This is a genomic window from Syntrophorhabdaceae bacterium, assembly GCA_036504895.1.
In the GTDB taxonomy this organism is placed as follows: domain Bacteria; phylum Desulfobacterota; class Syntrophorhabdia; order Syntrophorhabdales; family Syntrophorhabdaceae; genus PNOM01.
Map to the genome: position 1 here is coordinate 1 of DASXUJ010000085.1, position 57,671 is coordinate 57,671.

The window sequence follows — 57,671 nt, forward strand, 5'->3', positions numbered from 1 at the left end:
TTTCGATTTCCATAAAAACCCCTTTGTTATCGACTTTCCCGATAACCGGCTCGTGAGGCCTTTCTCTTTTCTTTCCCCGGGCTAAAGGAGAGCGAGGATTTCACGGCAACCTTTCCTTGATAGTCATGATCATGGCGAGCTCATCGCACTCGGGAAATTTGGGACACCTGATGCAATCGGACCAGATCTTCTGGGGGAGCTCTTTCTTATCGGCGCTATGAAAGCCGCACCTCTTAAAGAATTCTTCCTGATAGGTGAGAAGGAAGATCCTCTTTATAGAGAATGATTTTGCCTCTTCGATGCAGGCTTCCACGAGCTTCCTCCCGATGCCTTTCATTCGTGCGCCTTCGACCACGCACAGCGACCTGATCTCCGCCAGGTCCTCCCAGCAGATATGGAGGGCGGAGGTCCCGAGGAGGGTCCCGTCCTCAATATATACAATATAATCCCTCATGTTGTCGTAGAGCTCACCGAGCGACCTGGGCAGCATCTCTCCGGTCGTTGCGGACCGGTTTATAAGGGCATGGATCTTTTTTATATCTTTAAGCGACGCCTTTCTCAGCATTGCACAACATCTCCTCCGCCCTTTGAAGGGCTTTCTCCGTCACGCTGGCCCCGCCCATCATGCGTGCAATCTCCGGGACCCTCTCTTCCTTCGAGAGCCTTCGGATACCCGTTTTGGTGCCGTTCCCCTGATGGCTTTTCTCCACCAGGTAATGGTGCTCGCCATAGGCGGCGATCTGGGGAAGGTGGGTGATGCATATGACCTGATGCTCTTTCGCGAGGCTCCGGAGCCGTTTCCCGACCATATCGGCCACCCGGCCTCCGATTCCCGCATCCACCTCATCGAAAATCAGCACCTTCTCCTTTTCCCCGCCGATCACCCTCTTCATGGCGAGCATGATCCGCGAAAGCTCTCCCCCTGAAGCGACTCTTCGTAAGGGTTTCAAGGGTTCGCCGGGGTTGGTGCTGATCAGTAGTTCTATCTCATCCGAACCTTCCTCGTCAATATTGCCTTTATCGGATAGGGCGATGCGGAAAAGGGCATCTTTAATGGAAAGGAGGCCCAGCTCGCGGACAATCGCCTCCTCGATGGGCGGCACTCCCCTGGCCCGCCTGTCCGAGATGGTACGGGCAAGGTCCGTCACTTCCTTTTCCAGCCGTTCCTTCTCCTTGCTAAGGTCGGCGATATTTTCCGACAAGGTGGAGAGGTAGGCGAGCCTTCGACGCGCCGAATCCTCGAAACTCATTATCTCGTCATAAGTCTTTCCGTATTTGTTTTTTAACTGGAATATCTGGGAAATCCGTGCTTCCAGGGTTTCGAGCTCCCTGGGGTCGAAGGCCGCGGTTTTCTCCAGTCTCTTCACGTCAGACATGATGTCCTCCACCTCGAAGGAGAGGGACTCCATGCGGTCCTTCAGCTTATTCACGTCCTCAATCGCGGAAAAAGGCTTGAGAAGCCCCATAAGAGTCTTCAATGTCACCTGTATCGATTGGTCGCTTTCGTAAAAATTATCGGAAATCGTTTCGAGGGCGCTCGTTATTTTTTCCCCATCCTTGAGGAGTTTGAGGCGCTCCCGGATCTCCTCCTCCTCGCCTTCTCGTATCCCCGCTTTTTCAATCTCATCGATCTGGAATTCAAGAAGGTATATCTCCTTCTCCCGCCCCGACCTTTCTCCTTTCTTCACCTCGAGCTCGGCCTTGAGGCGCTTCAGGAGAGTCACTTTTTCCGAAAGCCTTTCCCGCTCGGACGTGAGGCCGAGCATGGTGTCGATAATGGCGATATAGCTCTCCTTATCGAGGAGGTGCTGAAATTCATTCTGGCCGTAGATATTGACGAGCCGTCCGGCCATCTCCTCGAGCCTGCCCAGGGTGACGGGCTCGTCGTTGAGAAAACCCCTGGACCTGCCGGCCCGGCTGATGATCCTCTTGACGATATATTCTTCCCTGCCTGCGAAAAAATGGGCCGAGACTTCGGCCTGGGCGGTGTTGCTCCTTACCATATCGGAGGGGTTTTTGGGATTGGTGAGGGTAGAGAGGGCGTTTATGATGATCGATTTTCCCGCCCCGGTCTCGCCGGTGATTACATTAAGCCCTTCTCCGAATTCTATGCCCAGCTCATCGATGATCGCAAAGTCCTTTACCCGGAGGTAAGTGAGCATTCTCTACCTTTCCCCCCACTTGAGCTTCGTTCTCAGGATCTCGAAATAACCCTTTGAAGAGGATTTTATGAGCTTTACCGAATGGCGCGATTCCTTGATGATCACATCATCCCCATATTCGAGGGGGAATCCGATCTGGCCGTCGAGAGTGAGCACTACCCGCTCGTCCTTCGATTTCAGCGCGGCCTTGATCACCACATCCTTAGGCAAAATAATGGGCCGGTTCGTGAGCATATGGGGCGATATGGGGGTGATAATGATATTCTCCAGAGACGGGTAGAGTATGGGTCCTCCCGCTGCCAGGGAATAACCCGTCGAGCCGGTGGCCGTGGAGAGGATGAGGCCGTCCGCCTTATAGGTGGTGAGGTACTCGCCGTCCACATAGGTCTCTATATCGATAATTCGGGCAATGGCATCCTTGGTGATGACCGCGTCATTGAGCACGGACAGCTCGAAAACCTCGTTGCCCCCCCGCCTGACGCTCACGTCGAGCATGATCCTTCTCGACATTTTATATTCGCCTTTCGCGACACGCGCGATCATGAAGGGCAGCTCGTCGGAGCGTATCTCCGTGAGATACCCGAGGCTTCCGAGATTCACGCCGAGGATGGGGACGTTCTTTCCCTTGAGGCTGCGCGACACGGAGAGGAGGGTGCCGTCTCCCCCCAGGACCATTATATAGGATGCCCCTTCGCCGACATGCTCCCGCTCGATCTGTTTGTCATAACCGATGGCCCGGGCGGATTCTTCGTCAAGGACGATGTCGTTCTCCGTGCCAAAGGTCCCGATAATCTCGGAGGCCATTTTTATCGCATCTTCGTTACGCCGCTTGCAGACGATATGGATCGTGGTCTTCTTTTCCATCACCTTTTCTTCCGGACTGCCCCTCGATTTTATAACCCCCGGCGGGGCCTGTCGGGCCCCTCGATTCTCACTGGTAAACCATATAGAATCATTAACAGATCAGGGGGCATAAAGTCAAACCAATACGGGGGAAAGGGGTGAAGGTTATGAAAAGAAACCCTATTTTTCTTTCAGACGTCGCGACAGTTCCGTGAGCAGTTTAAAGGCATTTTCCACGGTCGTGCTCTTATCCGCGTTGAGGAGGTTGCAGGTGGCGGGGGCGAGGATCGATTGGCCTTCGATCGTTGCCCTGTCGAGGCCTTTTTCCTCCAGAAGGAGCCACATTTTTCGAAGCCTTTCTGCCAGGCTGTCCACGCTTTCCAGACATAGCTCTTCGTGCCAGGTGGGCACGATGCCCCAGCTTATGATGCCTCCTCTCTTCATGAAATCAATTACCCGGTCATAGGTCACGAACACGTCTCCGAAGGCATAGGCATTGAAAGAGAGGACCTCTATGTTGAGGGCAAGGAGAAAGTCCCAATCGGGCCGGCCGCAAAGGTGGAGTCCCCGCGGCCCTTCGATGGCGTCGAAGAATTCCGTCAGCTCCCGGCGCGCTTTGAGATTATCGTATCCACACATAGCGCTGAATATGAATTCGAGCCCGGGATCGTCGATCCAGACGAAGGCATGGGGGTTTTTCCCCGCCAACTCCCTGTACTGCACGTTCGCCTTGTTCCTGATAAAGGAAAAGGCGACGCCGCGCATCTCATCGTTATAGACGATGGGCATGCCCTTCTGGTCCGTGATTTTCAATGCGAGGCTTACGGGGCTTATAATCTGACCCCGAATGGAGCGATATGAGGACAGATCGGTCTCGAGAAATTTCCTGTAGACAAGGGAGTACGGGTCGGACAGGGCAAGGAACTCCGGGTCGTCCTCCTTTTCCAGATATTCCGGTATGGCGTCAATAAAAGCGTCCCCGTCCACATAAAGCCGGCCCGCGGCCTCATCCATCACAAGTCCCGGAAAGCCCTCCAGGGCCTGCACGTACATATCCTCGCGAAAGGACACCCGGGGAAGCTGGGGCCAGAAAGGGATATCCATGGTGAAGGCGAGCCTGAGCGCCTCTTCCGGATCCTCATGGGGCATGATCCCCATGGCGGTAGTGGCCAGGTCGCCGGAGAAGCTGAGGTGGTGGAACATTTAAGATCAGTACCAGATGGGGGGAGGTAAAGTCAATGGCATCGGCTGTTCTTAGCGAGCGCCCTTGTGCACCTTTTCCAGCGCCTCGATCAGGTCTTCCAAGGGTGGTCTCTTGTTTATGTTGTGGATATCGATATAGCGGATGATGCCTTTCTTGTCTATTATGAATATGGCACGCTCGCTGGTGCCGTTGTCCCGGAGGACGCCGTATTTCAGCGCCACCTGACCATGAGGGTAGAAGTCGGAGAGTACCGGGAACCATAGTCTCCCCTCTTTGGACATCAGTTTTGTCCAGGCATAGAGGGTGGGGATGTTATCTACCGTAATGCCGATTAAAGTGGCCTCGTTCTTATCGAACACATCCTCCATGAGGTTGTATCCGGGCCACTGGGCGGAGCAGACGGGGGTCCAGGCCGCCGGGACGAAGGAGATGACCACGTTTTTCTTTCCCTTGTACTGGAGCAGAGAGATAGTGCCTCCGCCCACGGCGGGGAGGATGAATTCAGGGGCCTCCTGGCCCACCTTCAGGACAGGGGTGCTCTCTTTTGGTTTTTGCGTACCCAGATCATAGACGTAATCATTGAGGTCCATGCACTGGCTGCCCGCCGTGGCGACCAGGGGCAATACGAGAAAAGCCACGCCCAGGAAGAAGGCGATGAATCGGGTCTCTCTCATTTTTGCCCTCCTTTGAGATCGGATGCCTCGATAATATCCGCCAGGAAACGGGCCGGGCTGTCAAACGCCCCTGCTTCGAAATAGAAGATCTCCTCGGAGCCTTTGCCGTCGACCTTCACTCCGATAAAAGTGGGTGTGCCCTTCACCTTCAGAAGCCTTGCAATACCCATATCCTCATCGGAAAAGAGGGGGAAGGGGACACGGAACTTTTCTTTGAAGGTCCTGACTTCATACGCGCCGTCGCCCATGCCGATGCCGATCATGGTAACCCTCGCCTTCAGGTCCGGCCTTGCCTCTATCTTCCGGTATACCTGCTCCACCCCCGGTGCCGCTTGCTGGCAAAAGGGGCAGTAGAAGCTGAAAACCTCGATGATCACTATACCCGGTTTAATGTGCCCCACCCGGAACTGCCCTGAGCCGGAGAGGCCGAGATAGCTTCTTTCCTGCTCGTTCAAAGGCACGGGAAGCTTAAAAAGGGGGAAAGAGTTGTTTGGAGGCGCCGGTTTCGCTGTTTTTATCAACGGACCGGCGGAATCCGCCCGGGGGGCTGCACACAGAATCAAGAGGAGTGCCGAAAAAATGCAAAAAAGAATACCTGCTTTTCGTGTAAAGCCAGTCATGGAGCCTCCGGGGTGCTGCCTTGGTTGCCCTTAAGGGACGCGAAGCCTGTATATTATCAGTATAGTATCTTAAGCATTGCGCTCCTGACGGTCAACCGCGATCTATCGACATGGGGATTAGCGTGAATTATAGCGGGGGGAATGCAAAACTCCCGTTATTTATTGTAGTTTCTGATAGTATTGATATCGAGGAGCTGGTAATGGAGGGCTGAGCCTTTGCTCGCTTTTCCTCCCTTCACGCCCATTATCCTGATCTGAATCTCCTGAGGGGTGCAGTTCATCTCTTGAGCGAGCCGCTCTTTTGTCTCCTTTATATCCCCCGGCTCATACACGTCGAGTGATACCTCGCAGATTACATTATCTTCGTCAAGCATGAATATGATGCGTCGGTCTTCAGTTTTCATCCCAATTGTCGTTTCCTCTCACCCTGACGATAGCTCCGAGTGCTTTCCCTGTTATGAGTTTATCGCGGCGCGGTGCTAATACTTAATACTTTTGGCATTCGAAAATCAGGCCTTCTCATCGGGCGCTCTATCCCTTTAAGCACCGGAGCCGCGAAAGGGCGGGAGGAGCACCTCTTTTGCCCCGGAAAATATACGGGTTACCAGGAAGGTCTTTCTTTTACTTGTACACAGGTAAGGCAGTAGAGGGCACACTGATGTGCATGCAACAACGGCGTTCCGGTACCCGCGTGCGGTACTCGAGCGCTTTTTTTGTGATGTCGAGACGGAGGCGTCTTTATCCAGAGTTGGTGAAAAGACGCCTTCTTTTTATTTAAAAACAGGAGGTATTCAATGAAACGACTTACTGCTCTTCTCTTGGTTCTTTTGTGTATCGGATGTGCGGGGATTCTCAGTGCGGAAGAACGGTCGGCGCCCCAGATCCCGGCGGTACAGGCAGGGGCAGCGGCTCCCGCGCCCCAGGCAACAGCGCCCGCTCCGGCGGCGCTGAAAATCGACTCGGGCGACACGGCATGGGTGCTCATATGCTCCGCCCTCGTCATGCTCATGACCCCGGGTCTCGCATTCTTTTACGGAGGAATGGTGGGTCGAAAGAATGTACTCGGTATCCTCATGCAGTGTATGATCCTCCTCTGTATCGTGAGCGTCCAGTGGGTACTCTATGGCTATAGCCTCGCCTTCGGCCCTGAAAAGGGTTTCTGGGGAGGTTTTGCCTGGGCCGGGCTCTCGGGGGTGGGGCTCGAGCCGTATAAGGATTATGCGGCCACTATCCCTCACCAGGCATTCATGATCTTTCAGGCCATGTTCGCCATAATCACCCCTGCCCTTATCATCGGCGCCTTTGCCGAGAGAATGAAGTTCTCCGCCTTCGTGGTCATCATGATCCTCTGGGCCACCTTCGTCTATGACCCTGTCTGCCATTGGGTCTGGGGCGTGGGAGGCTGGCTCAGGGAGATGGGCGCCCTCGACTTTGCAGGCGGCACGGTAGTCCATATCAACGCAGGTATCGCGGCCCTCATGACCGCCATCTTCATCAAAAAAAGGAAAGGCTCGAACCACAAGGCGATTTTGCCCCATAACCTCCCCTTTACCGTCCTCGGCACCGCGCTACTCTGGTTCGGCTGGTTCGGCTTTAACGCGGGAAGCGCCCTGGCGGCCAACGGACTCTCGGTAAACGCATTCGTCGTCACCAATACGGCGGCAGCGGCAGCAGGCCTCACATGGGCGATTATAGACTGGATCTTCAATGAAAAGCCTACCATGCTCGGCACTGCTACCGGCGCGGTGGCGGGTCTTGTGGCGATCACTCCCGCGGCAGGATACGTGAGCGCCCTTTCGGCACTCATGATCGGCGCACTGGTGAGCATCTTCTGTTTCTTCGCCGTAGCCTGGATCAAACCGAAATTCGGGTACGACGACGCCCTCGACGTCTTCGGCGTCCACTGCGTGGGCGGGATATGGGGAGCCCTCGCCACGGGACTCTTTGCCTCCAAGGCCATAAACCCGGATGGAGCGAACGGCCTCTTCTTCGGTAACCCGAAGCAATTCGTGGTCCAGCTCGTGGCGGTCCTCGTGACCGTGGCATACAGCTTCGTCGTGAGCTACCTCATTTATAAAGTAGTCGACATGGTCATGAAAGTGAGGGTAACGGAAAAAGACGAAACCCTGGGCCTCGACCTGAGCCAGCACCACGAGAATGCGTATACGGTGTTGGAGTAACGTGTGATGCGTGTAAAACGGGAAGGCGTTAGAAGAGAAATCGGAAAACGTGTAATCGGAAAACGGGGAAATGCGAAAAAACCTAAAAGCCCTTTGAAGTTGTAGCTCGCACGGCGAGCGAGAAGGGGAGGCTCCACGGGCTTGGCCCGTGGACCAACAGTAGGCGCTTTAAGCGGGGGGCGACGCGAGCCCCAATAATTGACTGCAAAAGGAGGAAAATAATGAAACTTATCATAGCCATTATAAAACCGGATAGGCTGGAAGCGGTAAAACAGGAATTATACAAGGCTGATATAAACCTCATCACCGTAAACGAAGTACTCGGCCACGGCAGGCAGATGGGGGTGACCGAAGTCTACAGGGGCGCCCGGGAAATGGGCAACCTCCTCAGGAAGATCCGTCTCGAAATTGCCGTGAACGACAACTTCCTGGAGCCCACGATCGCGGCCATCGTAAAAGGAGCCCAAACCGGAGAGGTAGGAGACGGCAAAATCTTCGTCCTCGACCTCGCCGACTGCGTCCGAATCCGAACCCAGGAGCGGGGAGGAAAGGCGATAGGATGAAGCAGTCGCTAGTCGCTAGTCTCTAGTCGCTAGTAAAAGAGAAAAGCCGTAGTGAACTCAATGAGGATGGCTGCCGGCGCTGAAAAGCGTCCGGCAGCCATTTCTGTTCACTAACGACTAGATACTAGATACTAGAGACTAATTATCACTTTTTGGGTTAACAAAAAGCGATAATTGTTACTCGTACCTACCAAGGTCTCACGCAGACGTGGCGACCGTAACTTACCCTCATCGACCCCGAGGGAAACTCAACAGCGTAGTTCAAATCAGTCAAAGAGATTATAGACTGGGGGGCTGAACATTCAGCCCCGGAGATAAGGGTGTGCCGCTCATCATGAGGCGATCCTGTGCCGTAGAGGCGAGGGGACCACACTTTTATCCTCCACAAAATTACCCGGAGGTGACTTGGTGAGGAAGGTCGTATTTGTGTTGGTGCTGGTGATGGGTCTCCTGATCGCAGGGGTCTCGCTCGCTCAGAATTCGGAAGTAGTGCCCCCTATGCAGACAGTGGCGGCGGGTGCGGCGTCATCCCCTATCGATACGGGGGATACTGCCTGGATGCTCGTATCCATAGCTCTGGTGATGCTCATGACGCCTGGGCTCGCATTTTTTTATGGGGGTATGGTGCGGCGCAAGAACGTGCTCGGGGTCCTGATGCAATGCTTTATTGCCCTGGGCCTGATTACGGCGCAGTGGATCCTCTTCGGGTACAGTCTCTCCTTTGCGCCCGCGAAAGGTTTCTGGGGCGGCCTTCAGTGGATGGGTCTGAGCGGGGTCGGCTCCATGCCGTTTAAAGAGTATGCCCCCACCATTCCCCACGAAGCCTTCATGATGTTTCAGGCCATGTTTGCCATAATCACACCGGCCCTTATCATCGGCGCCTTTGCGGAGAGGATGAGGTTCGCGGCCTTCGTGATCTTCAGCATCCTCTGGGCGACCTTTATCTACGACCCAATCTGCCATTGGATGTGGGGCGTGGGGGGATGGCTCAGGGAGATGGGCGCCCTCGATTTCGCGGGTGGAACGGTGGTGCATATCAACGCGGGCATGGCGGCCCTGGTGGCTGCCCTCGTAATAGGAAAACGGGACGGGTATATGAACAGACCGGTCCCGCCCCATAACCTGCCCTTTACCGTCCTCGGCACCGCGCTCCTCTGGTTCGGCTGGTTCGGGTTCAACGCGGGAAGCGCCCTCGGCGCGAACGGGCTTGCGGTCCACACCCTTGTCGTGACCCACACGGCCGCGGCAATCGCGGGGATCACCTGGGCATGCCTCGAATGGGTATTCAACGAAAAGCCGACCATATTCGGCACGGTCACCGGATCGATCGCGGGACTCGCCACCATTACACCCGCATCGGGATTCGTGACAATCGCCGCGGCGGCGCTTATCGGATTCGCCGCGAGCGTGGTCTGTTATGTCTGCGTGGCCCTCGTAAAGCCGAAGTTCGGATATGACGATTCTCTTGACGCCTTCGGCGTCCATGGAGTAGGCGGCATCCTCGGCACTCTCGCGGTAGGCATTTTCGCCTCGAAAGCGGTCAACCCCGCGGGAGCGGACGGGCTGCTCTACGGAAACCCGAAGCAGCTTCTCATCCAGCTCATAGCCGTGGCAGTGACCATGGGATACAGTTTTATCGGAAGTTACATTATACTTAAAGTAATCGACCTGTTCTTAAAGGTAAGAGTGGGCGAGAGAGACGAAATAATAGGCCTCGACCTCACCCAGCACCATGAGAATGCCTATACAGTGCTCGAGTAAGGCGTTAAGGCGGGTGATGTGGGTGAAGCGTGTAAAGCGTGTAAAGAGGAAATCGGAAAAGGTGTAATGGGAAAACGAGATGCGTGTAATGCGTTAAAAGCGAAAATCGGAAAACGTGTAATCGGAAAACGAGGATGCGTGTGAAATGTTGAGTGAAAGGACTGAAGAGACATTTTGTCCCACGTGCCGTAGCTCGCACAGCGAGCGAGAAGGGGAGGCTCCACGGGCTTGGCCCGTGGAGGGGGCGACGCAAGCCCCATTGATAGTGCGACGTGAGCCCCAATAATTGTGGACGCGAGCCCCATTAAATTGTGCAAGGAGGAAAATAATGAAACTGATCATTGCCATAATAAAACCGGACAGGCTTGAAGCGGTAAAACAGGAGCTTTATAAGCGGGATATAAACCTCATGACCGTGAGCGAGGTTCTGGGTCATGGTCGGCAGATGGGTGTGACTGAAATTTACAGAGGGGCAAGGGAGATGGGGAACCTCCTCCGGAAAATCCGTCTCGAGATCGCGGTAAACGAGGATTACATGGAGACTACCATCGAAGCGATTGTAAAAGGCGCACAAACGGGCGAAGTGGGAGACGGCAAGATATTCGTCCTCGAACTCGCCGAATGCGTCCGGATCCGAACGGAAGAAAGGGGTCGGAAGGCAATCGGGTAGAAGCAGTCGTTAGTATATAGTATATAGTCGTTAGTAAAAGACATACTGACTCATGGAAGTGGCCACGTGGCGGAAAGCGCCCGACAGACACCTTTGTTTCGACTATAGACTATATACTGGTTAATGGAAGGCGGTTAACGTATTGAAAGATTTTTTTACTTGTAGTATGGTACTTACCATAACCCGCACAAAGAAGTGCGTGAACGTCATGACCCTCGCCGGCCTTAGAGGGTTGTTCAGGCAGATCGAACGACGCCGTTCAAAGCAGTCAACGTCTTATGACTCGTACGAATTAATTTTTATCGAGGTGAAAGAGGATAAGATTTTTGTTCCCCAAGCCTTGAAAGGAAAGACCTTGCGGTCCGGCATCAGTCCCTCGGTTTTCAGGGATGGTCCCGGGTACGCGAAAAAGGAATCAATGTTCCGTATTGTATCCTTTCCCATTCAAGGGAGAGGTAAGATATAGGGGTACATATTCCACACATGGAGGAAAGTATGGAGCTTACAGAAGTCTTCGGTTCTAATGTATTTAATGACAAGGTGATGAAAGAGCGGCTGCCCAAGCAGATATATAAGGCGCTGAAAGAGACGATCGACAAGGACATACCTCTTAGGCCTGAAGTCGCCGATGTCGTGGCGAATGCGATGAAAGATTGGGCTATCGAGAAGGGGGCCACCCATTACACCCATTGGTTCCAACCCCTCACAGGGATTACTGCTGAAAAGCATGATTCTTTCATATCTCCTGCCCCGGACGGCAGTGTAATCCTCGAGTTTTCCGGAAAACAGCTCATCCAGGGCGAGCCGGATGCCTCTTCCTTCCCGAGCGGCGGCCTGCGAGCCACCTTCGAGGCCAGGGGATATACCGCATGGGACTGCACGTCGCCGGCATTTCTCAAGACCGATGAAGCGGGCAATGTGACCTTCACCATCCCCACCGCCTTCTATTCTTATAACGGCGAAGCCCTCGACAAGAAGACTCCTCTGCTGAGGTCCATGACGGCGGTCTCCAAGCAGGCATTGCGCGTTCTCAGGGCACTCGGAAATAAGGCCTCCGCCAAGGTCACCGCTACCGTAGGCCCGGAGCAGGAATATTTTCTGGTCGATAAGAAGTTCTACCTCGACAGGCTCGATCTCATGCTTGCGGGAAGGACCATCTTCGGCGCTCCCGCCCCTAAGGGTCAGGAGCTCGAGGACCAGTATTTCGGCTCCATCAAGGACAGGGTCTCCGATTATATGAACGACCTCAATATGGAGTTGTGGAAGATGGGTATTACTTCGAAGACCCAGCATAACGAAGTGGCCCCTGCCCAGTATGAGATGGCCCCTATTTTCGGCACCACCAACATTGCGACGGACCACAACCAGCTCGTGATGGAGACCATGCAGAAAGTGGCGCTGCGCCATGACCTCGTGTGCCTTCTCCATGAAAAACCGTATGCAGGCATTAACGGCTCCGGTAAGCATAACAACTGGTCTCTTTCCACCGACGACGGCCTCAATCTTCTCGAGCCCGGCAACACTCCCGGCGAGAACGTCCAGTTCCTTCTTTTCGTGAGCGGCCTCATCAAAGCCGTCGATCTCCACGCGGACATCCTGAGGGCGACCTGCGCAACCGCGGGCAACGATCACCGTCTCGGCGCAAATGAGGCGCCTCCCGCCATTATCTCCATTTTTATGGGCGAGGAGCTGACGGGAATCCTGGAAAAAATCGCAAAAGGCGAAAAGATCACCACGAAAGACGCCCAGTTCGTAAAGGTGGGCGTGGATACGCTGCCCCCCATCCCCAAGGACAATACGGACCGGAACAGGACCTCTCCTTTCGCCTTTACAGGTAATAAATTCGAATTCAGGATGGTCGGCTCGGCCCAGTCGGTCGCGGGATCGAATGTGGCGCTCAACACGATCGCGGCAGAGGCCTTCGATGAAATCGCCACCCGCCTCGAAAAAGCAAAAGACAAGAATGCCGAGGCAGCGGCTATCATCAGGGATATCTATAAGAAACATAACCGCATCATCTTCAACGGCAACAACTATTCCGACGCCTGGGTAGTCGAAGCCGAGAAGAGGGGGCTTCCCAATGTGAGGAATTCCGTGGATGCCCTCAAGGCCTTCGTCACCACCAAGGCACTTAAACTTTTCGAAAAATATGAGGTCTTTATCCCGAAGGAACTCCATTCCCGTTATGATGTGTATGTGGATGCCTATTCAAAACAGATCAATATCGAGGCCATGGTGGCAATCGACATGACGAAGCGGCAGTTCCTGCCCTCAGGCCTCGAATATGCCACCTTTCTGGCAGATTCCATCGCCACTTTCAAGAGTCTGGCGGTCAGCGCGTCCGTGCAGGCGGATATATTGAAGAAGCTCAACGGCGTGCTCTCATCGGCCTACAAGAACATGGCGAAGCTCGAAGGCGCCGTCGCCAAGGCTCAGGCAACCGGGGACGTGGCAAAGCAGGGCGAGGCTTACCGCGACAAGGTATTCCCCGCCATGCAGACCCTCAGGGCAGACGTGGATGCCATGGAGCTGATGGTGCCGAAGGACATGTGGCCGGTACCGACCTACGCCGACCTCCTGTTTAAACTGTAATAGCCGCAAAGCCCCTTGAGGGGCAGAGTAGAATAGTCACCACGGCCGCCCGATAAGGAAGAGATTCATGAACCCCCGCCTTATCGGGCGGCCTTTTGTTCCCATTAACGGCGGTTTCTCGGGGCCGCAGCAAATCATTTCAGGAAAGGATGCCATGAACCCCGGTAAGGGTGGTTGTGAAACGTCCCCGGACTGATTACATTCTTTTCATTATCCATGATTACGGAGGAATAGATGGGCCAGAAAGATATCCTCATCGCCTTTGACGGCTCGGAACACGCTCTCAGAGCGGTGACATACGCGGCAACCCGGTTCGCGCTCAAAGACGTCAAAATAACGCTCCTTTACGTGCTCCCCAATATACCCCCGGAATTCTGGGATGACGGGCATATATTGAGCACGGCAGAGAAAGAAGAGAGACAAAGGGTAGTCGACCGCTGGTTCGCAAATCAGAAAGCGGTGCTTTTGCCCCTTTTCGGGAAGGCCCGCGGGATATTCAATGAAAACGGTATCGGCAACGAGCAGGTCGAAGCCAAAATGGTGAGCGATGTGACGGACGTAGCCGAGGCTGTTCTTGAAGTGGCGACGGCAGGGGGATACGGGACTGTCGTAATCGGGCGGCGACCCGCGACACACAAGGCGCGGGGCTTTGCGGGCAGCGTAGTGACGGCCCTGCTCAACAGGGCGCACGGGCTCGCCGTCTGCGTGGTGGAATAAAAAGGGCGCGGGAGACCACCCCCGCGCCCTTATAGAATTAAATCTTTATTCGATCTTCTGCCACGTCTTATCGGGGTCGAATTTCTCGATCTTCGTGGCGATCTTTCCCGTATTTTTCCCGAGATTTTTCTGATAGACCACTCCATTCTGGTTGACCATAAAGGTCATGATCCCCGAGGAGCCATACCTTGCCGGATATGCCACCATGGCAAATCCACCGAGCATATTACCATCGAGTATGTAACTGAAGGTCCCTCCCGATGCGTTCTTCCCCTGGGCGAACAGTATTTTGTAATAGTAGCCGTGGTAGGGCACGCTCTTCTCTCCCGGCTTCGGGGATGAGTAGCCTTCGGCCCTCGCGGCTGCCATAAGGGGGCCGAGGGGGCTCGGTTCTTCGCCTTCCTTTGCATCCCAGTAGAGTCCGTCCTTTTTTCCCGGATCGCTCAGGAACTTTTGGGCGTATTCAAAAAGCCCGTCCCGGTCGAGGTCCCTGAGGGCAAATTCCCTCTGGGCATCCACGTAGGCGAGGCACACCTGGATCACGTTAAGCTCGTTGCGGCCTATCCTCCTGTCGATCATCTCCCGGCGGCCGGCCCTGGTGTCGAAGACCCATGAATTACCTCTCTTCACCACGGGGATGGCGAAAGGCCAATCTTCACTCCCTACGTAAAGCAGGGCCTTTCGGTCGCCCACTTTTTCTATACGGTTTTTTTCATCGTATCCCTTCAGGAACCGCTCGCGCTGGAGCCGGTCGTCCACCTCGTCGCCTGAATTGATGAGATCGGCATTTCCCCGGCCGTATATGGCGACAAGGGTTTTCCGGTCATGGGCCTTCAGGGCTTCCACCATCGCCTTGACCGCCTCCTCGGGAGAGGAGAAATGTCTCTGTTTTGTTTCCTTCCCATAAGCGGCCGAAGTATGAAGAAGGGAAAAGGCCAGGATAAAAGAGAAGAGAAAAGCGAAACTGACAAGGAGCGCGAGTCCCCGATTTCCATGTCGAACCGTACGAATCATATGGCAATTCCTCCTACCGTTATTTGAGACCAATCTTTTGAATATCTTTTAGCGGTGTCCCCCGCCGCCTCCGCCGCCGACGTGACCTCCGCCGCTGTGACCTCCACCGCCTCCGGCAGGTGATCCTCCGCTACCCGCGGGTCTTCCGCCGCCTCCGCCGCCTCCGGGGGCACGACCCATGCCGCCTCCTCCTCCGCCTGGAGGACGACCGACGGCACCTCCGCCACCTCCGCCCATGCCGGGCGGACGGCTCATGCCCGGGCCTCCGGGTCTTGCCGCACCGGCCGGCGGACGGCTCATGCCGGGCTGACCGGGTTGGCCCATCCGTCCCGTTCCCGAGGGACGACCGGGGCTCATGCCCGTTCTCGGCGAAGTCACTGCTTCCCGGCTCTGACGGCCCCGCTCACTCTGGATCTGCGCGTTACGGCCGCTCACACCCGGAGCGCCGGGTCTGCCCGGCGCGGACGGACGTCCTCTGAAGTCTGCGGTATGTCCCGGCACGCCTCTCGGTCCCTGACCGTATCTTTGAGCGGTCCCCATGTCTCTGTATGCGACTCCGCGCCTGTGAACCGCGTCGTGGTGCCACGCGCCACGTCCTCCGCCTCCATAGCGATTGACGTAGACATTGCGGTTTATGCGATGATTAAATCCCACGTTCTGATATACGTTCAGGCCAACGTGATGGTGCCGCCATCCGAAGCCTCCCCAGGCCCATCCCCAGGCAGCCCCCAGGGCGACCCCTATGCCGAAAGAGATGATACCGCCCACTATCACGGCCCCGACAGGGTAGTACGGGTAAGGGGGATAGTCCGGATACCACCACGGACCGTAGACGACCATGGGGTCATAGACAGGCACGTACACCACCTGGGGCTCTACGGGTTCAATCACGATGGCCGGCCCCTCGGTGATCACCCTCTGTTGGGCCGTGTTGGTGAGCGTACCCTGTGCCTGCGCCGCGGCCCTTAGTTTTTGCACCGTATCCATGACCTGGTCCTTCTGGCTCAGGAATGCATCACCAAGTCTTTGGGTCCAGTCCAGCCTCTGGTCCATCATGGCCAGGACGGAGGGGAAATTCGCCAGCGACTTTACGCTGGGGTCCCACGGCTGCTGGTCCAGGGCGGTTGCAAAGGCGTCTCCCTGAAGCTGCCTGTTGGCGCCGAGCCAGCGGTTCGCCTCCACAATCTCGATGGGATAGGTAGCGGCCATAAACACCTGGACGAGGAGCGAATCGGGATAGAGTGCGATCGGTGCGAGCATCTGATCGAGCTCTTCCTGCCTGAAAAGCGGCGGGGGAGATGTTTCTCCCTGTGGGGGAGGAGGAATCTCGGAAGGCTGAGAGAATACCCCCTGGGGAACCGCGATGAGTAGCACAAGGAGCCACACGAGTGTTCTGACACATATTTTTAGGGTCATAGTCTCTCCTCTTTACAGAATATTGCCCTGTTTCAGGATTGTCCATCCTTCTGCGGAGGATATTGATGAGTGGTCGATGGTCGATGTTTTCCCGTTTCCGATCATACCAAAGCATAATCCTCCGAAGAGAGGTCGGTCAAGGCTTTCTTTCCGGTCGACCGGCCATGGGCCGACGTGGGGACCGCGCGGTTACCACGTCCAAAGGTCACATAACTTGTAAGAATATAGGAGCGGAAATAAGTAACGACGAGTGGGTCCGCTATTTCCGTTCCGGGCTTTGAACCGAAGTCCGGTGGACATGTTCGGCACGGGGCGTCATCCCCGATAGATGCACAAATAGTCCCTTTAAGGGACATGGGGCGGCAAAGGAGGTTGAAGATGAAGAGGAAGATACTTATCACCAAGCACATAGAAAAAGAAGGGGGAGGTCTTATTGAGGACTTCTTCAGAGAGGACGGCTGGGATGTGGCCGTTGTCGAGTTGGGGAAGGGGGAGGAGCTGCCGGACTCGATCGACGAATATGGGGCGGTTTTTGTCATGGGCGGTCCCATGAATGTCTACGAAACATCGCCTTATCCCTTTCTTGAGAAAGAAGAACGTGTGATCCGGAAGTGCCTTATCGCGGAAATCCCTCTTCTGGGCATCTGTCTGGGAGCTCAGCTGCTCGCGAAGACATGCGGGGCGAGAGTGAGGAAGGCGAATCATAAGGAGATCGGCTGGTACAGGCTTTCCCTTACCGAAGAGGGCACGGAGGACGAGCTGTTCAAGGGGCTGTCCCGCACACTGAATGTGTTTCAATGGCACGAGGACACCTTCGAGATACCCCACGGAGGAACTCTGCTGGTCCACGGAAGAATCTGCAGAAATCAGGCATTCAGGGTCGGCCGGAACGCCTACGGCCTCCAGTTCCACCTTGAAGTCACCGCTGCGATGATCGAGGAATGGCTGAAGGACGAGCCCGATAAGGTCATGGGGCAACAAATTCTGAGCGACGGGGCCATGGGGTATGGGGAATTCGAGGCCCAGGCCCGTAAATTTCTCTCCAATTTTAAGGACCTTATCGAGTCCTCGCTGAGGAAGAGAAATATCATGGACATATTTACGGAGGATGAGTTGGGGAAGAAACAAGAGTCCTTCGCCGGTTAAAAAAATACCCCACGCCGGCCCTGACGCGGGGCAAACAACCGGGGGACTTTTATGGTTAACGAAATCATTGACATAGGTCATAATATGCTGTTACAATAATAGCCGATTCGGCACAACGGGGTGCATGATCAGAAGAGACGAAGGCGTCCGGGAAGGGACGCCTTTTTTCATCAAGGACGAAAAATTAAGAAGGGACGATTTATGGATCAAAAGAGCGCCGGACTTAACATTTCCATCTTTTTCTGCCAGCAGTTGGACCCGGAGCAGGACACGCACAGGCGAAGTCTTGAAAAGGAGCTGGGAGGGGGGATAAAATTTTTTCCCCTGCCCTGCAGCGGCCGGATCGACCCGCTTCACCTTATGAGGGCCCTGGAGGCGGGGGCGGACATGGTCTACCTTGTCACATGCCCGGAAGGGGCCTGTCGTTATCGTGAAGGTAATACCCGCGCTGCCAAGCGCCTCGCCTATACCCAGGGTCTTATCGAGGAGATCGGGCTTGAGCGGCAGCGCCTCGAGCTGGTCGTAACTACGGCGGACTCACCGACCACGGTAGACGCCCTCGCCAAAGCATTTCTCGCCCGGGAAGCGTGCGTCGGGCCTTCTCCTGTGAGGGGAAAATAGATTTTGGAGGAAAAAGTGGCTAATTACGAAGGAGTAAGAGCATGATAACAGCCGAAAGAAAGCCTTTAACAGAGATCAAGGAGATGATCGCGCCTTACAAGAAGATCCTGGTGGTCGGGTGCGGAAGCTGCGTGGCCGAATGCGCAGCGGGAGGAGAGAAAGAGACGGGGCTGCTTGCTTCGGCGCTTCGCATGGACGCCAAGGCATCAGGCCGCGAGATCGAAGTGAAAGAGATGACCCTCGACCGTCAGTGTGTCTATGAATTTATAGATCAGCTGACCGAGGTGATCGATCAGTTCGATGCCGTCCTCTCCTTAGGGTGCGGCGCGGGCGTGCAGGCGGTTGCCCGGGTTTTCCCCAAGGTGCATATCGTCCCCGCCCTCAATACCACTTTTATCGGAGAAACCAGGGAAGCCGGTGAATGGGTGGAAAATTGCCGGGCCTGCGGCGACTGTAAGCTCGGCTTCTTTGCCGCCGTATGTCCCGTCACGCGTTGCGCAAAAGGACTTTTCAACGGTCCCTGCGGCGGGTCGAAAACCGATCGCTGCGAGGTCGATCCTGATACCGAATGCGCGTGGCAGCTCATCATCACGAGACTCGATGAAATGGGCCGCCTTGACCTCCTCCGAAAGGTTCATCCCCCTGCGGATTGGTCGAAACAGCAGGGAAAGGGACCGAGGAAAATCCATAGGGAGGACCAGAACACGTGAAAACTGAAAGCCAGCTCAAAAAGGTTCTTATGGGAGGACATTTCGCCGTTACCGCCGAGTGCGGTCCCCCCAAAGGAGCCGATCCCGAGGCAATAATAAATAAAGGAAAGGTCCTCAAGGGCCATGTGGACAGCGTCAATGTCACCGATAACCAGACGGGAGTGGTGCGTCTTTGCAGTCTGGCCGCCTGCGCGATACTGAGGGCGGAAGGGCTCGATCCCGTGCTCCAGATGGTCACCCGTGACCGTAATCGCATTGCCCTTCAGTCGGACGTGCTCGGGGCATCGTCCCTGGGAATCCGCAATATCCTTTGCCTTTCCGGCGACCATCAGTCTTTCGGCAACCAGCCCCATGCAAAGGGAGTCTTTGATATCGATTCGATTCAATTAGTCCAGACGGTCCGCAGGATGAGGGACTTAGGCGAGATCATCGGCGGCGATAAACTCTCCGACGGGCCGGACCTGTTTGTGGGCGCCGTGGCGAACCCCTTTGCGGACCCGTTTAAATACAGGGTAACGAGATTGGCAAAAAAGGTGGACGCGGGAGCGGAGTTCGTTCAGACCCAGTGCGTCTACAACCTCGCGCGGTTCAAGGAGTGGATGGGCCTCGTGAAGGATTACGGTCTCGAGAAAGAGGTCTTTATCCTGGCAGGCATTACTCCGTTGAAATCAGCCCGCATGGCCGAGTACATGGCAAAGCAGGTGGCGGGCATGGACGTGCCCGAGGCGATCATCGACCGCATGAAAGGGGTGGCCGCAAAAGAGCAGCGCGCGGAAGGCGTGAAAATTGCGGTGGAGACCATCGAGGCCCTGAAGCAGATGGAAGGGGTGAGCGGGGTCCATATTATGGCAATCGAGTGGGAGGACGTGGTTCCCGGGCTTGTCGAGAAGTCCGGCCTTCATCCCAGACCCCTGATCTAAAGAATTTGCGAGAGGAAATACCGTAAGGAGTAACAACATGCCCCTTAAATATCATATCCAAACCGGCCAGGCGCCGAACAGGTTTCAATCGATCACCCGGTCGGGTGTTATCGCATGGGAAGAAGGGTGCCTCAAGTGCGCCCGTTGCGTAAAGAAAGAATGCGTCTACAAGGTATACGAGAAGCGCGGTATCGATTCACGCCAGATGCTCGAATCCCTGGACAGCATGTGCAAGGACTGCTTCCGCTGTGTGCAGAACTGTCCCAACAGGTTGATCCAGAAAGGGCTCAACCCCAGCTTCAAGGTCTTGGGCGACGCCTATTGGACGCCGGAGATCATTGCCGCTCTCTGGTCTCAGGCGGAGGCGGGGAAAATACCCGTTTCCGGCGGAGGATACGGCGGGGCCTTCTCCGGCCCCGGCTACGATTCAATGTGGACCGACATGTCCGAGATCGTCCGCCCCACGAGAGATGGAATACACGGCCGTGAATATATCAGCACCACCGTCGATCTGGGACGCAAGGTGATGGCCCTTCAATTCGACGAAGCAGGGGCGCTCCTCACCGAGACGCCGCCCCTGGTGGAGATACCGCTGCCGCTCATCTTCGATATACTCCCCTGGTCACCGCCGAGGGCGCGCATCACCATGGCCTTCCTCGAGGGGGCGAAAAGCCTCGGCACCTTTGCCGTAGTCCGTCAGACCGATTTCAAGGACGATATGGCGGGCTACCTTTCCCACATCATGCTCCTTCTTGACGGGAATTTGGATGACCTCGACCCCGCAATGGTTAAAAAACTGCGCCTGATAGAGGTCCCTTATACGGGAAAAGCCCTGGAAATCCAGGCGAAACTGAAGGAAATAAATCCGGATATCGTCGTCGCCATAAGGCTCGCGCTGGGGCCCGACGCCTCCGAGACCGTCTATCGCCTCACTGTGGACGGGGCGGAAATAATTCATCTCATGGCAGACGAATTTGGCAGGGAAAGGGGCGAAAACCCTCTTTTTGTAAAAGACCGGACCAAGGAGATTCACCTCAGCCTCGTGGAGCGGGGCGTGAGGGACCGGATCACGCTTATCGTGGGTGGAGGGATCGCCATGGCCGAGCACGTGGCAAAACAGATCATCTGCGGCGCCGATGCGCTTACCGTCGATATACCTCTGCTCGTGGCCATGGAATGCAGGGTGTGCCGGCGCTGCAAGGAAGGCATCGACTGCCCCGTCGATCTTCACGAGGTGAATCCCGCGTGGGGCGCAGCCCGGATCCGCAACCTCATCTCGGGGTGGCACAGTCAGCTCCTCGAGACATTGGGGGCCATGGGTATCCGCGAGGTAAGGCGGCTTCGTGGGGAAATGGGCAGAGCCATGTTTTTCGAAGATCTTGAAAAAGAAATTTTCGCCGGAATGGGCAAAAGGGGTTGATGTAATGGCAAGCGAATCACAAAAATACACATTTCCTGAAACTAAACCGGTGCCGAGCCGCTTCCGCAATGCCCTCGGCAAATATAAGGTCCGCATAAGCAAGGCGTGCACCAACTGCGGGATCTGCATAGAGACCTGCCCCCACGGGGTCTATAAACCGGGCGTAAAGAGGCCGAGACCCCTGAGGGACCATCTCTGCCTTGGCTTTTCCTGTAATAAATATGAATATTGCTGCGTGGGCAAGTGCCCCGAAAAGGCCATAGAGGTAACCGTCAACCCCTCTTTCGAGATCCTCGGCGATAAGCGGTGGCCGGCCGACCTTCTCGCCGGCACCTGGCATATGGCGGAGACCGGAGGTCTTCCCCACCAGGATTTGAATTATAAGACAGGGGAATCCGGAGGAGGGTTCGACAAGCTCCGTTTTGTCTTTCCCAAAGGCAAGGTTCGGGAGCCGGCCGATGAAGAGGTCTCTACCGCCATCGAGTTGAACCGCTCCGGCGATTCGAGGCCGAAGATCACCATTCCCGTCCCCTTCTACCTTGGGGGCATGTCCTTCGGCTCCGTAAGCATCGTGACCATGCTCTCCCGCGTCAGGGCTGCGAGCGCCCTCAACACCTTCTGCTGCACGGGCGAGGGCGGGTACCCGGAAGAGCTCATCCCTTATGACGACCATATTATTACCCAGGTTGCCACCGGCCTCTTCGGGGTGAGGGAGGAGACCATAAAGCGTGTGAGGATCGTGGAGTTTAAATACGCCCAGGGCGCCAAGCCCGGTCTCGGCGGCCACCTCCTCGGAGACAAGGTGACCCCCCGTGTCGCGGCGATGCGAGAGGCCGTGACGGGAAGCGCGCTCTTTTCGCCTTTTCCCTTCCACAGCGTCTATTCCGTTGAAGACCATAAGAAGCACGTGGACTGGATCAAGGAGATGAACCACCACGCCCTCGTGTCCGTCAAAGTATCCACCCCCACGGACGTGGACATGGTAACGGTGGGCAGCTACTTTGCGGGCGCCCATATCGTTCAGCTCGATGGAAGTTACGGCGGTACGGGTGCGGCGCCCGATATCGCCAAAAAGAATATCGCCATGCCCATAGAGTATGCCCTGCCCAAGGTACATAAGTTCCTGAGCGAGGAAGGCATCAGGGATAAGATCACGATTATCGCCAGTGGGGGCATACGCTCCGCCTACGATGTGGCTAAGGCGATCGCCATGGGCGCCGACGGCGTCTGTCTGGGTACGGCCGATCTCGTGGCCCTTGAATGCATCCGCTGCCACCATTGTGAATCGGGTCGGGGCTGCGCGCGGGGCATTGCCACCACGGACCCCGAGCTGACGGGTCTTATGGAGCTTGACTGGGCGACCCAACGTATCGTCAACATGTACCTCGTGTGGCGTAGGCAGCTCGTATCGATCCTCAAGCGGTTCGGGATGAAAAGTATTACGGAATTGACCGGGCGCTTCGATGCCATCGCACACCTCGATTATTTGAAAGAGGGAGAGATAGACGGAGTATTGGATTTATAATTACGACTCGCGAACGGAAAAGAACGGGCTGGAGGAAATGGCCCGCGGCTCAGACCGTCCGCTTATATGAGGTTTTGATATGAAAGAGAGAAACAGAGGTGAATCCATACTGAATGCGCGCGCCCATCTCCGGGGTCCCGCAAACCGGGCCGACGCGGGTATCGAGGCGGAGGAAGGCGGCTGCGGCGTTACCGGGTTCGCCTGTAATATTCCCGTGAGCGGCCGTCATATCTTCGAGCCTTCCGTGCAGATGCATAACAGGGGCAACGGCAAAGGGGGCGGCCTTGCCGCGGTAGGACTCGTCCCGGAGAAACTGGGCGTCTCCAGGGAGATCCTGGACAGCGATTTTCTCCTCCAGGTGGCGCTCCTCGACGAAACCGTGCTGCCCGAGGTGGAGGCGCGATTCGTGAGGCCCTTCTTCCGCGTCGACCACGAATCTTTCATCGATTCGATAGACGACTACCGGGACATTCCAGGCCTCGAAGTGAAGCCGCCCCAGGTAAAGAGGTATTTCGTGCGGGTGAAGCCGGAAGTGATCGAGATTTTCCGGAAGGAGCGGGGGCTCACATCGATCCCCCTCCACAAGGTGGAAGAGGAGTTCATTTATCAGAACACCTATCAGCTCAACCGCACCTTTTACAGCTCCCTGGGTGAGAAGAGGGCTTTTGTTCTCTCCCACGGCAGGGATATGATGATCCTGAAGATCGTCGGGTATGCCGAGACCGTGGCCCAGTATTATAAGCTGGAGAATTTCAACTCCCATATCTGGATCGCCCATCAGCGCTATCCGACGAAAGGCCGGGTATGGCACCCGGGCGGGGCCCATCCTTTTATAGGGCTCGACGAAGCCCTGGTCCATAACGGGGATTTCGCCAATTACTATTCCGTCTCCGAATACCTCAAACAGCGGAACGTCTATCCCCTGTTCCTTACGGACACGGAAGTTTCGGTCCAGGTTTTTGACCTCCTGAACAGGGTATACGGCTACCCCCTCGAATATATCATCGAAGCCCTCGCCCCTACGGGAGAGATGGATTTCGATCACCTGCCAGAAGAGAAGCAGCGCATTTACCGGCAGATCCAGGCGGCCCACATTCACGGGAGCCCCGACGGACCATGGTTCTTCATCATTGCCCGGACCGACGTGGAGAAGAAGCAGTACCAGCTTATCGGCATCACCGATACGGCCATGCTCCGGCCCCAGGTTTTTGCCCTTCAGAAAGGGGACGTGGAGATCGGGCTCATCTGCTCCGAAAAACAGGCCATAGACGCGACCCTCGTGAGCCTCGCGAAAGAGGACCAGAGGTTCGGCACCGTGGCGGACCGTTACTGGAATGCCCGGGGAGGGAGCTACACCGACGGCGGCGCCTTTATATTCACCGTAAAAGAGTCGGAGCCGGGGAAAATGGACCTGACGTGCACCGATAAATTCGGGCGAGTGATAGATGTGCCCGCGGACCGGCCCCACCTCGATTTCCGTGCAAAATTACCCCGCACCCCCACGTGTCACGTGGACCACCTGAGGAGCATCGTCAGGGACCTCTCGAAGAAAAACGTGGAGGAGCTTTTCTTTACCCTTAAGCCGGGATTGGCCAAGTGGGATTATGCGCGCTTTTATACCTTCCTTGACCTCCTCACCGCACTGGCCGAGGAAGACGACCTGAAAGGTCCGGTTCTGGGGCTCCTGAGCCGCCTTCTCGACAGGCATTATCCGATCGGCGCCAAGAGACGCCGGTCCGTGCTCCAGATGATCTCCCAGACCATCGACTCCATCCTGAGGGCCATCCCGCTCCTCAATGCCAAAGGCAACGTACTCTACGGCCGCAGGATTGACTGGGAGAACCGCGCTACCCTGCGCGCGCCCGAAAAAGGGGAGCGTGTACTGGTGGCCGATGCGGGCGGGTTCCCGCCCGAGGGCGATGAGTCTTATTCAAGCCTCATATCGAGCGCATACAATCTGGGCTGGAAGCGGTTCATCTGCTTCGGTCACCGGGGCCAGCGCTTTCTGGGCTGCGGCTTCGGGCCCGATTCGAAAGGCGTGCGTATCGACGCCTTCGATTCAACGGGCGATTATCTCGGCTCAGGTATGGACGGTCTCGAGATACACGTACACGGCAACGCCCAGGACCAGCTGGGCCAGATACTTAAATCAGGCAAGCTCGTGGTCTACGGCGACGTGGGCCAGACGTTCATGTATGGGGCTAAAGGCGGAGAGGTATACGTCCTCGGCAATGCAGCGGGAAGGCCCCTTATTAACGCGGTAGGTAAGCCGAGGGTCGTGATCAACGGCACCGCCCTCGACTTTCTTGCCGAATCTTTTATGGCCGGCGATCCCTACAACGGCGGAGGCTTCGTGGTTTTGAACGGCCTCGCCTTCGACGAGGAAGAACGGGTGGTCTCCCTGAAGACGCCCTATCCGGGGTCGAACCTCTTCTCCCTCGCATCGGGGGGCGCCATATTCGTGAGAGACCCTTATAAGACTATTGTTCCCGAGCAGTTGAACGGGGGACAGATCCTTCCTTTCGAGGAGAGGGATTGGGAGCTTATCCTGCCCTATCTCAAAGAAAACGAGCGCCTCTTCGCGGTCTCGATAGAAGAGGACCTGCTTATGGTGGATGGGGTGAAGAGGAGTCCGGCGGAAGTCTACCGGACCATCACCGCGGTCAAGCTGTCCGTGCTCTCCGGCGCGGCCGCAGCCCTCGCCATGAACGAAGAGTGGGAGGAAGAGGACGAGGAAGAGATAGATTAGTATGATGCCACAGGGCTGAAAGGCGGGGAATGGCCCCTTCAGCCCTGTGTTGTTTTGCCTCCATGTCCCGATGAGGCTGCAGGAGCCTTATCGTCAGCGCGCCCCGGGACATGGCGCTCCATGCAAGACTCCCATTGCCGGCCGCCCCTCACCCGGGACAATCCCGGTCCCCGTTGCGGCCGCCCCGCGGCCGGGACAATCCCGGTCCCCGTTTCAGTCTCCAAAGCCTCTCTGTAAATGAAGCTTTGATTTTTCGCTCTATTTTTGGTATAACTGTGCTAATTAAATGAGGAATGCCATAATACGCGTATGGAACGGAGAGGCAAAGTATCTGAGATGGCTGCTTTATGCGCCCCTTTTTCTTCTTTCGAAGGTATACGGATTTTGTCTCCACGTCAGAACAAAATTATATGAGAAGGGTCGGCTGACCGTAGAAGGGGTTTCCGTCCCCGTGATAAGCGTCGGCAATATTACCCTTGGCGGGACAGGGAAAACTCCGGTGGTGGAGAAGCTCTCGGCGATGCTCGTGGAGGCGGGGTTCCATCCCGCCATCGCAACCAGGGGCTACAAGAGGAAGAGACAAGGGACATTTATGGTGGACCCTAAGACGGACCGTGCGGAAGATGTGGGAGACGAGGCCCTGATGATCGCCAGGAAATCGGGAGTGCCCGTGCTCGTGGGGAGCAACAGGGCAGAGGCCATAGCCATGGGAATGGAGGCGGTCCCCATCGACGTCGTAATCCTCGATGATGGTTTTCAGTTGAAGAATATCGAGAAAGACCTGGAAATCCTGGTCCTCAACGGGAATGACGGGAAAGGGGGAGACGGGTTATTCCCTCTCGGCCCTTTTCGGGAGTCCCTCGAAAGGATAAAAGATGCAGATATCATCCTGGTGAATAAAGGTGATCTGGACGAGGCGATGGAATCGGTCACGGAAGGGATGAGCCGTTACAGGATCCGGTATAAACCGGCCTACCTGTATAATATGAAAGCTCACGGAATGGTGCATTACCGTTTCCTTGAGGGCAAACGTGTTGCCGCCTTTTCCGGCCTCGGAGATAACCGCTCCTTTTTCAATCTTCTGCGGGAACTGGGCGCCCGGGTGGTCCGGGAGACATCTTATCCCGATCATCACGGATACAGTGAAAAGGAGTTAAAGCGCATCACGTCTTACGGCGCCGTAGATTTAATCGTGACTACGGAAAAGGACGCCGTTAAAATGGCGGCCATGGACGTGCCCGACAATCTTTTCTACCTTGCGGTGACGATTGAGATAGAAAAGGGGCAAGAGCTTTTCGATGCAATCCAGAATAAACTGAAGAGGGAGATATGGCAGAGAGAGTCTTTATATTCGATACGACACTAAGGGATGGGGAGCAGTCCCCGGGCAACACCATGAATACGCCGGAGAAGCTGAGGGTCGCCCGACAGCTCGAGATCCTCGGGGTCGATATTATCGAAGCAGGTTTTCCCATCGCATCGGAAGGAGATTTCGAGGCGGTCAAGCTGATTGCGGAGACCATAAAGAACTGTGAGATCGCCGGTCTTGCCCGGGCCAATAACGAAGATATAGACCGGGCCTGGGAAGCGATCAAAAATGCGCAGACGCCCCGTATCCACACCTTTATCTCCACGTCCGACATCCATCTCAAGCACCAGTTCAAAAAGACGAAGGATGAGGTTCTGAAAATCGCCGTCGATGCGGTGAAAAGGGCGAAATCCCATACGCCTAACGTGGAATTTTCCGCCATGGACGCCACGAGAAGCGATTGGGATTACCTCTGCAAGGTCCTCGCCGAAGTCATAGAGGCAGGGGCCACCACGGTCAATGTGCCCGACACCGTCGGTTATGCGGTGCCGGCAGAATTCGGAGAGTTGATCCGATATATCACCGCCCATGTCCCCAATATCTCCCGGGCCATCATCAGCGTCCACTGCCATAACGACCTGGGTCTTGCCGTGGCGAATTCCGTATCCGCTATCCAGAACGGGGCGCGCCAGGTGGAATGCACGGTGAACGGCATAGGCGAGAGGGCGGGAAACGCGGCAGTGGAGGAGATCGCCATGATCCTCCGCACGAGAAAGAGCCTCTTTGCCGTCGATACGAAGATCGTGAGCGAAAAGATATACCCCACGAGCAGACTTATCACCTCCATCACGGGCGGGTCGGTTCAGCCCAATAAGGCGATCGTGGGCTCCAACGCCTTTGCCCACGAATCGGGAATCCACCAGGACGGCCTGCTCAAATCGAAACTTACTTATGAGATCATGAAGCCTGAATCGGTAGGCATCACGAAAAGCTCCCTCATCCTCGGCAAACACTCGGGCAGGCATGCATTCCGGGACAGGATAGAGGAGATGGGATACAACTTTACCGATTCCGAGATCAACCTCGCCTTCCAGCGCTTCAAGACCCTCTCGGACATGAAAAAGAACGTCTATGACGAGGATATCGAGATGATCATCATGGACGAGATTTACAAGATCCCCGAGAAATATAAGATGGCCTATCTCCACGTCACCTGCGGGAACAATACGGTGCCTACCGCCACGGTCAAGCTCGAAATCGACGGCGCCCTCTTGCAGGACGTGGGGTTCGGGGACGGTCCGGTGGACGCGGCATTCAAGACCATCAAGAAGATGGTGAAGACGGCGAGCAAGCTCCTCAAATTTTCAGTGAACTCCATCACCCGCGATATGGATGCCCAGGGCGAAGTCTTCGTGAAGATAGAGGAAAAGGGCTCGACGGTTATCGGGAAAGGGACGGATACGGATATTATCGTGGCGAGCGCCAAGGCCTATATCAATGCGTTGAATAAGCTTGAATACGTGAAAAAAAGAAAAGTTGAGGGTCGTTAAATGGGAATGACAATTACGGAAAAAATACTTGCTGCCCACTCGGAAAGAGAAAGGGTGGAACCGGGTGAGATCATCGAGGCGCGCATCGATCTCGCATTGGCGAACGACATTACCGCTCCCCTCTCCCTGGAGGAGTTCCACAAAGTAGGCGCGAGCCGGGTTTTCGACGAGGAGAAAGTCGTCTTTGTCCTCGATCATTTCACGCCGAACAAGGATATCCTCTCCGCGGAGAACTGCAAGATCATCAGGGAATTTTCAAAAAAATACGGGATCAAGCACATCTATGAAGGCGGAGAGTGCGGCGTCGAGCATGCCCTCCTTCCCGAAAAAGGGCTGGTCGTGCCCGGCGATGTGGTGATCGGAGCGGACAGCCATACCTGTACCTACGGCGCTCTCGGCGCCTTCTCGACCGGGGTCGGCAGCACCGACCTGACCTACGGGATGGTGACCGGACGTATTTGGCTCAAGGTCCCGGAGAGCATCAAATTCCATTGCCACGGTCAGTGGCGGGAATGGGTCTCCGGAAAGGACCTCATCCTCCATATTATCGGGATGATCGGCGTTGACGGGGCGCTTTATTCGTCCATGGAGTTCGACGGCGATGCCATCTCGGCACTGTCCATGGAATCGAGGTTCACCATTGCAAATATGGCTATCGAGGCGGGTGGAAAGAACGGCATATTCAAGGTGGATGAAAAGACACTCGCCTACGTAAAAGACCGGGGGCAAAGGCCGCCGAGAGTATATGAAAGCGATCCCGATGCCCGCTACCGACAGGTTATAGATATCGACGTGGCCGCGCTCGCGCCCAAGGTGGCCCTCCCTTCCCTTCCTTCCAATGTGACGGACGCGGAAAAGGTATCCCACCTTGAGATCGACCAGGTGGTGATAGGATCGTGCACGAACGGCAGAATAGAAGACCTCGAAGTTGCGGCCCGTATTCTGAAGGGCCATAAAGTCGCCCCTTACGTGCGGTGCATCATCATCCCCGCAACGCCCGCCGTGTACCGGGAGGCCATGGATCGCGGGTATTTCAGTATTTTCCTCGATGCGGGCTGCATCATCTCCCCTCCCACGTGCGGTCCCTGCCTGGGCGGACATATGGGAATTCTCGCAAAGGGGGAGAGGGCGGTTGCCACCACGAACAGGAATTTCATAGGAAGGATGGGCCATCCGGAAAGCGAAGTCTGCCTCGCGGGACCGGCGGTTGCCGCGGCGAGCGCCATCAAGGGGAGGATTGCGGTCCCGGGCGAGGTAATGTAAGAGCGGCAGATATGAGCCGGTCGCAAGAGAGCCGCCCGAAGGTCGCGGCCTGAAAAAGAAAGGCCTTTCGCAACATGCGAAGAAGGAGTAAGGATGAAGACCAATTTAAAAGGAAGAATCTGGAAGTTTGGAGACAACATAGATACGGATATCATCATTCCCGCCATATACCTTGCAAATACGGACCCCCAGGTCCTTGGCGCGCATTGCATGGAGCCCCTCGACCCCGATTTCCCGAAGAAGGCCAAAGAGGGCGACATTATTGTGGCGGGTCTCAATTTCGGGTGCGGCTCTTCCCGTGAGCACGCACCCATCGCCATCTCCGCCCTGGGCATCCCGCTGGTCATTGCGAAGAGCTTCGCGAGGATCTTCTACCGGAACGCCTTCAATAAGGGCCTCGCGCTGCTCGAGGCCGATCTTGCGGATTATGCGGAAGAAGGCGAGGAGATCGAGGTGGACCTCGGCACGGGTATCATTAAATGCAAAAGGGCCGAGATCCAGGCAAAGCCGATCCCGCCCTTTATGGTCGAATTAATTAATGAGGGCGGCCTCATTAAGTACCTGAAGAAGAAATTGGAGGATTAAATGAAAGAGTACAATGTAGCGGTGGTGGGCGCCACGGGAGCCGTGGGAAACGAAATGGTGGAGACCCTGGAACAGAGGAAGTTCCCGGTGAAGAAACTGACGCTCCTCGCGTCTTCCCGAAGCGCGGGCAAGACGATGAGTTATAAGGGTAAGGCAGTGGTGGTCGAGGAGCTGAAGGAGGATTCATTCAAGGATATCCAGATCGGCCTTTTCTCCGCGGGCGGATCGATCAGTGAGAAATTCGCACCCATCGCGGCGGCAGCCGGATGCGTGGTCGTCGACAACACGAACGCATGGCGGATGGACCCGGACGTTCCGCTGGTGGTGCCCGAGGTCAACGAGCACGCAATCAAAGACTATACGAAGAAGGGGATTATCGCCAACCCGAACTGCTCGACCATCCAGATGGTGGTTGCCCTGAAGCCGCTCCATGATGCGGCAAAAATAAAGAGAATTGTCGTATCCACCTATCAGGCCGTATCAGGCACGGGCAAAAAGGCCATACACGAGCTGGAGCAGCAGGTGCTCTCCATTTACAATAACAAACCCATGGAAAAAAAGGTATATCCTTACCAGATCGCGTTCAATTGTCTTCCTCAGATAGACGTCTTCCTTGACAACGGCTATACGAAAGAAGAGATGAAAATGGTAAGAGAAACGAAGAAGATCATGGAGGACGAGGGTATCCAGGTGACGGCCACGACCGTGAGGGTGCCTGTGTTCTACAGCCATTCCGAATCGATAAATGTCGAGTTCGAGACCGACCTTACTCCGGAGGAGGCAAGAAAAATCCTCAAGAAAGCCCCGGGCGTAAAGGTGGTTGACGATCCGGCAAAGAAGCTTTATCCCATGGCCATTAATGCAGCGGGAAAAGACGAGACTTTCGTGGGAAGGATAAGAAGGGACGAATCGGTTCCCCATGGACTCAACCTGTGGGTGGTGGCGGACAACATCAGGAAAGGGGCTGCCCTCAATGCGGTCCAGATTGCCGAAATCCTGATAAGGAAATATATTTGATCCATCCCTAAAGGGGAGTAGTTAGGAAGGCTTGGTCAACACACTGGCGAAAAAAGCCTGGCCTTGCCATTGGTGATACGCCAATTAACGAGACCTTTAGTATGGCTCTTCGAGCCATTACTAGAGGTCTTCTTTTTTTAAGGAGGTAACGGACATGACGGCTTATGTTGCATCTCTTCTTTTTGTGGTTCTCGCCGAGATGGGAGACAAGACACAGCTTCTCGCCATGGCCTTCGCCACGAGGTATCGATGGCAGACGGTCATGTGGGGGGTTTTCGCGGCCACCCTGGTGAACCACCTGCTCGCCGTGTTGCTGGGCCACTATATGACGAATATCGTGCCCCTCCATTACGTGCAGATCGCCGCCGCCGCATCATTTATCCTTTTCGGCCTCTGGACCCTGCGGGGCGATACCCTCGACAATGAGGACAGGCGGTTCAATTTCAGCCCCTTCTGGACCGTGGCGGTCGCCTTCTTTTTCGCCGAGATGGGAGACAAGACACAGCTCGCCACCGTTGCCCTCGCGACAAAATATTCGAGTATCATTCCTATATGGCTCGGCACCACATCCGGCATGCTGGTGGCCGACGCGATCGGCATCATAGTCGGGATCGTGCTGGGGAAGAAGATACCTGAAAGGGCGATCAAATGGTTCGCTGCAGTGGTCTTTATAATTTTTGGAATTCTCGGTCTCTATGAGGCATTGCCGAAAAGCATATGGAGTCCCGGAATCGTGATAGGAGGCGGGATTCTCCTTCTGCTCCTCATCTACGGAGTGAGCCGCATAGGGGGAGGCAGGAAAGAAGCAAGCAGCGACTAGGGTTTTTCAGGGTCCCTTTTCGGCGGCGGGGTCTGCTGAATCTCGTTTATCTCGTCTTCCAGGGCGTCTATCTCGTACCTGATCCGGGTGATCCGGTCCGTCCTCTCGAGCACGAAAAGGTCGGCGCACGAGACCGCCCTGCCCGAGGTGACCTCGTCGTACACGTATTGACCCAGTTCAGTGTAGAGACCCTGCATGCTCTTCTGGAGCCGCGTGATATCGACATACCTCATCTTGCCGATTTTCGCCTGTTTCTCCACATTAAAAGCGAAATCCTGGGCCGTCTCCCGAAGGGTCTTGAGGCCCTCCTCGGTCTTCTTCATTATATCGTCCATCAAAGCCATAAGAACCTCCCTCCCGTGATATCAAGTAAGTATAGGTAATAATCGGCTCTTATGCAAGATTTGAAAAGGGCAGTCGCTAGTCTCTAGTCGTTAACCGTTAGTCGATGGCAGATAGTCGTCAGTATATAATATATAGTATATAGTAAAAACCAAAAGGTTCTTTAGACACTTCCGGAATACTTGCCGGGCGCGTCAAAGTCAGCGAGTTCCCTCCAATACCCAAGCGGATATCCTATCGATGCCTTAACAGGTAAGTATTGCGTGATGTAGCCCGCACAGCGGGCGAGACCAACAGCAGGCGCCCTTAGGCGGGGGGGAGGCTCCGACGGCTTTGCCGCCGGAGGGGGTGACGTGACCTCCTTTAACTGTGTTGAAATAGCTGTATGATTATGATAAATTAGCCCTTATTAGAGGGAGTTTCAGAGATCGGCCCCACGCATTGTTGATCCGGATTGAGATATGAATATCAGAGAAAGATTGGAGAAAAGAGAAGAATTGATACTCTCTCCCTTTGCCCAGAGGAGCAGTCGGTCGAGGGGCAGGCTTAAGGCGGAGAAGGAGTGCGACATCAGGCCCGCGTTTCAGCACGACAGGGACCGGATCACCCATTGCAAGGCCTTCCGGCGGCTGAAGCATAAGAGCCAGGTATTCCTCTCTCCTGCGAGCGATCATTACAGGACAAGACTTACCCATACGATTGAAGTGTCCCAAATTGCGCGGACCGTTGCAAAGGCCCTGGACCTGAACGAGGATCTGGTAGAGGCCATAGCCCTTGGGCATGACCTGGGCCATACCCCTTTCGGTCACGCAGGTGAAGACGCATTGAGCAAGATTCACGCCGGCGGTTTCCACCATTACGAGCAGAGCCTGAGGGTGGTCGATCTCTTGGAAAAAGACGGACAAGGTCTCAACCTGACATTGGAGGTGCGGGACGGCATACTCAAGCATTCCAAGGGAAAAGGGGAGATTGTCCTCAAAGGCGATCAGGACCGGCCCCTCACGCAGGAAGCCGAGGTCGTGAGATTTGCCGATATCATCGCCTATATCAACCATGATATCGATGACGCGACCAGAGGGGGGATCATCACCCGTGAGGATGTTCCGCGGGATTGCGTTGAGTACCTCGGTAATACGAGCTCCGAAAGGATCGACACCATGGTGAGGGGCGTGCTTGCCGCCTCGGCTCACGATGGGGCCATAGAGCTCACCATGGACGAGGAGCTCGAACATCATATAAAGAAGCTGAGGAGCTTTCTCTACGAGAGGGTCTACGATAACACCCTGATTCACGGAGATTTCATAAAATGCACGAAGATAATCAAGGAGCTCTATCACTACTTTCTCGAAAATCACGATACCTTCCTGCGGGAGGTAGAGCGGCAGGATTTTTACGACGATCCGGCGGTCTGCGTCTGTGACTTCGTGGCAAGTATGACCGACCGCTATGCATTCAATCTTTTCGAGCGAATTTTTCTTCCCATGCCGTGGAAGATACCGATATAGCCGAGTCAGACTTTATTCCCTACAGATTCAATTTGTGGCAGGAATAAAGGTGGGCTTCGATCATGAAAGGAAAGGGAGTCTGAAGAAATGATGGAAAAGGTTTACGATCCGCACAAAATCGAGCAGGAATGGTACCGCACATGGACGGAGAAGGGATATTTCAAGGGGGAGGGTGTGTCGGAAAAGCCCCCCTTTTCAATGGTCATACCTCCACCCAATGTCACCGGCTCGCTCCATATGGGTCATGCGCTGAATAACACCCTCCAGGATATAGTAACCCGTTTTAAAAGGATGGCGGGGTTTAATGCCCTCTGGGTATTCGGGATGGACCATGCCGGTATTGCCACCCAAAACGTGGTGGAGAGGGAGCTTGCCAAAGAGGGCATGACCCGGGACATGGTGGGAAGAGAAAAGTTCATCGAGCGGGTCTGGGAGTGGAAGCAGCAGTCCGGCGGGACTATCATCGAGCAGCTCAAAAGGCTCGGGGCTTCATGTGACTGGTCGCGGGAGCGCTTTACCATGGATGCGGGCCTGTCGAAGGCAGTGCGTGAGGTATTTGTAAGGCTCTACAACGAGGGCCTTATCTACCGGGGCGATTATATCGTCAACTGGTGCCCCCGCTGCGAGACGGCGCTTTCCGATATAGAATCGGAACACGAAGAGACCAAGGGTTTTCTTTACCATATCAAGTACCCCTTTGCCGACGGTGAAGGCGCCCTTACCGTGGCGACCACCAGACCGGAAACAATGCTGGGCGACACAGCGGTGGCGGTAAATCCCGCGGACGAGCGGTACGGAAAATATGTGGGAAAATATTTGATCGTACCCATCGTCAACAGGAAGGTCCCTGTGATAGGGGATGCCTATGTGGATACCTCCTTCGGCACCGGGGTGCTCAAGGTTACCCCTGCCCATGACCTGAATGACTTCGAAATCGGCAGGCGGTGCGACCTCGAAATAGTGAAAGTTATCGACGAGAAGGGCAGGATGAACGACGCCGCCCTCCATTACAAGGGCATGGACCGTTTCGAATGCAGGGAGAAAATCGTGGAGGAGTTGAAGGGGATGGGCCTCCTCGAAAAGATGGAACCCTATGACCTCGGCGTGGGTAAGTGCTACCGCTGCAAGACCGTGGTAGAGCCCACCCTTTCACTCCAGTGGTTTCTCAGGATGAAACCCCTGGCTATCCCCGCCATCGAGGCGGTGAGGAGCCACAAGGTGAGGATTATCCCCGACATGTGGGAAAAAGTCTACTTTGAATGGATGGAGAATATCAGGGATTGGTGCATCTCCCGGCAGATCTGGTGGGGCCACCGGATACCTGTCTGGTACTGCGACCAGTGCGGCGCAATGCATGTATCAGTGGAGGATATGACGCTCTGCCCCGGGTGCAACGGGACCCTGCGCCAGGAATCGGACGTCCTGGATACATGGTTTTCCTCGGGGTTGTGGCCCTTCAGCACCCTCGGCTGGCCCGAAGAGACGGACGAGCTCAAGACCTTCTACCCCACTTCCCTGCTTGTTACCGGATTCGACATCCTCTTCTTCTGGGTCGCCAGGATGATTATGATGGGGCTCAAGTTTATGGGAGACGTGCCTTTCAGGGAAGTCTATATCCACGCCCTCGTCCGGGATGCGGAAGGGAAGAAGATGAGCAAGTCGAAGGGGAACGTGATCGACCCCCTCATTATGATAGACCAGTACGGCACCGATGCCTTCAGGTTCTCCCTCACCATGCTCGCCGCCCAGGGGAGGGACATTCTTCTCTCGGAAGAGAGGATCGAAGGATCGAGAAATTTCGTCAATAAAATATGGAACGCCTCGAAACTCGCCTTTTCCTTTATGGAGGGCCTCACCCCCGACGCTCAAAAGGGGAAATCCGGCTATCTTCCCGACAGGTGGATACGCTCGAGGGCGCAGAAGGTAATAGGAGAAGTGAAATCGAGCATCGACACTTACAGGTTTAACGATGCCGCAACGGCTCTCTATACCTTTGTGTGGCGCGAATTCTGCGACTGGTACCTTGAGCTGATAAAGCCGAATCTCTATGGAAAAGCAGGGGGCTTCGACAACGAAGCCACGAAGAACATTCTCTTCAGGACCCTGACCGATATCCTGAAACTCCTTCACCCCATCATGCCCTTTCTCACGGAAGAGCTGTACCAACGGCTCCCGGCCCGGGAACGGGAGAGCATCATGATCGCCCCTTTCCCTGTATTTGATGAAGACGAGGTCGATTCAGAGGCGGAAGAGGGGATGAATATGCTTATGGGAATCGTCGATTCAATCCGGAATATCAGGGGCGAGACGGGTATCGCCCCGCACGTGAAGATCGCCGCGATAATAAAGGCCCATGAATACAGGCCTTTGCTCGAACAATATGGCTATTATATAAAAGAGCTGGCAAAAATCGAGGACCTGAGCTTCACGGAGGGAGATGCCCCGGATCAGGCGGCCATCGGTCTGTACAAAGGAGTCGAGGTCTTTGTCCCTCTCAAGGGGGTAATCGATATCGATAAAGAACTGGGAAGAATCAGGAAAGAGCTCTCCAAGATGGAAACCGATATGGAAAGACTTTTCAACAAGCTCAATAACGAATCTTTCAGGCAGAAAGCGCCCGAGGACGTAATTGTCAAGAGCGAGGGCCAGTATAAGGAGCTCGAGGAAAAGAGGGAGAAGCTTCTCGTGAGCAAGAAAGTCCTGGAAGGGTTGGCCGGGGGCTAGATGCCGCTCAATTTCGCCATCGTAGACTCCTTTCTCAAAGAAAAAGGCGAAGTGATGAGAGACAAGACATTACTCCGCCATGAGAGGAGCCGGATCCTTGGCGAGCTCCGGGACAGGCTGGAAGGTTCCCTCCGGGAACAGGAGGCTTTCGAGGCGGAATTCAACTCCCTCGTGGCTGAAAGGATCAGGAAAGCCGCGGGAGTGGAGGATCTTTTCACTCTCCATCAAAAGGCCATTGCAGGGGTAGGGAAATATTTTCTGGAAGAGGATAACGTGGTGGATGTCCATGACCTCTTTCGCATCGTGCGGGACCGGATAACCGAAAGGGTGCTTCTTCTCGTGGAAGAGGAGATGGAGCTCCAGGGATACGGACCCCGGCCGTGCCCTTATGGGTGGATAGGTCTTGGGAGCGAGGGCAGGGATGAGCAGACCCTGGTCACGGACCAGGACAACATGCTCATCTATGGTGAAGAGGCCGACGAAGAGGGGCCACTTCAGCCGCACCTCGTGGAACGGTTCCATGAATACCGAAAGGACATGGGTATCGATGACGGGTTCGAGAAGAAAGAGACCTCCAAGGCCGTTATCGATTTCTATTATAAGATCTTCTCCGAAAAGGCCGTGGAGAGGCTCCATGAGGTGGGTTTCGAAAAGTGCTCCGGAAACGTGATGCCCTCGAATCCGAAATGGAGAGGCTCCTTAAAAGACTGGCGGCAGAGACTGGACCAGAGGCTCACCTTCGAGAGAGGTGATTTTGACGGACTCGATGTAATAATCCTTACCGATGCCCGCTATCTGGCGGGTGACAGAGCCCTTCTTCACGAGCTTCTCGGAGGCTTTTTCCCCCGTCTTACCGGCAATAAGCATATGATGAAGGACTTCATAGAATCGGCGGTCCTTATGCCTACGGCGCTCAGCTTCTTCGGAAAATTCAAGGTGCAGAATACAGGGGACCATAAAGATATGCTCAATCTCAAGCTTCACGGATGGGCGCCCCTCATTCTCGCAGTCAGGATGCTCGCTCTGTCCAATAGTATTTTTGAGCCCAATACGTTAAAGCGCATCCGGGGGCTTCGGGCGGGCAATATGATAAAGAAAGAGATGGAGAGCGATCTGATCGAGGCATATCTTACGTTCGTAAAGTTCCGGATAATGAATCAGCTGACCTCCGGTAAAAGGGAAAATCACATGGACCTGAGCTTCATGAGACCGGATATGCTGGGGCCTCATGAGCAGGAGAAGCTGCGGAAGGCCATGAGGGCGGTCGAGGCATTGCAGAAATATATTCAATCCGTTCTGCTTTTCGGGCAGGCAATCTAGGGGGTGTTCATGAAAGTGGTAGAGCTTATGAACAAGGACGTGGTGACGTGCCACGCCTCTGAGACGCTGGCGGTTATCGTGAATAAATTCGAGCTTTTCGGCATCGCCGGCATGCCGGTCGTGGAGAAGGGGAAGCTCGTAGGCATCATATGCCAGAGTGATGTACTTCGGGGGCTCAAGTCCGGGGAGATGCAGAAGCTTACGGTCCGCGATGTCATGGTGTCGGACGTAATCACTGCGCCGTCAACGGAATCTGTGGTAAATCTGGCCAAGATTATGATAGAAAAAGGGGTCAACAGGGTGCCGATCGTCGAGAGCGACAGCCTCGTGGGCATCGTGACGAGGGGAGATATCATTAAAGCAGTCGCTGAATCCGGTTAAAGGATAAGGAGAAGAGGATATGAAGATCAACAAAGACGTGGTGGAATATGTAGCCCACCTGGGCAGGCTTGAGCTCGAGCCCCACGAGGCAGAGCTCTACACTTCTCAGCTTGACCGGATACTCGAGCATATGGATACCCTGAACGCCCTCGATACGGAAGGCATCGAGCCGACGAGTCACGCGGTACCGGTCTCGTGCGTGTTGAGAGAGGACATAAGCAGGGAATCGCTGAGCGTCGAAGGCTCGGTCAGTAATGCGCCGGACCGGAAGGGCAGCTTCTTTAAAGTCCCTCCCGTCATAGAGGTAGATTAGAAGAGGCAACCCCGGGGACGGCGTGAAGCCGGTCATCAGAGAAATCGGCGAGCGGGGACTATGCCTTTGAAAGGAGATAGGGTGGAAAATATTCTTGACATGAATATAATGGAGCTGAGAGGGCTCCTGAAGAACGGTAAGATCTCTTCCGTCGAGTTGACGCGATTTTATCTCGACAGGGTGAAGAAACACGACCAGGCGGTGCAGGCATATCTGCGCCTCACGGAGGAGGCGGCCATGGAGATGGCCCGAGAGGCGGACCGGAGGATAAAGGAGGGTGAGGAAGGGCCTCTCCTCGGCATTCCCTTCGGCATCAAGGACATCTTTTGCGCCAAAGGGCTGGAGACCACGTGCGGCTCCCAAATACTGAAAGGTTTTGTGGCGCCCTACGACGGGACCGTGATAAAGAAGCTGAAAGAAAGACATTATGTCCACCTTGGAAGAGTCAATATGGATGAATTCGCCATGGGCTCTTCAACGGAAAACTCCTCATACCAGACCACCAGGAATCCCTGGGACCTGGAGCGGATCCCCGGCGGGTCGAGCGGCGGCTCCGCGGCTGCCGTGGCCGCGGGTCTATGCGTGGCGAGTCTCGGTACGGATACGGGCGGGTCGATACGGCAGCCTGCGAGCCTCTGCGGTGTGGTAGGCATGAAGCCTACCTACGGGAGAGTGTCGAGGTACGGCCTCGTGGCCTTCGCGTCATCCCTTGACCAGATCGGGCCTCTCGCGCGAAATGTCACCGACTGCGCCGTGGTGCTCGAAGCCATTGCAGGATATGATCCCATGGATTCCACCTCAATTCCTCAACCGGTGCCCGATTACACGCAATATTTGGGAAAAGAGATAAAAGGGATGAAGATCGGTATCCCGAAAGAGTATATGATCGAAGGCATCGAGCCCGACGTAAAGCAGGCGGTCGCCGAATCCCTTTCCTGCCTGGAAGGCCTGGGGGCCACCCTCGTCGACATCTCCCTTCCCCATACGGAGTACGCAGTCGCAACCTATTATATCATCTGCACCGCCGAAGCCTCTTCAAACCTCGCCCGTTACGACGGGGTCAAATACGGCATGAGGGTCGAGGGGAAAGATATTATCGACATGTATAAGAAGACGCGCATGAAAGGCTTCGGCAAGGAGGTCAAGCGGCGGATCATTCTGGGCACGTACGTGCTTTCTTCCGGGTATTACGATGCCTATTACGGAAAAGCAGGCAAGGTGAGGACCCTTATCAGGAAAGATTTTGAGGATGCTTTTGCACAATGCGATATTATCGCCACTCCCGTCTCCCCTACCACGGCGTTCAAAATAGGAGAGAAAGTGGAGGACCCGCTGCAGATGTATCTCTCCGACATATTCACCATTCCCGTGAATTTGGCCGGTCTTCCGGGTATGTCGGTTCCCTGCGGGCTCGATCGCGCCGGCCTCCCTGTGGGACTTCAGATAATCGGCAAGCCCCTCGATGAAGGACGCATGCTTCAGACCGCCTTTGCCCTCGAAAAGGAGCGGAAGGTGAAGAGCGTGCCGGACAGATTCAGAAGCTGATGGATCGTAGGGAAGCACATAAATTTCTCGTTGCCCTCAAAGGTATGGGCATAGACTCCTATGCTTTTGAAAAAACGCCCAGACTTTCCCTTTCCTCGATCCAGAGGCAAGCCAGGGACTGCACGAAATGTTCTCTCGCCGGAACCAGGAAACATGTAGTCTTCGGCGAAGGAGACGCCAACGCCCGATTGCTCTTTATAGGGGAAGCTCCCGGCGAGGAAGAAGACATCCAGGGAAGACCTTTTGTGGGCAGGGCAGGAAAACTTCTCGATCAGCTTATCGAGAGGACGGGGCTCAGGAGGAAAGAGGTCTACATATGCAATCTGCTCAAATGCAGGCCGCCGCAAAACCGCGACCCGGAGCCGTCGGAGATAGCACTCTGCAAGGAGTACCTCTTTTCCCAGCTCGAGATCGTGAACCCCCGCGTCATCTGTACCTTGGGCAGGCATGCCTACAATGCCCTGTTCGGAACCGATGAACGGATCACACGCATCAGAGGAGCACTCACGAAGTATAGGGGCGCCCTTCTCCTGCCCACCTATCACCCCTCGTTCCTCCTGCGTAACAACGAAAAAATAAAAGAGGCATGGGAAGACATGGAGAGGCTCAGGCAGTTGCTCCATTAACGGACGGTCTCGGAGGCTGCCCTAACTTCGCGTCGGAGAGAGATCACAAATTGAATTATGCAGGCTGAAAGGATAGACCAGACTACCCGCTCTTTTTTGCCGCCCGCAGTTTTTCGAGGAATTCCGCGGCTTTTTGAAATCCAAGGGAAGCGGAGATCCCGAGGTTTTCGAATGCCTCTGCCTCATTTCCCGATTCCAGATGGACATTTCCGAGATAATAGTAGGCCTCGGCAAACTCCGGATTCAACTCGAGGGCTTTCTTGAAGTCTTTCGTAGCCTCCTTGAGAGTCCCCATCCTGGCATGGAGGGAGCCCCGTGCGCAAAAAATTTCGGGGTTTTCGAAGCCCAAAGCTATTGCGGTCGAGTAGTCGCTCATTGCCTTCTCCAAATCGAGGACCCGGTAAAAAGCAGTGCCCCGATTATAATAGGCCCGGGAAAATTTTGAATCGAGATTGATGGCGCTCGTGAAATTCCCGATTGCCTCGGAATACCTGTTCAGGCCCATGAGCGCAAGTCCCCGGTTATGATAAAGCCCTATGTCGTCCGGAGTGAGCTCCAGGGCCTTCCCGTAATCGTCGACTGCCCCCTCGGGATTTTGAAGGACGAGCTTTGCGTTGCCCCGGATCACATATGCCTTTGCCTCGCCGGGAATGAGCTCCAGCGCACTGGTGCAATCTTCTATGACTCTTTCATACTCGCCCATCAGATAGAGGGTAACCGCCCTGTTTATATATATTTCGCTGTCTTTTCCATTTAAGAGAAGGGCTTCATCGAAATCTTTCAATGCTTCGGGCAGATTGCCCATGGCTGCATGGGCATTACCGCGATTATAATATATTACCCCTTTCTTAGGTTCCAGCTCTATGGCGGAAGTATATGCCTCGATTGCTTCATTGAGCCTTGCTGACTGAAAAAACAGATTTCCCTTTTCGAACCACTCTTGAGCTGTCATCTATTTTCCTCTCACGTAATAAGGAACGTGCCGGCAAAACAGATATTGCGAAAAATATCGGAGTTGCCGCATGTCGATCTTTTTTTGCCCGGCAAAATCGGCGTGAAAGTCCGGTGATTTCTGATTTCGTCAGGAAGGACCGGGGCCGTACCGGAACAGGGGTCCATTATATCATATAAGAGGCTCTTTTACCACGTTCTGAAACAGCCTGGAAACGCAATTGGGAGAACTATCGGAGGGGTAAGGTTTTGCAGGCAAACCCGTGTTATTAATTCACTTGACAAACCCCTTGCACCCATGGAAATATTTAGGCAAAGTAAGACAATCTGGTTGAGAAGATAACCGACTCCTGCGCCGGAAAAGCAGGAAATGCGGTTTTAATCACCGGAGCCGAGAGCGCGGTAGCCGTTGAAAGGCACGACGATCAAGGTGCTTCAACCTGTACTGTATACATCGTAAGCGTACACCGGGGCGTGAGAGGCACACTCAAAGCGTCGGAATCGCCGGGTTCCGTATAAGATCCGGGATGATCCAGCCGGTTTCGCCTTGCGACGAGGGAATCACAATAATATTAGTGCAAGGAGGGTTGCCATGATAAAACGAATTCTTTACAACTGAGGATTCAACAGAAAAGGCATATGGGGCCTGGGGAAAAAAGGTGCGGGGGATGCGGAAAGCATCGGAGAAATCCAGGTCTTCCAGGTTCGGTACGTGTGGTAACCCGCAGCAGTGGCTGCCGGGAGTTCATGCAATAGGGGGTTTTATGGAAGGAGTATTTGGAACTATAGAAAGATTGAGCAAGTGGATGCAGGCCGTCTCCTGCGTAGCGCTCACATTTATCATGCTTCTCACGTGCGCCGACGTGCTGCTGAGGCTTTTCGGGGCCCCCATCGTAGGCACCTTCGAGATGGTCGGTCTTGGCGGAGCCATAGCGATCGGTTTTGCGATTCCCATCACCTCGTGGATGAGGGGCCATATTTTTGTTGATTTCTTTTATCAGAAATGTCCGAAGGGCGTCCAGAATATCTTGAATACGATCACGCGTCTCATGGGAATAGTGCTCTTCTACCTGATTGGCTGGAACCTTTTCAAGGTAGCCTTTGAGCTTTTCAAATCGGGAGAGGTCACGCTCACCCGTCAGCTTCCCTTTTATCCGATTGCATACGGGTTGGGGGTCTGCTGCTTTATCCAGTGTCTCGTGTTGATATGTGATATTTTCAAGATAATTGGAGGCAAATATGAATGAGGTGGTCGTCGGCATCATAGGTTTGGCCGTAGTGTTGATCTTGTTTCTCACGGGGATAGAACTGGCGTTTGCCATGATCGTGATCGGTTTTCTGGGGTTCGGCTACCTGATCTCCTGGAATGCCGCATTCAATCTCCTTGCAAAAGATTTCTTCGATGTACTCAATACGTATGGGTTTACGGTTATACCCTTATTCATATTGATGGGTCAGGTTGCATTCAATTCGGGTATTGCAAAGAGGCTCTTCGATGCGGCATATAAATTTATCGGTCATATTCCCGGTGGTCTCGCAATGGCCACGGTGGCCGGGGCAACGGCATTCAAGTCAATTTGCGGGTCTTCACCCGCCACGGCGGCAACCTTCGCCAGCGTCGCAGTGCCTGAGATGGACCGGTACGGCTACGACAAAAGGCTCTCCACAGGTATCGTCTCAAGCGTGGGAACCCTGGGCGTTCTTCTTCCGCCGAGCGTGACCCTCATTATTTTCGGCATTATCACCGATCAGTCCATTGGTAGGCTTTTTCTTGCAGGCATCTTTCCCGGTCTTCTCATTGCCTGCTTCTTTGTCTGCATCATTTACGGATGGTGCAAGATGAATCCCAAGATAGGACCGAAGGGGCCCAAGTCATCGTGGGGTGAAAGAATGAAATCGATTCCCGAGGTAGGGTGGGTCGTGCTTATCTTCATCCTCGTCATCGGCGGAATTCTGAAGGGTTTCTTCACACCTACCGAGGCAGGCAGCGTCGGCACCTTTCTCGTGCTCTTTCTCACCTTCAGCAAGAGAGACCTCAACCTCAGGGGCTATATAAAATCAGTGATGGAGTCGGTGAGGACGGCATGCATGGTTCTCATGCTTATCGCGGGCTCCACAGTGCTCGGTCACTTTATCGCCGTCACCAAAATCCCCATGATCGCTGCGGACTGGATTACAAGTCTTCCCCTCCATCCTGCGATCATTCTTATCTTCATATCTCTCATCTATCTGGTCGGCGGGTCATTCATCGACGACCTTGCCTTTATGATCCTTGCAACACCCATATTCTTTCCGGCGATCCAGAAGCTCGGGTATAACCCGCTCTGGTTCGGAATGATGATAGGCATCACGGTCATGATAGGCGTGGTGGTGCCTCCGGTTGCAATAAACGTCTTCGTGGTGAAGCAGATCACGAAGACGCCCTTCAGCGTGATCTATGCCGGGGTTTACCCATTCCTCATAAGTCTTGTGGTAGGCGGCATAGTGCTCTTCGTCTTTCCCCAGCTCGCCACCTGGCTGCCGGGCGTATTGATGCCGAGTTAAGGCATATCTGAAATCAAGAAACGCATAAAAGAAGGGGTCTCTCGTGAGAGACCCCTTCTTTTATGCACCCTTCTTCAATAAAGCGCCAGAATCGATGCCGGAAGGGGGAGGTTGTGATTTCCGCAGCGCTCACGATAAAATTTAGAGACCCGGAATGCATTAAACGTTTGACATAAGCCGCGGTTATGTATTATAAAGAAGCACTACGCGGGAATAACTCAGCGGTAGAGTGCAACCTTGCCAAGGTTGAAGTCGCGGGTTCAAATCCCGTTTCCCGCTCCATTTACGAAGGTGAAAGCGAATAGCCGTGAACAGCGGCTATCGCTTTTGTTCCCTCGCTTACCAGTGTGCATGGCGGCATAGCCAAGTGGTAAGGCAGCGGTCTGCAAAACCGTTATTCTCCGGTTCAAATCCGGATGCCGCCTCCAATTTATCCGTTACAATCGAAACATATTCCGCATTTATGGGTCCCGGCTTTCCGACGGGAAGATTTTGACCTCCCCGCGCCGCGAGTGCAGGCCGGTTTTCCAAATAGGATAATCAGGAATAAATTCAGGTTCTTGAAGTTGCGGCCAATCGGACCGTGGTCGGTCTTTCGCCCAGCCGATGAAACCGGTCCTCTTATTCAGGAAAACTCATCGTTTTATTCAATTACGAAATCCCAGGCCGTATCCTCTATCCACAGACAATAATACCCTCTGCCCAGGAGTCCTTTCGGTTTAATGACGTGGAGATTGTTTCCCCTGTCCTGAACTGTTATGTCGACGTTCTTGCCGAATATAAAACGCGGTTTGCCGAGAGCAGATGCCTGGACAAAGAGGAGGGGATTCATGGTGAGAACTTCCATGTTGCGGGGGCCGTAAATCAGGAAATATTCAAGGTCCTTGAGGGGGAACCGCGCAGGGTTGTTGCTCTCGATGAAGAGCATCCCCTGTTCGTCAAAGACCACATTGGGAATAAGTCTTTTAAGGCCCGCAGCGGTCTTGATATAAGTCCCGAATTCTTTCGGCGCCTGAATTTTGACTTCTTTCGCATAGAGAGGGGAAAGAAGGAGAAAGGCAACAACAACGCCCATGAGGATGCGGCCCAATCGACAATATATGTGCATTTATAATTCCTCCGTATAAAGATCGTTTGTTTTGTTCATATGACGGTAACTATCACCTTTCGTTCCCGGGGACCGTCAAACTCCATCAGGAATATACCCTGCCATGTACCCAGATGGAGGCGGCCCTCGGAAAAAGGTATCGTCACCGAGGTTCCTACAAGGGCGGCCCTGATATGGGCGTGGGAGTTGCCTTCCCTGTGCCTGTAGTGAAAGTCCCTCGGCGCCAGCCGTTCCAGCCCGTCGAGGAGGTCTCTCATTACGTCAGGGTCTGCGTGCTCGTTGATCGTGAGCCCGCAGGTGGTGTGGGGCGTGTAGACATGGACAATTCGTCCCTCCCGCCTTCCTCTCACCAGGCCGGCGACCTCCGCCGTAATATCCTTCCCTTCCACGTCTCGCGACGTCCTCACCTTCAATTCGAGCATATCGACCATCGGGCCCATCTATTTCCCGCAACCTTTAAGCGCCATAAAATTGAGTCTCCCTATGACGAGAATATATCACAACCCCCTTGAAATTGCATGGGGCAAAAAAATAGATGCATCCATAGCCTTCCTTCCGGTCCATTCCCGCATTATCCCTGCCGCAGCCGAATTTTGCGGTGAATTTCGCGAAAAGATCATTGTGGCAGGGGTGAAGAGGGCCTTCCTCCCCTCTCTTCGATAAGAGAAGCAGGAAACAGGAGATCTGCGGGCATGGAATTACCTTGACAAAGGACTTCGACTTTGTTACCGTAGCTTCTGTGGGGGGAGGTAAGTCTCTAAGATCACAGACAAAACGCCAAAAGTTTGACACTAGTCCATGTAGCTGAAACTCGATGCGAGGTATGGTCGCATCAAATTTTGGTTCGCGAGTCGCATCATTGATTCTTTCCTTGGAAAGCACACCGGAATAGCTGTCAGCAGATAAAAGTTCCCTCCATGCCCCGGAAACCGCCGTGCTTCCGGCTAATTATAGAGGCAGTCCGGAGGAGCATTCCTCTCGATAGAGATGCTTCGTGCCGAAAGGCACCGACATTTTCCGTTCTCCTTAAGAAATTTGCCGGCAGGCCGATCAATAACACGGAACCCCGAGAGTCGGTCGCTACCGCGTGTCGCGCGCGGAGCAGGTCCCGACCGACATGTAATTAAATTTAAGCAGATACCGCGAGTGGTGGAGAGATATGATCAGAGTTTTTCTCGCCGACGACCATCCCATTGTCCGGACGGGAGTCCAACTGATGTTGGACGGGCAGGCGGACATGAATGTAATAGGAGTGGCGGGGAACGGCCGGGCCGCGGTGCGGGAAGTAATGAAACTCCGTCCGGATGTGGCGGTTATGGACATCACGATGCCGGAGCTTAACGGGATCGATGCAACGGAACAGATTTGCGAAAAAAACCCTTCGACAAGGGTGATAATCCTCTCTATGCACTCCGATATGCCCCATGTATTCCGTGCTTTAAGGGCAGGCGCCTCAGGATATGTAATGAAGGAGTCGGAGGCGGAAGAGCTTATTTCGGCGGTCCGCGCCGTCCATAACGGCGGCAGGCATTTGAGCGAGCCGATCGCGGAGAAGCTGATCGATGACTACATACTCCACTACCGCTACATCGAACAGGGCGATCCGCTCTCAAAATTGAGCTCCAGGGAAAAGGAGATCCTCCTCTACGTGGTGCAGGGAAAAACGAGCAAAGAGATAGGTTCCGCCCTCGGACTTTCAAAGAAAACCGTAAATACCTACCGTTACAGAGTGATGGAGAAGCTCTCCATCACGGATATACCGGGTCTCGTAAGGTTTGGAATGCAAAATGGGTTAACTCCGGAAAACATACCTTATCAGCCATGAAGCGATATACGAAAGGCTTACAACATTTGTCAAAAGAATCCTACAACATTGTAATATGGTTTTGTCACAACCTTCCCGGGCCGCTCATTATCTCCGGAGTGGATCAAAAAACGGACGCAACTGACCGAGTGCTCGGAGGGCATCTGTCACAACACAACATAAACTATCAAAATGGTATATCCCGGGATAATTGGTATCGAATAGGGATATCACGGACTATGGACCGGATATTTTTTAAAACCTTAGGGGAAGATGGGGAGGAATAAGGTAATCTGCCGGCGTACATAAAGAGTCCAAGGTGTCCTACATACAAAAACATACAATTATTACAAAATACTACTTCATTATCTTACTCTCGCACATGGGGATTGCGACTACAAAAGGGGTGGGACCGGAGCTGTCTTCAGACGGCAATGGCGGTAGCCTGTTTTGGAATAGACTCTGTGAAAGCGGTATTCCCGTAGATCGATAGAGATCTCTTCCCGGTGATGCAATAACACTCACATGAACCGAACCAATCCTTTAAATTCTTCCACCGATATTCGAATCGCAGTCTATCTGATCGATGACAACGCCCTCTCCAGGGAAGGGCTGAGGAATTTTCTCGAGGGGGAACCCGGTATCGAGGTGAAAGGGCATGCCGCCCTTGGACCCAAAACCGTCGAACAAATGGCTCTTGCGCCTCCGGACGTGGTGATTTTGGCGCCTCACCACCATGTGGAGGCGGCGAAGGATGTGATCAGGGATATCCTGAAACTGGGCCCGCCGGTTCAACTGATGGTAATCTCCGAGAGAATGGTTTTTGAGGAACTCTGCCGGTTGCTTCAGGCCGGCGTCAAAGGCTGCGTGCTTTATGATTCGGTCGACAGCGAGATCATCAGGGCTATACGCGCGGTCCATGCCGGCAAACGCTACCTGAGCTCGGCCGTCTCCCACGCCCTCGTTGACGATTATATAAAAAAGGGCGTCCTGTCGGTCCATGCCAAGGACCCGCTCTTATCTCTGAACATGCGTGAGAAGGAAGTCCTGCAGCTCGTAGTGGAAGGAAAGGGCAGCGGGACCATCGCGGATATCCTCAATCTCTCGGTCAGCACGGTCAATACCTACCGCTCCAGGGTAATGAAGAAACTGGGGCTTCGGGACCTTCCGGGCCTCGTGCGATTCGCGATTCAGAATAAAATAACCCCCTCTCATCCTGACCTTCGACGTCCCACATGAAAAACATGAAACCAGGTGAAATCAATGCCCGCCGGTGAGCGCCGTGAAGGAGCCCGCACCAATCTCGATATCAGGGACCTTTCCTATACGGGATGCCGTCTCGACGATCTCGCGATCCTTTCCTATAACCTCCTGGATCTGAGCTCCAATGGGGCCCAGATGGATGTCCGTACGGGCGAGGCGGATGACATGAGGCCTCTCGATAAGGGCGACGTCATCGATCTGCTCCTCTCTCTCAGGTCCGATACCCCCGAGGGCGCGTCCTTTGACCGGGGAAGGATCATGTGGGCCGGGAAGGCAGACACTGCCGCTATCGTCTCCTGCGGTATTCATCTGGAAAATGCGCCTGATACGGCTTGGGAAGACGCCCCGTTATGGTCGCGCCTTTCCCTGTCCCTCGAAACCTCGAATATAATTCTGGAGGACCCTGACCTCGGCTCGGCGGATGAGTTCTATCACGCCCTTGTCGACCATGCCATATCATTGAAAAAGAGTATGGCGAAGGAACTCGAACGCCTGTCCGCCCTCCCGGAATTTTCCGACGATGACGCACGGGATATCCTGACCATGTCTAAGACAGGGTGCCTGGACGATATAGGACAATTGCAATCACGCGTGAAACCTGCAAAAGCTGCCCCGGACATCGGGCCGACTGAGGTCATGGGGCTCACCTACGAGGAGATTTGCGCCATCGTGAAGGGTGCCTCGAAGCGGCTCGATTTTTCCCTCGGGCCTTATTGCCGCGACGGGAACGAGCCACTTCACCGGATTACCTCTCTTCACCGGGAGCTCCTTGCGGACCATAATGCCCTGGTGCTCCTGAGAACGGGTTACCTCGCCTATGTGTACCAGAATTCTGAAAGTTCCCTTTAAACTTTCTATTAAGTTGCAGCCTTTCCTGCCCGATAAGTCATTAAGAGGTATATGGCTTAAGTGGAGTCTATCAAAGACATCGGACGGAGAGATTTCTTCAGGAGTTTCGCAAAAGTGGCCGGTATCGCCGCCATGGCGGCAGGAGGGGTTACCATGAAACCCGCCGCGGCCGACGCCTTCTTCTTCGGACCGAAGATTGACCCCAGGTGGAAGGGCCTGGTCGCCAATCTCAAGGAATATATCACCCGCACCTATGTGAAATATGACATGACGAAGGCATCGGCAGCCCTGCAGAATCTCGCGCCTTACGGGATTACGGAGCAGGATGTGACACCCCTGCAGAACGTGAACCGCTGCCTGCTGCCAAGGGACATGTTCCTCACCCACTATTATGTGGGCTCCACCGCGGCGGTCCCTTCCATAAAACTCTTCAATATCTCGTCCAGAGGCAGCTTCGACGGTTTTATGGTAGACGGCTACAGGAGGACCACCCTCTTCGGAAAAAAGCTCGATCCTTACGAACGGGTGCTCCTGGGGGAGGAGATCTTCTCCACTCTCGATATCCCACCGGTCGCAATGCCCTATAATCTCGCCGCCCCCGGATCCACCCGGCCCGAATGGGTGATCGCCATCCCCTACGGCTGGATACACGACCTTTACGGCAGGCAATCTTCCGGCATCGAAGAGCGCCTCGTAGAGGAGTTGACCATTCACGAGATCACCCACATCGTCCATCAGACACGAGAAGAGCTCCTTCCTTTCCTCGCCCAATTCGGGTACAGGATGGATGAAGAGCAGCCCGTGGGGAGCATAAGCGACATCGTGGCCTATCTCAGGGTCAAGCCCGTCACTTTTCACCAGGCCGAGCGCCTGATCCTCGAGCGGATCTATGACGTCGATTCCTACTACGGCGATACGGGAAACGTGGCCCACCTCATCGCGCTCCGTCAGATAAGGGACGGGATTTTGAGGCTCGCGGTCGAGATGAACAGGACCGACCCGAAATATCCTTCCAATATCCTGAAATTCTCCGACCAGCAATGCTACGCATGCATGGCCTATCTTTACAACAGGGCCGCCGACCAGTTCGCCCTGAGGAAGAACCAATTCTCCGAACCCTTTGCAGCCTGACAGGTTGCGTTTCCAATTACACAATGTGAAGCGGGCCCCGGCCGCGCTTCCTACCCCTCGAAGCTGACACTGATACCAACCTTTTTTCTGATCGTAAAAGGACGCGAAATGCCGTCCCCGCAATAATAGGATTGCGTACGTAGTCGATTTACAGGAATTGTGTGACAGAGTTTCAATACCCTAACGGAGGTGCTGGTATGAAGAGGATATTTGGCATTGGATTCGTTCTTCTATGCCTGTTGGTTGCAGCCGTGCCGTCACACGCAACGGTTGCGTCCGACGTGAACGCAGGCAAACCCATGAACAACATATTTCAGGACGCATTAAAATCAGGGCTCAATAACGATCAGATCGTGCAGCAGGCGATTCAGGCAGGGGCGGCCCCGAGTGCCGTCGTAAAAGCGGCGCTCCAGGCAGGCGCACCCGCCGCGGCCGTAACCACGGCAGCAATCAGAGTAGGGGCCCCGCCCGCGATAGTTGCCTGTGAGGCCGTAATGGCCCAGGCAGGCGCCGCCGCCCAGGTCGTGACCGCCGCGCTCCAGGCAAGGCCCGACGCAGGGTCTTTCATCGTCGGCGCGGCAGTGCGCTGCGCTCCCACTCAGGCAGGCCCGATCGTCACCGCGGCGATTAAAGCCGGGATGCCGGCCGCTTCAGTGGTAACGGCTGCGATAGGCTCCGGCGGATCGCCCATGATCGTCGTCCAGGCGGCAATCGCGGCAGACAAGACCTATGCGAGAATGATCGTCAAGGCTGCCATCGAGTCAGGCGGCGCTCCCCAGATGGTGAGTGACGCGGCTCTCAGGGCAGGCGCATCGGAAGCGGACGTAAAGCAGGGCACTTCTGAAGCAGTAGCCCCCACGGCTCCTGCCGGTGCAGTAGCCGGCGCTTTTGCAGCACCCGCGCCTCCTCCTCCCCCCGGAACAGGCGGCGGCGGTGGTGGTGGCGGCGGTACGGCGAGCAGGTCCCGCTAAGGGCCCGCTTCACCGAAGAGTAAGGCAGCAACAAATGGGAAAGGCGGATGGCTGCCCGGAGAGTGTCGCGCCACGCGGCAGGGCAGCCATTCATGAAAAGGAACATTCCGAACATTCGTGACAGAGGAAGGGAGTCCATTATGCGGAAGGGGCACAGAATTGAAATTGCAGGTATCACGGGAGCTCTGGCGTGTCTCGTGATGATTATTTTTTGCGGCAGCGCCAGGGCCGAATGGGGCATGGGGAATCTCAAGATATACCCAGAATTCTCCGTGGCGGAGACCTACAGGTCGAATATCTATCAGACCCAATCGGACAGGAAGTCTGACTGGATCACCACCACCCGCGCGGGTGCCAGAATGGAGTACAAGTTCGGCGCAAAGCACATGCTCACCATGGGGTATAACGCCGGTTTTCTCAATTACACTCATAATACGACCAACAACTATTGGGATCATGTCGCCCACAGTCTTCTCAGCCTCAACTTTCCCGGAGGCCTCGAGGTAAATCTCGGCACCAGGTTCTTAAAGAGCACCATCGAGCAGACGGCGACGGTAGCCCACACAAGGCCCTATGAGCGGTCCTTCACGGATTTCTCGACCGCCTATAGGTTTGCGGATAGGTGGAAGGCCGAGGCAAAGTACAACAGGGAGCAGCTCTCTTTCGACCATACCGTCGACAAGGGGCAGAACTTCTGGCAGAACCTCTACGGCGGCGTCATGTACTACCGGTTCACGGCCAGGACATCGGCTCTCACCGAATATAACTACGTGCAGAAGACCTTCCCCAACAACCGGGTTGCAAACAGCTCGAGCAACAACATGTATTTCGGTGTTGCCTTCGATCCCGCGGGAAAATTGAGGGGAGACTTCAAGGCAGGCTACGGGTGGAAACAATTCGACCACGACCTTGCGACTCGCGACAACAGCCCCAAGAACTGGATCATGGCGGCAAACCTGATCCAGGACTTCACGAAATACACCTCCGTCTCGTTCAACGCCGCGAGGTCCTTCTACGATGATACGGACTTCGGGAATGCATCGTACATCGGCACCGGCGCAGGGGCCACGTTCCAGCACTTCTTCACCCAGAAGATCGGAAGCACCGCGACCGCGATCTATCGCTATAACGAATATCTCGATTACAATGCCGACCCGGTGACGGCCCAGCAGAAGAAACGCGTGGATAAGAGATGGGATTTTGGAGTGGGCGCCATCTATAGAATGAACAGGTGGATTGAGGGCAGGCTCGAATACCAGTACATTACCAAGAATTCCAATTTCGAGACCTATTCTTTCGATGAAAACAGGGTCATGCTGAAGATCATAGTGACCCCATAGGAGACCGAAGGTAATAAATATCATGAAATGTGTGCGTCTGGGTCTATCGTTACTCGCAGCAGTTGCAGTCTTTATCGTTTCCCTTTCACCCGGCATCTCGGACCGGTCCATTCTCATGCCCTCTGCCGCGCTCGCGGCTGAACAGAGCTACGTGGTCGGGCCCGAGGACGAGCTGGCCATCACCGTATGGGACCATCCCGATCTGGGCAGGAAGACGAGAGTGAACCTCGAGGGGATGATCAGTTTCCCCCTGATAGGCGAGGTAAGGGCAGCGGGAAAAAGCCTGATTCAACTGGAAACGGACATTAAGGCGAAGCTCGCGAACGGTTTTATCGTAGACCCTCACGTGACCATTCAGATCACCGAATACAGGAGCCAGAAAATTTCCATCATCGGGGAAGTGAACCAGCCCGGTGCATATCCCCTCACCAAAAAGACGACCCTCGTCGAGGCAATCGCCATGGCAGGGGGCGTGAAGCAGGAAGCGGACCATGAAGTCATGATCGTGAGACCCAGGACGGGCAACCCGAAAGGCGGCGCCCTACTCCCCAACCAGGTCGACCCCAATGACGTGATCAAGGTGCCCATCAGGGATGTGCTCGAAGGGGAGAAAACCCATAATATAGAAGTAATAAACGGCGACACCATATTCGTGCCGAAGATCAAGGTCTTCTACGTCACCGGCGAAGCGAAGCGGCCGGGACAGTATACCTACCTGAAAGGCATGACCGTCCTGAACGCCATCAGCACCGCAGGAGGCTTCACCGAAAAGGCGTCCAAGAGAAAAGTAAGGATCGTCCGCGAAAAGGGCGGCAAGAAAGAAGAATTAGCCGCCGCCCTCGAAAATCAGATAGAACCGGGAGACACGATAGTGGTGCCGGAGAGCTTCTGGTAAGATCCGGTTCCGCGGCACCACCTTTACAGATTCGATTCGAAAATAAACAGCAGTACATGGAGCATCGGGGGGCCTTCGGCCGTCGATGATCTTCCGTTGGAGGTAAAATGAACATCCCAGGGCAGGAAAAAGAGGTCCATATATACGATTATCTGCGGGTCCTCTACAAGTGGCGAAAGCAGGCAATCATCTTCCTCGCCGCGATCGTCTTCACCGTGACTGTCGCATCCTTCCTCATGACCCCCATTTACAAGGGGAGCACGAGGATCCTGATAGAAAGGGAGGCGCCCAAGGTCCTCAATATGCAGGACGTTATGCCCATATCCTTGGATGCCGTAAGTACCGATTTCTACCAGACACAATATAAAATTCTGCAGTCGCGTACCGTGGCGCTTAGAGTGGTGAAAACGCTTAATCTTGCAGCGAACCCTTTATTTAACACTACAAAGTTTCCGAAAGGGAGAGAGCCAGACAAGAGGACTCTGGACCTGATATTGGCGGAGAGACTCTTGAAGCGCTATAAGGTCCAGCCCATAAGGAACAGCAGGCTCGTTGATTTAAGCTTCGAGAGTCCGAGTCCCCAATTTGCCGCCGATGTTACGAACGCCATCGCCCAGAGCTTTATCGTTAATGCCATGGAATCCAAAACGAACACCTCCCAAGAAGCCAAGGAATTTCTCACCAAACAAATCGAGGACCAGAGAAGGCAGTTGGAAGAATCGGAGCAGGCACTTCAGAATTATAAAGAAAAATACGGAATTGTCCAACTTACCCAAGTTCCCGGCCAGAAAGAGAGCGAAAACATTGCTATGCAACGGCTCACGGGCCTAACCTCGAATCTCATTCAGGCCCAGACGGTGCGACTGGAAACAGAGGCGCGATACAGGGAGGTTAAAGATCTTCTTGACAAAGGAGCCTCCTATGAAGCCATCCCTCCCATCAGCAACAACTATCTTATCCAACAGCTCAAGGTCCAGGAGGCCCAGTTTGAGGCCCAGATGTCCGAATTTTCACAGAAATTCGGAGAAAAACATCCAAAGATGATCCAGCTCAAGAAAGAGTTGGATGGAGTGCGCCAGAAAATAAAAACGGAAGCCCAACAGGTGATAATCTCCCTGAAAAATGAGTATCAGATAGCCAGGGCTAAAGAGGACTCAGCCCGGGGCGCGATGAATGCACAGAAGGCCGAGGCACAGAAACTGAGCGAGCACGGCATTCAATACGGTGTGTTATCGAGAGAAGTTGAAAAGAATAGGGAGCTTTATGAAAACCTGCTCAAGAGGCTCAAAGAGACGTCGGTAGTGAGAGAACTCGGTACAACCAACATCAGTATTGTGGACTATGCCGAACTTCCACGGGTCCCCGAGCGACCGAAGAAGGCCCAGTATATCCTTCTCTCTTTCTTGGTTGGGGTATTTCTCTCAGTAGGCCTAGCCTTCTTCCTCGAATACCTGGACAATACCGTGAAAGTTCCCCAAGATATAGAAACCATCATGGACATTCCCTGTGTTGCCCTAATACCCACCATCAATTTTGCCGAGGAATTGGGAGACACATCGGCAGCGAATCACGAGCTCATCGTCTTTCATAAACCTAAATCGACCGTATCGGAAGCCTTCCGTAGTCTCCGGACCGCGATACTCTTCTCCTTCCCTGTCAATTCCCATAGAACACTTCTTCTTACGAGCTGTGTTCCGAGGGAAGGGAAAACCTTTATTACCGCAAATTTTGCCCTTGTCATGGCCTATTCCGGCGAATCGGTACTCTTGATAGACGCCGACATGCGTAAGCCCCAGACCCATGCGGTGTTCGGCCTGAGCAACGAAAAAGGATTAAGTAACGCCATCGTCGGTGAAGAACCGAGAATTCATAAATCGGTGCTCCATGAGAAGCTAGATATTATGACCTCCGGTCCTATACCACCGAATCCGGCGGAGCTTCTCGGCTCTAAGCATATGACCGACCTACTTGAGAGTCTGAAGCAAAAGTATGACAATATCATCATCGACTCACCGCCTTTAACCTCGGTTACCGATCCCATCATCCTCAGCAGGCTTGTCGATGGTGTCATTTCTATCGTTCACGGAGGCACTACTACCCGTGACATGGCAAGACGAGGCGCAGCCCAGCTTCGCGACATAAATGCCCGGCTTATCGGCGCTGTGCTCAACAACATCGATATAGGGAAGGAGAATTATTATTACTCCCACTACTACAACTATTACTATTACCACGACTACTATGGCGAGGACGGCACTAAGAAGAAGAAAGGCAGGCGAGGTGAACCACAGAACGGAAATTCATCTGTAGCATCCTTATTGAAACGGCCGATATTCGGGAGCAAGAAGAACGACAGAAAGAGCGCATAACACAATGACAGATATACATGTGCATGTATTGCCGGCTCTAGATGACGGCCCGGACAATATGGATGATGCTATCGCCATGTGCGCCATGGCGGCCGATGATGGAATCGATACAATGGTGGCGACCCCGCACATGGGAAATGGAACCTACGAGAACAGCAAAGAAATTGTTTTTGAAAATGTAAACCAGCTTAACACCGAACTTAGCGCTCGCAATATTCATCTCCGTGTCCTGCCGGGCGCAGACAACCACGTAAGCGAACAGCTCGATAAACTCCTTCAGAATGGCGAGGCAATAGCAGTCAATGATAACGGCCGGTACGTGCTCGTAGAATTTCCAAAGCACATCATGCCGCCCCGCTATCTAGACTGGCTTTTTGAACTGAGGCTCAAGGGGTTGACTCCCATTTTTACTCATCCCGAAAGGCATACGGTAATCCAAAGCAATACGGACCTGCTAAGGGAATGGGTTCACGGAGGAGGCCTCGTCCAGGTAACCGCCATGAGTGTCACCGGAGAATTCGGCCGGAACACAAGAAAGTGCGCCGAAGCCCTTCTCAAACACCACCTTGTCCACGCAATAGCCTCAGACGCCCACTCTAAAAGCCACCGCCGCCCAATCCTGTCAAAAGCTTTAAAAGCAGCTAAAGATATTACGGACCCGGATTACGCGGAAAAGCTCGTGAATGATTTCCCTGAAGCGATCGTAAATGGGATAGATTTTGTAATACCCGAGCCGCTAGCGGAGAAGAGAACATTTTTTGATCGTGTCAGAGGAAGATAGTAGGATCGTAATTGATGGTAGCTGGTAATTTGTAGCAACTCATTGTTAAAGCCTGAAGATGAGAATTGACCGTGGAACTTGAGGAACTTCAGATCTATGGAATCGCAAGAGAATTGAGCAGAATCGGTTGGAATGTATATCGAGAATTGAAAAACGAGTACAGATTTGGAATCGGAAGACAATATCTTGAAGCAGCTGATTCGGTCGGTGCGAATATTGCCGAAGGTTATGGAAGATATCACTATCTGGATTCGATTAAATTCTATTATAATGCCCGCGGATCACTCTGGGAATTCAAGCATTGGACCGATCTTCTCCACGAAAGGGATCTGATTTCAAAAGAAGTGCACGAAGAATCGGTGACGAAGTGAATAGATTGGGCTTAAAAATTAACAATTTCATAGCATCGATATAATCAAAGGTGAATAAATAATGTATAAGGGTAATTTGGGTTAACGATAGTAATTTGTTGTTCCAGTCCTTCTGGCAACGAATTACCATGAATTACTAAATTACTATTAATAACGATCTATCACATGGCATCTTATACAATACTAATTGGCCTAATAGTTCTCATAGTCGGTTGCCCGCTCGCCATCGGCTCGGTCTATATCATCACTTATTCGGCTATGGAGATCATTGTTTTCAGCTTACTACTCATACATATCTGGACTTTTAAGAGAGGAAACCAGCCTTCCAATACCAATTCGGAATCCAAAACCAAGAGACCGGAGCTTCCCGACAACTATTACCGAAAGACCCTACTGCTCTCGTTGCCACTATTTCTCTTCTTATTAATTGCTCTTTTCCAGCTTGTTCCTCTGCCTTTCTGGTTGTTACAGAATCTTTCTCCCGGCA

The 57,671-nt window shown here is 54.3% G+C and carries 53 protein-coding genes and 2 tRNA genes (1 of these 55 running past the window's edge); 42 read left to right on the top strand and 13 right to left on the bottom strand.

All coding sequences use genetic code 11. The annotated features are described in order from the left end of the window. Positions 1 to 100 precede the first annotated feature (100 nt). The 7 genes from VGJ94_11815 to VGJ94_11845 all read right to left on the bottom strand — a co-directional run bounded on the left by VGJ94_11815 (position 101) and on the right by VGJ94_11845 (position 5,907). Positions 101 to 565, bottom strand: a complete 465-nt coding sequence (locus VGJ94_11815) for an N-acetyltransferase (protein HEY3277300.1) — start codon at positions 563 to 565, stop codon at positions 101 to 103. Then, positions 543 to 2,162: a DNA repair protein RecN gene (recN, locus tag VGJ94_11820; protein HEY3277301.1), complete on the bottom strand. Its 1,620-nt coding sequence runs from the start codon at positions 2,160 to 2,162 to the stop codon at positions 543 to 545. Before recN ends, VGJ94_11815 begins: the two co-directional genes overlap by 23 nt. Before the next feature lie 3 nt (positions 2,163 to 2,165). Continuing rightward, on the bottom strand, positions 2,166 to 3,026 hold the full coding sequence (locus VGJ94_11825; protein HEY3277302.1) for an NAD(+)/NADH kinase: 861 nt from the start codon (positions 3,024 to 3,026) through the stop codon (positions 2,166 to 2,168). Positions 3,027 to 3,185: 159 nt separating this feature from the next. Further along, positions 3,186 to 4,208 (bottom strand): hypothetical protein, encoded by a 1,023-nt coding sequence (locus VGJ94_11830; protein ID HEY3277303.1) that lies wholly within the window; start codon positions 4,206 to 4,208, stop codon positions 3,186 to 3,188. A gap of 51 nt (positions 4,209 to 4,259) precedes the next feature. After that, positions 4,260 to 4,883, bottom strand: coding sequence for a redoxin domain-containing protein (locus VGJ94_11835; GenBank protein HEY3277304.1), 624 nt, complete (start codon positions 4,881 to 4,883; stop codon positions 4,260 to 4,262). Beyond that, positions 4,880 to 5,404, bottom strand: a complete 525-nt coding sequence (locus tag VGJ94_11840; protein ID HEY3277305.1) for a TlpA disulfide reductase family protein — start codon at positions 5,402 to 5,404, stop codon at positions 4,880 to 4,882. Before VGJ94_11840 ends, VGJ94_11835 begins: the two co-directional genes overlap by 4 nt. Positions 5,405 to 5,658: 254 nt before the next feature. After that, positions 5,659 to 5,907 carry a hypothetical protein gene (locus tag VGJ94_11845; GenBank protein ID HEY3277306.1) on the bottom strand — a complete coding sequence of 83 codons (249 nt, stop codon included), beginning with the start codon at positions 5,905 to 5,907 and terminating at the stop codon, positions 5,659 to 5,661. 390 nt (positions 5,908 to 6,297) lie between these two features. On the opposite strand from VGJ94_11845, the gene VGJ94_11850 reads away from it, so the two are divergent. The 6 genes from VGJ94_11850 to VGJ94_11875 all read left to right on the top strand — a co-directional run bounded on the left by VGJ94_11850 (position 6,298) and on the right by VGJ94_11875 (position 13,986). Beyond that, positions 6,298 to 7,683, top strand: a complete 1,386-nt coding sequence (locus VGJ94_11850; protein ID HEY3277307.1) for an ammonium transporter — start codon at positions 6,298 to 6,300, stop codon at positions 7,681 to 7,683. 221 nt (positions 7,684 to 7,904) lie between these two features. Then, entirely contained in the window at positions 7,905 to 8,246 is a 342-nt protein-coding gene (locus VGJ94_11855) for a P-II family nitrogen regulator (GenBank protein ID HEY3277308.1), read from the top strand. Positions 8,247 to 8,654: 408 nt separating this feature from the next. Next, positions 8,655 to 10,007 carry an ammonium transporter gene (locus VGJ94_11860; GenBank protein HEY3277309.1) on the top strand — a complete coding sequence of 451 codons (1,353 nt, stop codon included), beginning with the start codon at positions 8,655 to 8,657 and terminating at the stop codon, positions 10,005 to 10,007. 328 nt (positions 10,008 to 10,335) lie between these two features. Further along, the gene (locus VGJ94_11865) at positions 10,336 to 10,677 is read left to right on the top strand and encodes a P-II family nitrogen regulator (protein HEY3277310.1); all 342 of its coding nucleotides are present in this window, start codon (positions 10,336 to 10,338) and stop codon (positions 10,675 to 10,677) included. Positions 10,678 to 11,172: 495 nt separating this feature from the next. Further along, positions 11,173 to 13,269, top strand: a complete 2,097-nt coding sequence (locus VGJ94_11870; GenBank protein ID HEY3277311.1) for a glutamine synthetase III — start codon at positions 11,173 to 11,175, stop codon at positions 13,267 to 13,269. A 234-nt stretch (positions 13,270 to 13,503) separates the two neighbouring features. Continuing rightward, positions 13,504 to 13,986, top strand: a complete 483-nt coding sequence (locus VGJ94_11875) for a universal stress protein (GenBank protein ID HEY3277312.1) — start codon at positions 13,504 to 13,506, stop codon at positions 13,984 to 13,986. A 45-nt stretch (positions 13,987 to 14,031) separates the two neighbouring features. On the opposite strand, the gene VGJ94_11880 is transcribed toward VGJ94_11875, so the two are convergent. Both VGJ94_11880 and VGJ94_11885 read right to left on the bottom strand, forming a co-directional pair. Beyond that, entirely contained in the window at positions 14,032 to 15,000 is a 969-nt protein-coding gene (locus VGJ94_11880; protein HEY3277313.1) for a DUF2950 domain-containing protein, read from the bottom strand. Between the two features lie 48 nt (positions 15,001 to 15,048). Beyond that, positions 15,049 to 16,416 (bottom strand): DUF3300 domain-containing protein, encoded by a 1,368-nt coding sequence (locus VGJ94_11885; protein ID HEY3277314.1) that lies wholly within the window; start codon positions 16,414 to 16,416, stop codon positions 15,049 to 15,051. 378 nt (positions 16,417 to 16,794) lie between these two features. Between VGJ94_11885 and VGJ94_11890 the strand changes: the two genes are divergently transcribed. From VGJ94_11890 to VGJ94_11950, 13 genes are all read left to right on the top strand, one after another. After that, positions 16,795 to 17,562 (top strand): type 1 glutamine amidotransferase, encoded by a 768-nt coding sequence (locus VGJ94_11890; GenBank protein HEY3277315.1) that lies wholly within the window; start codon positions 16,795 to 16,797, stop codon positions 17,560 to 17,562. Between the two features lie 201 nt (positions 17,563 to 17,763). After that, the gene (locus VGJ94_11895; GenBank protein HEY3277316.1) at positions 17,764 to 18,183 is read left to right on the top strand and encodes a hydrogenase iron-sulfur subunit; all 420 of its coding nucleotides are present in this window, start codon (positions 17,764 to 17,766) and stop codon (positions 18,181 to 18,183) included. A gap of 41 nt (positions 18,184 to 18,224) precedes the next feature. After that, entirely contained in the window at positions 18,225 to 18,893 is a 669-nt protein-coding gene (locus tag VGJ94_11900) for a methylenetetrahydrofolate reductase C-terminal domain-containing protein (protein ID HEY3277317.1), read from the top strand. After that, positions 18,890 to 19,813, top strand: coding sequence for a methylenetetrahydrofolate reductase (locus tag VGJ94_11905; GenBank protein ID HEY3277318.1), 924 nt, complete (start codon positions 18,890 to 18,892; stop codon positions 19,811 to 19,813). The genes VGJ94_11900 and VGJ94_11905 overlap by 4 nt, the downstream gene beginning before the upstream one ends. A gap of 37 nt (positions 19,814 to 19,850) precedes the next feature. Beyond that, positions 19,851 to 21,233, top strand: a complete 1,383-nt coding sequence (locus VGJ94_11910) for a glutamate synthase-related protein (GenBank protein HEY3277319.1) — start codon at positions 19,851 to 19,853, stop codon at positions 21,231 to 21,233. Between the two features lie 4 nt (positions 21,234 to 21,237). Next, entirely contained in the window at positions 21,238 to 22,758 is a 1,521-nt protein-coding gene (locus tag VGJ94_11915) for a glutamate synthase-related protein (protein HEY3277320.1), read from the top strand. 79 nt (positions 22,759 to 22,837) lie between these two features. Continuing rightward, entirely contained in the window at positions 22,838 to 25,507 is a 2,670-nt protein-coding gene (locus tag VGJ94_11920) for a hypothetical protein (protein HEY3277321.1), read from the top strand. A gap of 286 nt (positions 25,508 to 25,793) precedes the next feature. Further along, entirely contained in the window at positions 25,794 to 26,873 is a 1,080-nt protein-coding gene (lpxK, locus tag VGJ94_11925; GenBank protein HEY3277322.1) for a tetraacyldisaccharide 4'-kinase, read from the top strand. Further along, positions 26,837 to 28,366: a 2-isopropylmalate synthase gene (locus tag VGJ94_11930; protein HEY3277323.1), complete on the top strand. Its 1,530-nt coding sequence runs from the start codon at positions 26,837 to 26,839 to the stop codon at positions 28,364 to 28,366. Before lpxK ends, VGJ94_11930 begins: the two co-directional genes overlap by 37 nt. After that, a complete protein-coding gene (gene leuC / locus VGJ94_11935; GenBank protein ID HEY3277324.1) occupies positions 28,367 to 29,629 on the top strand; it encodes a 3-isopropylmalate dehydratase large subunit in 1,263 nt (420 codons plus the stop codon). Positions 29,630 to 29,722: 93 nt separating this feature from the next. Continuing rightward, on the top strand, positions 29,723 to 30,214 hold the full coding sequence (locus VGJ94_11940; GenBank protein HEY3277325.1) for a 3-isopropylmalate dehydratase small subunit: 492 nt from the start codon (positions 29,723 to 29,725) through the stop codon (positions 30,212 to 30,214). Beyond that, positions 30,215 to 31,231, top strand: coding sequence for an aspartate-semialdehyde dehydrogenase (locus VGJ94_11945; protein HEY3277326.1), 1,017 nt, complete (start codon positions 30,215 to 30,217; stop codon positions 31,229 to 31,231). Between the two features lie 154 nt (positions 31,232 to 31,385). Next, the gene (locus VGJ94_11950) at positions 31,386 to 32,051 is read left to right on the top strand and encodes a TMEM165/GDT1 family protein (protein ID HEY3277327.1); all 666 of its coding nucleotides are present in this window, start codon (positions 31,386 to 31,388) and stop codon (positions 32,049 to 32,051) included. Here the strand turns inward: VGJ94_11950 and VGJ94_11955 are convergent. Then, positions 32,048 to 32,395, bottom strand: a complete 348-nt coding sequence (locus VGJ94_11955) for a hypothetical protein (GenBank protein ID HEY3277328.1) — start codon at positions 32,393 to 32,395, stop codon at positions 32,048 to 32,050. The genes VGJ94_11950 and VGJ94_11955 overlap by 4 nt on opposite strands. A 459-nt stretch (positions 32,396 to 32,854) precedes the next feature. Between VGJ94_11955 and VGJ94_11960 the strand changes: the two genes are divergently transcribed. The 7 genes from VGJ94_11960 to VGJ94_11990 all read left to right on the top strand — a co-directional run bounded on the left by VGJ94_11960 (position 32,855) and on the right by VGJ94_11990 (position 40,807). Continuing rightward, positions 32,855 to 33,898, top strand: a complete 1,044-nt coding sequence (locus VGJ94_11960; protein ID HEY3277329.1) for a deoxyguanosinetriphosphate triphosphohydrolase — start codon at positions 32,855 to 32,857, stop codon at positions 33,896 to 33,898. An 87-nt stretch (positions 33,899 to 33,985) separates the two neighbouring features. Then, positions 33,986 to 36,622 (top strand): valine--tRNA ligase, encoded by a 2,637-nt coding sequence (locus tag VGJ94_11965; GenBank protein ID HEY3277330.1) that lies wholly within the window; start codon positions 33,986 to 33,988, stop codon positions 36,620 to 36,622. Continuing rightward, positions 36,623 to 37,942 carry a DUF294 nucleotidyltransferase-like domain-containing protein gene (locus VGJ94_11970; GenBank protein HEY3277331.1) on the top strand — a complete coding sequence of 440 codons (1,320 nt, stop codon included), beginning with the start codon at positions 36,623 to 36,625 and terminating at the stop codon, positions 37,940 to 37,942. Between the two features lie 9 nt (positions 37,943 to 37,951). After that, complete coding sequence (locus VGJ94_11975; protein ID HEY3277332.1) at positions 37,952 to 38,323, top strand: CBS domain-containing protein; 372 nt, start codon at positions 37,952 to 37,954, stop codon at positions 38,321 to 38,323. 19 nt (positions 38,324 to 38,342) lie between these two features. Beyond that, positions 38,343 to 38,636 carry an Asp-tRNA(Asn)/Glu-tRNA(Gln) amidotransferase subunit GatC gene (gene gatC, locus VGJ94_11980; GenBank protein ID HEY3277333.1) on the top strand — a complete coding sequence of 98 codons (294 nt, stop codon included), beginning with the start codon at positions 38,343 to 38,345 and terminating at the stop codon, positions 38,634 to 38,636. 81 nt (positions 38,637 to 38,717) lie between these two features. Further along, positions 38,718 to 40,181, top strand: coding sequence for an Asp-tRNA(Asn)/Glu-tRNA(Gln) amidotransferase subunit GatA (gene gatA / locus VGJ94_11985; GenBank protein ID HEY3277334.1), 1,464 nt, complete (start codon positions 38,718 to 38,720; stop codon positions 40,179 to 40,181). Continuing rightward, positions 40,181 to 40,807 (top strand): uracil-DNA glycosylase, encoded by a 627-nt coding sequence (locus tag VGJ94_11990; protein ID HEY3277335.1) that lies wholly within the window; start codon positions 40,181 to 40,183, stop codon positions 40,805 to 40,807. The genes gatA and VGJ94_11990 overlap by 1 nt, the downstream gene beginning before the upstream one ends. 82 nt (positions 40,808 to 40,889) lie before the next feature. Here VGJ94_11990 and VGJ94_11995 read toward each other — a convergent pair whose 3' ends face one another. Then, on the bottom strand, positions 40,890 to 41,759 hold the full coding sequence (locus VGJ94_11995) for a tetratricopeptide repeat protein (GenBank protein HEY3277336.1): 870 nt from the start codon (positions 41,757 to 41,759) through the stop codon (positions 40,890 to 40,892). A 763-nt stretch (positions 41,760 to 42,522) separates the two neighbouring features. On the opposite strand from VGJ94_11995, the gene VGJ94_12000 reads away from it, so the two are divergent. The 4 genes from VGJ94_12000 (at position 42,523) to VGJ94_12015 (ending at position 44,730) form a co-directional block, all read left to right on the top strand. Next, entirely contained in the window at positions 42,523 to 43,005 is a 483-nt protein-coding gene (locus VGJ94_12000) for a TRAP transporter small permease (protein HEY3277337.1), read from the top strand. After that, positions 42,998 to 44,302: a TRAP transporter large permease gene (locus VGJ94_12005; GenBank protein ID HEY3277338.1), complete on the top strand. Its 1,305-nt coding sequence runs from the start codon at positions 42,998 to 43,000 to the stop codon at positions 44,300 to 44,302. Before VGJ94_12000 ends, VGJ94_12005 begins: the two co-directional genes overlap by 8 nt. 207 nt (positions 44,303 to 44,509) lie before the next feature. Further along, positions 44,510 to 44,584, top strand: a tRNA-Gly gene (locus tag VGJ94_12010). A gap of 71 nt (positions 44,585 to 44,655) precedes the next feature. Further along, positions 44,656 to 44,730: transfer RNA gene (locus VGJ94_12015), tRNA-Cys, on the top strand. 215 nt (positions 44,731 to 44,945) lie between these two features. Here the strand turns inward: VGJ94_12015 and VGJ94_12020 are convergent. Beyond that, complete coding sequence (locus VGJ94_12020; protein ID HEY3277339.1) at positions 44,946 to 45,410, bottom strand: hypothetical protein; 465 nt, start codon at positions 45,408 to 45,410, stop codon at positions 44,946 to 44,948. A gap of 35 nt (positions 45,411 to 45,445) precedes the next feature. Beyond that, a complete protein-coding gene (locus VGJ94_12025) occupies positions 45,446 to 45,850 on the bottom strand; it encodes a secondary thiamine-phosphate synthase enzyme YjbQ (GenBank protein HEY3277340.1) in 405 nt (134 codons plus the stop codon). A 43-nt stretch (positions 45,851 to 45,893) separates the two neighbouring features. Between VGJ94_12025 and VGJ94_12030 the strand changes: the two genes are divergently transcribed. The 12 genes from VGJ94_12030 to VGJ94_12085 all read left to right on the top strand — a co-directional run. Then, positions 45,894 to 46,073 (top strand): hypothetical protein, encoded by a 180-nt coding sequence (locus VGJ94_12030; GenBank protein ID HEY3277341.1) that lies wholly within the window; start codon positions 45,894 to 45,896, stop codon positions 46,071 to 46,073. A 496-nt stretch (positions 46,074 to 46,569) separates the two neighbouring features. Beyond that, complete coding sequence (locus VGJ94_12035) at positions 46,570 to 47,235, top strand: response regulator transcription factor (protein ID HEY3277342.1); 666 nt, start codon at positions 46,570 to 46,572, stop codon at positions 47,233 to 47,235. Between the two features lie 504 nt (positions 47,236 to 47,739). Continuing rightward, a complete protein-coding gene (locus VGJ94_12040; protein ID HEY3277343.1) occupies positions 47,740 to 48,453 on the top strand; it encodes a response regulator transcription factor in 714 nt (237 codons plus the stop codon). Between the two features lie 24 nt (positions 48,454 to 48,477). After that, positions 48,478 to 49,326, top strand: coding sequence for a hypothetical protein (locus VGJ94_12045; GenBank protein ID HEY3277344.1), 849 nt, complete (start codon positions 48,478 to 48,480; stop codon positions 49,324 to 49,326). A 60-nt stretch (positions 49,327 to 49,386) separates the two neighbouring features. Further along, positions 49,387 to 50,457: a hypothetical protein gene (locus VGJ94_12050; GenBank protein ID HEY3277345.1), complete on the top strand. Its 1,071-nt coding sequence runs from the start codon at positions 49,387 to 49,389 to the stop codon at positions 50,455 to 50,457. Between the two features lie 197 nt (positions 50,458 to 50,654). Next, positions 50,655 to 51,428, top strand: coding sequence for a hypothetical protein (locus tag VGJ94_12055; protein ID HEY3277346.1), 774 nt, complete (start codon positions 50,655 to 50,657; stop codon positions 51,426 to 51,428). 140 nt (positions 51,429 to 51,568) lie between these two features. Beyond that, on the top strand, positions 51,569 to 52,768 hold the full coding sequence (locus tag VGJ94_12060; protein ID HEY3277347.1) for an outer membrane beta-barrel protein: 1,200 nt from the start codon (positions 51,569 to 51,571) through the stop codon (positions 52,766 to 52,768). 22 nt (positions 52,769 to 52,790) lie between these two features. After that, entirely contained in the window at positions 52,791 to 53,663 is an 873-nt protein-coding gene (locus VGJ94_12065) for an SLBB domain-containing protein (protein ID HEY3277348.1), read from the top strand. A 107-nt stretch (positions 53,664 to 53,770) separates the two neighbouring features. Further along, positions 53,771 to 56,032, top strand: coding sequence for a polysaccharide biosynthesis tyrosine autokinase (locus VGJ94_12070; protein ID HEY3277349.1), 2,262 nt, complete (start codon positions 53,771 to 53,773; stop codon positions 56,030 to 56,032). A 4-nt stretch (positions 56,033 to 56,036) separates the two neighbouring features. Beyond that, positions 56,037 to 56,813, top strand: coding sequence for a CpsB/CapC family capsule biosynthesis tyrosine phosphatase (locus VGJ94_12075; protein ID HEY3277350.1), 777 nt, complete (start codon positions 56,037 to 56,039; stop codon positions 56,811 to 56,813). 71 nt (positions 56,814 to 56,884) lie between these two features. After that, positions 56,885 to 57,184, top strand: coding sequence for a four helix bundle protein (locus VGJ94_12080; protein HEY3277351.1), 300 nt, complete (start codon positions 56,885 to 56,887; stop codon positions 57,182 to 57,184). A gap of 165 nt (positions 57,185 to 57,349) precedes the next feature. Next, the coding region annotated (locus VGJ94_12085; GenBank protein ID HEY3277352.1) for an O-antigen ligase family protein crosses the window boundary (this coding region is incomplete at its 3' end): on the top strand, positions 57,350 to 57,671 show 322 of its 1,203 nt. Its footprint extends 881 nt past the window's final position.

Bases quoted from the DNA above. Each gene is read 5' to 3' on its own strand.
- VGJ94_12030 (HEY3277341.1), top strand. From the start codon at position 45,894: ATGACGAGAATATATCACAACCCCCTTGAAATTGCATGGGGCAAAAAA.
- VGJ94_11850 (HEY3277307.1), top strand. From the start codon at position 6,298: ATGAAACGACTTACTGCTCTTCTCTTGGTTCTTTTGTGTATCGGATGT.
- VGJ94_11865 (HEY3277310.1), top strand. From the start codon at position 10,336: ATGAAACTGATCATTGCCATAATAAAACCGGACAGGCTTGAAGCGGTA.
- VGJ94_11910 (HEY3277319.1), top strand. From the start codon at position 19,851: ATGCCCCTTAAATATCATATCCAAACCGGCCAGGCGCCGAACAGGTTT.
- VGJ94_11940 (HEY3277325.1), top strand. From the start codon at position 29,723: ATGAAGACCAATTTAAAAGGAAGAATCTGGAAGTTTGGAGACAACATA.
- VGJ94_11890 (HEY3277315.1), top strand. From the start codon at position 16,795: ATGAAGAGGAAGATACTTATCACCAAGCACATAGAAAAAGAAGGGGGA.
- VGJ94_11955 (HEY3277328.1), bottom strand. From the start codon at position 32,395: ATGGCTTTGATGGACGATATAATGAAGAAGACCGAGGAGGGCCTCAAG.
- VGJ94_11900 (HEY3277317.1), top strand. From the start codon at position 18,225: ATGATAACAGCCGAAAGAAAGCCTTTAACAGAGATCAAGGAGATGATC.
- VGJ94_11830 (HEY3277303.1), bottom strand. From the start codon at position 4,208: ATGTTCCACCACCTCAGCTTCTCCGGCGACCTGGCCACTACCGCCATG.
- VGJ94_11965 (HEY3277330.1), top strand. From the start codon at position 33,986: ATGATGGAAAAGGTTTACGATCCGCACAAAATCGAGCAGGAATGGTAC.
- recN (HEY3277301.1), bottom strand. From the start codon at position 2,162: ATGCTCACTTACCTCCGGGTAAAGGACTTTGCGATCATCGATGAGCTG.
- VGJ94_11960 (HEY3277329.1), top strand. From the start codon at position 32,855: ATGAATATCAGAGAAAGATTGGAGAAAAGAGAAGAATTGATACTCTCT.
- VGJ94_11945 (HEY3277326.1), top strand. From the start codon at position 30,215: ATGAAAGAGTACAATGTAGCGGTGGTGGGCGCCACGGGAGCCGTGGGA.
- VGJ94_11835 (HEY3277304.1), bottom strand. From the start codon at position 4,883: ATGAGAGAGACCCGATTCATCGCCTTCTTCCTGGGCGTGGCTTTTCTC.
- VGJ94_12055 (HEY3277346.1), top strand. From the start codon at position 50,655: ATGAAGAGGATATTTGGCATTGGATTCGTTCTTCTATGCCTGTTGGTT.
- VGJ94_12065 (HEY3277348.1), top strand. From the start codon at position 52,791: ATGAAATGTGTGCGTCTGGGTCTATCGTTACTCGCAGCAGTTGCAGTC.
- VGJ94_11825 (HEY3277302.1), bottom strand. From the start codon at position 3,026: ATGGAAAAGAAGACCACGATCCATATCGTCTGCAAGCGGCGTAACGAA.
- VGJ94_12040 (HEY3277343.1), top strand. From the start codon at position 47,740: ATGAACCGAACCAATCCTTTAAATTCTTCCACCGATATTCGAATCGCA.
- VGJ94_11880 (HEY3277313.1), bottom strand. From the start codon at position 15,000: ATGATTCGTACGGTTCGACATGGAAATCGGGGACTCGCGCTCCTTGTC.
- VGJ94_11950 (HEY3277327.1), top strand. From the start codon at position 31,386: ATGACGGCTTATGTTGCATCTCTTCTTTTTGTGGTTCTCGCCGAGATG.
- VGJ94_12020 (HEY3277339.1), bottom strand. From the start codon at position 45,410: ATGCACATATATTGTCGATTGGGCCGCATCCTCATGGGCGTTGTTGTT.
- VGJ94_11995 (HEY3277336.1), bottom strand. From the start codon at position 41,759: ATGACAGCTCAAGAGTGGTTCGAAAAGGGAAATCTGTTTTTTCAGTCA.
- VGJ94_11930 (HEY3277323.1), top strand. From the start codon at position 26,837: ATGGCAGAGAGAGTCTTTATATTCGATACGACACTAAGGGATGGGGAG.
- VGJ94_11920 (HEY3277321.1), top strand. From the start codon at position 22,838: ATGAAAGAGAGAAACAGAGGTGAATCCATACTGAATGCGCGCGCCCAT.
- VGJ94_12075 (HEY3277350.1), top strand. From the start codon at position 56,037: ATGACAGATATACATGTGCATGTATTGCCGGCTCTAGATGACGGCCCG.
- VGJ94_12025 (HEY3277340.1), bottom strand. From the start codon at position 45,850: ATGGGCCCGATGGTCGATATGCTCGAATTGAAGGTGAGGACGTCGCGA.
- leuC (HEY3277324.1), top strand. From the start codon at position 28,367: ATGGGAATGACAATTACGGAAAAAATACTTGCTGCCCACTCGGAAAGA.
- lpxK (HEY3277322.1), top strand. From the start codon at position 25,794: ATGAGGAATGCCATAATACGCGTATGGAACGGAGAGGCAAAGTATCTG.
- VGJ94_12070 (HEY3277349.1), top strand. From the start codon at position 53,771: ATGAACATCCCAGGGCAGGAAAAAGAGGTCCATATATACGATTATCTG.
- gatC (HEY3277333.1), top strand. From the start codon at position 38,343: ATGAAGATCAACAAAGACGTGGTGGAATATGTAGCCCACCTGGGCAGG.
- VGJ94_11845 (HEY3277306.1), bottom strand. From the start codon at position 5,907: ATGAAAACTGAAGACCGACGCATCATATTCATGCTTGACGAAGATAAT.
- VGJ94_12060 (HEY3277347.1), top strand. From the start codon at position 51,569: ATGCGGAAGGGGCACAGAATTGAAATTGCAGGTATCACGGGAGCTCTG.
- VGJ94_11895 (HEY3277316.1), top strand. From the start codon at position 17,764: ATGGATCAAAAGAGCGCCGGACTTAACATTTCCATCTTTTTCTGCCAG.
- VGJ94_11855 (HEY3277308.1), top strand. From the start codon at position 7,905: ATGAAACTTATCATAGCCATTATAAAACCGGATAGGCTGGAAGCGGTA.
- VGJ94_11990 (HEY3277335.1), top strand. From the start codon at position 40,181: ATGGATCGTAGGGAAGCACATAAATTTCTCGTTGCCCTCAAAGGTATG.
- VGJ94_11875 (HEY3277312.1), top strand. From the start codon at position 13,504: ATGGGCCAGAAAGATATCCTCATCGCCTTTGACGGCTCGGAACACGCT.
- VGJ94_12035 (HEY3277342.1), top strand. From the start codon at position 46,570: ATGATCAGAGTTTTTCTCGCCGACGACCATCCCATTGTCCGGACGGGA.
- VGJ94_11885 (HEY3277314.1), bottom strand. From the start codon at position 16,416: ATGACCCTAAAAATATGTGTCAGAACACTCGTGTGGCTCCTTGTGCTA.
- VGJ94_12045 (HEY3277344.1), top strand. From the start codon at position 48,478: ATGCCCGCCGGTGAGCGCCGTGAAGGAGCCCGCACCAATCTCGATATC.
- VGJ94_12000 (HEY3277337.1), top strand. From the start codon at position 42,523: ATGGAAGGAGTATTTGGAACTATAGAAAGATTGAGCAAGTGGATGCAG.
- VGJ94_11970 (HEY3277331.1), top strand. From the start codon at position 36,623: ATGCCGCTCAATTTCGCCATCGTAGACTCCTTTCTCAAAGAAAAAGGC.
- VGJ94_11915 (HEY3277320.1), top strand. From the start codon at position 21,238: ATGGCAAGCGAATCACAAAAATACACATTTCCTGAAACTAAACCGGTG.
- VGJ94_11870 (HEY3277311.1), top strand. From the start codon at position 11,173: ATGGAGCTTACAGAAGTCTTCGGTTCTAATGTATTTAATGACAAGGTG.
- VGJ94_11975 (HEY3277332.1), top strand. From the start codon at position 37,952: ATGAAAGTGGTAGAGCTTATGAACAAGGACGTGGTGACGTGCCACGCC.
- VGJ94_11815 (HEY3277300.1), bottom strand. From the start codon at position 565: ATGCTGAGAAAGGCGTCGCTTAAAGATATAAAAAAGATCCATGCCCTT.
- VGJ94_12005 (HEY3277338.1), top strand. From the start codon at position 42,998: ATGAATGAGGTGGTCGTCGGCATCATAGGTTTGGCCGTAGTGTTGATC.